The 57,671-nt window shown below is 35.9% G+C and carries 45 protein-coding genes, 2 tRNA genes and 3 pseudogenes (1 of these 50 running past the window's edge); 11 read left to right on the top strand and 39 right to left on the bottom strand.

Features of this window, described 5'->3' with window-relative positions:
• From ACFING_RS03140 to sodC, 3 genes are all read left to right on the top strand, one after another.
• On the top strand, positions 1-322 hold the 3' portion of the coding sequence (locus ACFING_RS03140; protein WP_375621250.1) for a hypothetical protein. Its footprint begins 23 nt before the window's first position; 322 of the gene's 345 nt are visible here — the last part of the coding sequence; its start codon lies beyond the left edge, outside the window; the stop codon is at positions 320-322.
• Complete coding sequence (locus ACFING_RS03135; RefSeq protein ID WP_375621249.1) at positions 315-623, top strand: hypothetical protein; 309 nt, start codon at positions 315-317, stop codon at positions 621-623. The genes ACFING_RS03140 and ACFING_RS03135 overlap by 8 nt, the downstream gene beginning before the upstream one ends.
• A gap of 452 nt (positions 624-1,075) precedes the next feature.
• Positions 1,076-1,603, top strand: coding sequence for a superoxide dismutase [Cu-Zn] SodC (gene sodC, locus ACFING_RS03130; protein ID WP_375621248.1), 528 nt, complete (start codon positions 1,076-1,078; stop codon positions 1,601-1,603).
• A 548-nt stretch (positions 1,604-2,151) separates the two neighbouring features.
• Here sodC and ACFING_RS03125 read toward each other — a convergent pair.
• The 9 genes from ACFING_RS03125 to ACFING_RS03085 form a co-directional block, all read right to left on the bottom strand.
• On the bottom strand, positions 2,152-3,090 hold the full coding sequence (locus ACFING_RS03125; RefSeq protein ID WP_375611904.1) for a COG2958 family protein: 939 nt from the start codon (positions 3,088-3,090) through the stop codon (positions 2,152-2,154).
• 372 nt (positions 3,091-3,462) lie between these two features.
• Positions 3,463-6,216, bottom strand: coding sequence for a DEAD/DEAH box helicase (locus tag ACFING_RS03120; RefSeq protein ID WP_375629826.1), 2,754 nt, complete (start codon positions 6,214-6,216; stop codon positions 3,463-3,465).
• 22 nt (positions 6,217-6,238) lie between these two features.
• Positions 6,239-7,882 (bottom strand): site-specific DNA-methyltransferase, encoded by a 1,644-nt coding sequence (locus tag ACFING_RS03115; RefSeq protein WP_375629823.1) that lies wholly within the window; start codon positions 7,880-7,882, stop codon positions 6,239-6,241.
• Positions 7,883-7,965: 83 nt separating this feature from the next.
• Positions 7,966-8,367: an SUF system Fe-S cluster assembly protein gene (locus tag ACFING_RS03110; RefSeq protein ID WP_273787976.1), complete on the bottom strand. Its 402-nt coding sequence runs from the start codon at positions 8,365-8,367 to the stop codon at positions 7,966-7,968.
• The gene (locus ACFING_RS03105) at positions 8,360-9,604 is read right to left on the bottom strand and encodes a cysteine desulfurase (RefSeq protein WP_375629820.1); all 1,245 of its coding nucleotides are present in this window, start codon (positions 9,602-9,604) and stop codon (positions 8,360-8,362) included. The genes ACFING_RS03110 and ACFING_RS03105 overlap by 8 nt, the downstream gene beginning before the upstream one ends.
• Before the next feature lie 10 nt (positions 9,605-9,614).
• Entirely contained in the window at positions 9,615-10,877 is a 1,263-nt protein-coding gene (gene sufD, locus ACFING_RS03100) for a Fe-S cluster assembly protein SufD (RefSeq protein WP_375629817.1), read from the bottom strand.
• Positions 10,878-10,888: 11 nt separating this feature from the next.
• The gene (sufC, locus tag ACFING_RS03095) at positions 10,889-11,644 is read right to left on the bottom strand and encodes a Fe-S cluster assembly ATPase SufC (protein WP_375621243.1); all 756 of its coding nucleotides are present in this window, start codon (positions 11,642-11,644) and stop codon (positions 10,889-10,891) included.
• Between the two features lie 159 nt (positions 11,645-11,803).
• Entirely contained in the window at positions 11,804-13,315 is a 1,512-nt protein-coding gene (sufB, locus tag ACFING_RS03090) for a Fe-S cluster assembly protein SufB (protein WP_375613439.1), read from the bottom strand.
• A gap of 139 nt (positions 13,316-13,454) precedes the next feature.
• Positions 13,455-14,630 (bottom strand): cysteine desulfurase family protein, encoded by a 1,176-nt coding sequence (locus tag ACFING_RS03085; RefSeq protein ID WP_375629814.1) that lies wholly within the window; start codon positions 14,628-14,630, stop codon positions 13,455-13,457.
• A 160-nt stretch (positions 14,631-14,790) separates the two neighbouring features.
• Here ACFING_RS03085 and ACFING_RS03080 point away from each other — a divergent pair, with 160 nt between their 5' ends.
• From ACFING_RS03080 to ACFING_RS03070, 3 genes are all read left to right on the top strand, one after another.
• Positions 14,791-15,471 carry an alpha/beta hydrolase gene (locus ACFING_RS03080; protein ID WP_375613441.1) on the top strand — a complete coding sequence of 227 codons (681 nt, stop codon included), beginning with the start codon at positions 14,791-14,793 and terminating at the stop codon, positions 15,469-15,471.
• Positions 15,472-15,793: 322 nt separating this feature from the next.
• The gene (gene tyrS / locus ACFING_RS03075; RefSeq protein ID WP_375629812.1) at positions 15,794-17,047 is read left to right on the top strand and encodes a tyrosine--tRNA ligase; all 1,254 of its coding nucleotides are present in this window, start codon (positions 15,794-15,796) and stop codon (positions 17,045-17,047) included.
• A 190-nt stretch (positions 17,048-17,237) separates the two neighbouring features.
• Complete coding sequence (locus tag ACFING_RS03070; RefSeq protein WP_375628092.1) at positions 17,238-17,723, top strand: peroxiredoxin; 486 nt, start codon at positions 17,238-17,240, stop codon at positions 17,721-17,723.
• A gap of 338 nt (positions 17,724-18,061) precedes the next feature.
• Here ACFING_RS03070 and prfB read toward each other — a convergent pair.
• The 3 genes from prfB to ACFING_RS03055 form a co-directional block, all read right to left on the bottom strand.
• Positions 18,062-19,190, bottom strand: a protein-coding gene (gene prfB / locus ACFING_RS03065; RefSeq protein ID WP_375613443.1) for a peptide chain release factor 2 whose coding sequence is annotated in 2 segments (ribosomal slippage) — positions 18,062-19,120 and positions 19,122-19,190 — 1,128 coding nt in all. Because the reading frame shifts where the segments join, the coding sequence is not laid out codon by codon here.
• Between the two features lie 171 nt (positions 19,191-19,361).
• Positions 19,362-21,827 carry a penicillin-binding protein 1A gene (locus ACFING_RS03060; RefSeq protein WP_375621237.1) on the bottom strand — a complete coding sequence of 822 codons (2,466 nt, stop codon included), beginning with the start codon at positions 21,825-21,827 and terminating at the stop codon, positions 19,362-19,364.
• Between the two features lie 168 nt (positions 21,828-21,995).
• Complete coding sequence (locus ACFING_RS03055; RefSeq protein WP_375629809.1) at positions 21,996-23,225, bottom strand: N-acetylmuramoyl-L-alanine amidase; 1,230 nt, start codon at positions 23,223-23,225, stop codon at positions 21,996-21,998.
• Between the two features lie 587 nt (positions 23,226-23,812).
• Here ACFING_RS03055 and ACFING_RS03050 point away from each other — a divergent pair.
• Positions 23,813-26,434, top strand: a complete 2,622-nt coding sequence (locus ACFING_RS03050) for a ribonuclease E/G (protein ID WP_375629806.1) — start codon at positions 23,813-23,815, stop codon at positions 26,432-26,434.
• Between the two features lie 88 nt (positions 26,435-26,522).
• On the opposite strand, the gene ACFING_RS03045 is transcribed toward ACFING_RS03050, so the two are convergent.
• The 25 genes and pseudogenes from ACFING_RS03045 to ACFING_RS02925 all read right to left on the bottom strand — a co-directional run bounded on the left by ACFING_RS03045 (position 26,523) and on the right by ACFING_RS02925 (position 54,818).
• Positions 26,523-27,134, bottom strand: coding sequence for an invasion associated locus B family protein (locus ACFING_RS03045; protein ID WP_273791265.1), 612 nt, complete (start codon positions 27,132-27,134; stop codon positions 26,523-26,525).
• A 1,668-nt stretch (positions 27,135-28,802) separates the two neighbouring features.
• Positions 28,803-29,207 carry a hypothetical protein gene (locus ACFING_RS03040; RefSeq protein ID WP_375629803.1) on the bottom strand — a complete coding sequence of 135 codons (405 nt, stop codon included), beginning with the start codon at positions 29,205-29,207 and terminating at the stop codon, positions 28,803-28,805.
• 10 nt (positions 29,208-29,217) lie between these two features.
• Positions 29,218-29,643, bottom strand: coding sequence for a hypothetical protein (locus tag ACFING_RS03035; RefSeq protein WP_375629800.1), 426 nt, complete (start codon positions 29,641-29,643; stop codon positions 29,218-29,220).
• Positions 29,644-29,902: 259 nt separating this feature from the next.
• Positions 29,903-33,403, bottom strand: a complete 3,501-nt coding sequence (mfd, locus tag ACFING_RS03030; protein WP_375629797.1) for a transcription-repair coupling factor — start codon at positions 33,401-33,403, stop codon at positions 29,903-29,905.
• Between the two features lie 5 nt (positions 33,404-33,408).
• Complete coding sequence (locus ACFING_RS03025; protein WP_375629793.1) at positions 33,409-33,696, bottom strand: succinate dehydrogenase assembly factor 2; 288 nt, start codon at positions 33,694-33,696, stop codon at positions 33,409-33,411.
• A 65-nt stretch (positions 33,697-33,761) separates the two neighbouring features.
• Entirely contained in the window at positions 33,762-34,442 is a 681-nt protein-coding gene (locus tag ACFING_RS03020) for an ABC transporter ATP-binding protein (protein WP_375611886.1), read from the bottom strand.
• On the bottom strand, positions 34,442-35,710 hold the full coding sequence (locus ACFING_RS03015) for a lipoprotein-releasing ABC transporter permease subunit (protein ID WP_375623263.1): 1,269 nt from the start codon (positions 35,708-35,710) through the stop codon (positions 34,442-34,444). Before ACFING_RS03015 ends, ACFING_RS03020 begins: the two co-directional genes overlap by 1 nt.
• A gap of 11 nt (positions 35,711-35,721) precedes the next feature.
• Entirely contained in the window at positions 35,722-37,047 is a 1,326-nt protein-coding gene (gene proS, locus ACFING_RS03010; protein WP_375629789.1) for a proline--tRNA ligase, read from the bottom strand.
• A 203-nt stretch (positions 37,048-37,250) separates the two neighbouring features.
• Positions 37,251-38,927 (bottom strand): ribonuclease J, encoded by a 1,677-nt coding sequence (locus ACFING_RS03005; protein ID WP_375629786.1) that lies wholly within the window; start codon positions 38,925-38,927, stop codon positions 37,251-37,253.
• Between the two features lie 45 nt (positions 38,928-38,972).
• Positions 38,973-39,783, bottom strand: a pseudogene (locus tag ACFING_RS03000) (biotin--[acetyl-CoA-carboxylase] ligase).
• The gene (gene nuoN, locus ACFING_RS02995) at positions 39,783-41,237 is read right to left on the bottom strand and encodes an NADH-quinone oxidoreductase subunit NuoN (protein ID WP_375621227.1); all 1,455 of its coding nucleotides are present in this window, start codon (positions 41,235-41,237) and stop codon (positions 39,783-39,785) included. The pseudogene ACFING_RS03000 and the gene nuoN overlap by 1 nt, the downstream one beginning before the upstream one ends.
• Before the next feature lie 17 nt (positions 41,238-41,254).
• Complete coding sequence (locus ACFING_RS02990) at positions 41,255-42,724, bottom strand: NADH-quinone oxidoreductase subunit M (protein WP_273791287.1); 1,470 nt, start codon at positions 42,722-42,724, stop codon at positions 41,255-41,257.
• Complete coding sequence (gene nuoL, locus ACFING_RS02985; protein WP_375629783.1) at positions 42,724-44,688, bottom strand: NADH-quinone oxidoreductase subunit L; 1,965 nt, start codon at positions 44,686-44,688, stop codon at positions 42,724-42,726. The genes ACFING_RS02990 and nuoL overlap by 1 nt, the downstream gene beginning before the upstream one ends.
• A gap of 6 nt (positions 44,689-44,694) precedes the next feature.
• Complete coding sequence (gene nuoK, locus ACFING_RS02980; RefSeq protein WP_273791275.1) at positions 44,695-45,003, bottom strand: NADH-quinone oxidoreductase subunit NuoK; 309 nt, start codon at positions 45,001-45,003, stop codon at positions 44,695-44,697.
• Positions 45,004-45,017: 14 nt separating this feature from the next.
• Positions 45,018-45,638, bottom strand: a complete 621-nt coding sequence (locus tag ACFING_RS02975; protein ID WP_375629780.1) for an NADH-quinone oxidoreductase subunit J — start codon at positions 45,636-45,638, stop codon at positions 45,018-45,020.
• A 94-nt stretch (positions 45,639-45,732) separates the two neighbouring features.
• On the bottom strand, positions 45,733-46,224 hold the full coding sequence (gene nuoI / locus ACFING_RS02970) for an NADH-quinone oxidoreductase subunit NuoI (RefSeq protein WP_273723184.1): 492 nt from the start codon (positions 46,222-46,224) through the stop codon (positions 45,733-45,735).
• Between the two features lie 14 nt (positions 46,225-46,238).
• Positions 46,239-47,285: an NADH-quinone oxidoreductase subunit NuoH gene (gene nuoH / locus ACFING_RS02965; RefSeq protein WP_375629900.1), complete on the bottom strand. Its 1,047-nt coding sequence runs from the start codon at positions 47,283-47,285 to the stop codon at positions 46,239-46,241.
• A 22-nt stretch (positions 47,286-47,307) separates the two neighbouring features.
• A complete protein-coding gene (nuoG, locus tag ACFING_RS02960; protein ID WP_375629777.1) occupies positions 47,308-49,377 on the bottom strand; it encodes an NADH-quinone oxidoreductase subunit NuoG in 2,070 nt (689 codons plus the stop codon).
• A 68-nt stretch (positions 49,378-49,445) separates the two neighbouring features.
• A complete protein-coding gene (gene nuoF, locus ACFING_RS02955; RefSeq protein WP_375629774.1) occupies positions 49,446-50,750 on the bottom strand; it encodes an NADH-quinone oxidoreductase subunit NuoF in 1,305 nt (434 codons plus the stop codon).
• A 129-nt stretch (positions 50,751-50,879) separates the two neighbouring features.
• Positions 50,880-51,570 (bottom strand): annotated as a pseudogene (gene nuoE, locus ACFING_RS02950) (NADH-quinone oxidoreductase subunit NuoE).
• Complete coding sequence (locus ACFING_RS02945) at positions 51,570-52,760, bottom strand: NADH-quinone oxidoreductase subunit D (protein WP_375613457.1); 1,191 nt, start codon at positions 52,758-52,760, stop codon at positions 51,570-51,572. Before ACFING_RS02945 ends, nuoE begins: the two are co-directional and overlap by 1 nt.
• Before the next feature lie 120 nt (positions 52,761-52,880).
• Positions 52,881-53,492: an NADH-quinone oxidoreductase subunit C gene (locus ACFING_RS02940; RefSeq protein WP_375629771.1), complete on the bottom strand. Its 612-nt coding sequence runs from the start codon at positions 53,490-53,492 to the stop codon at positions 52,881-52,883.
• A gap of 14 nt (positions 53,493-53,506) precedes the next feature.
• Positions 53,507-54,088 (bottom strand): NuoB/complex I 20 kDa subunit family protein, encoded by a 582-nt coding sequence (locus ACFING_RS02935; protein ID WP_375629768.1) that lies wholly within the window; start codon positions 54,086-54,088, stop codon positions 53,507-53,509.
• Complete coding sequence (locus ACFING_RS02930) at positions 54,079-54,444, bottom strand: NADH-quinone oxidoreductase subunit A (protein WP_375629765.1); 366 nt, start codon at positions 54,442-54,444, stop codon at positions 54,079-54,081. The genes ACFING_RS02935 and ACFING_RS02930 overlap by 10 nt, the downstream gene beginning before the upstream one ends.
• A gap of 297 nt (positions 54,445-54,741) precedes the next feature.
• A tRNA-Asp gene (locus tag ACFING_RS02925) sits at positions 54,742-54,818 on the bottom strand.
• A gap of 172 nt (positions 54,819-54,990) precedes the next feature.
• On the opposite strand from ACFING_RS02925, the gene ACFING_RS02920 reads away from it, so the two are divergent.
• Positions 54,991-55,066: transfer RNA gene (locus ACFING_RS02920), tRNA-Val, on the top strand.
• 101 nt (positions 55,067-55,167) lie between these two features.
• Here ACFING_RS02920 and ACFING_RS02915 read toward each other — a convergent pair.
• A pseudogene (locus ACFING_RS02915) lies at positions 55,168-55,488 on the bottom strand (XRE family transcriptional regulator).
• A gap of 118 nt (positions 55,489-55,606) precedes the next feature.
• On the opposite strand from ACFING_RS02915, the gene ACFING_RS02910 reads away from it, so the two are divergent.
• The 3 genes from ACFING_RS02910 (at position 55,607) to ACFING_RS02900 (ending at position 57,500) form a co-directional block, all read left to right on the top strand.
• On the top strand, positions 55,607-56,029 hold the full coding sequence (locus ACFING_RS02910; protein WP_375629762.1) for an ATP-binding protein: 423 nt from the start codon (positions 55,607-55,609) through the stop codon (positions 56,027-56,029).
• Positions 56,030-56,068: 39 nt separating this feature from the next.
• Positions 56,069-56,503, top strand: a complete 435-nt coding sequence (locus ACFING_RS02905) for a hypothetical protein (RefSeq protein ID WP_375629761.1) — start codon at positions 56,069-56,071, stop codon at positions 56,501-56,503.
• A gap of 583 nt (positions 56,504-57,086) precedes the next feature.
• Complete coding sequence (locus ACFING_RS02900) at positions 57,087-57,500, top strand: hypothetical protein (protein WP_375629759.1); 414 nt, start codon at positions 57,087-57,089, stop codon at positions 57,498-57,500.
• Here ACFING_RS02900 and ACFING_RS02895 read toward each other — a convergent pair.
• Positions 57,489-57,671 (bottom strand): hypothetical protein (locus ACFING_RS02895; protein ID WP_375629757.1); only part of this gene is annotated, 183 nt, incomplete at its 5' end. The genes ACFING_RS02900 and ACFING_RS02895 overlap by 12 nt on opposite strands.

The raw sequence follows: 57,671 nt of genomic DNA, 5'->3' as shown, positions 1-57,671 counted from the left end.
ATTAAGTACTTTTTTTATAATGATTGCATGTGTCTCGTTGATAGTCACGACTTCAATAAGTGAAGTTTTTCACCTTCCTTATTGTCAAACCTTTACCTATAGCTCTACTCAAAAGGTCACTAAAATAGGTCAGAACTCATTTACTGCTTCACAAGTTAAAAATTGTCTTATGCAAAATGGTTTTGGGAATATTAAACGATTGCGCTTAGATGACAATGGTATCTGGCGTGCTTTAGTAAAATTTAAAAAGTCCCTTTTTTTCGTATCCGTTGACTATTCAGGAACAGTTAGCATTCAAAATGAAAGAAAAGAATATGATTGATTTAAAAACTTACAGCAACGTTTCTTTTCACAGCTGTAAGAAAAAAAAATTAAAAAAGTGCTACCATTCTATTAAAGAATTTGCTTTCATTGGCGGTTTAAATGGTAGCATATCAGGAGCTATCGCGGCAACTCTTGCAGCTTATGGTTATATTGCTCTTCCAGGATTTGGTCCAGTTATCGCAATGGGTATAGGAGTAGCACTTTCTGCCGGAATAATAATAGGAGCACTGATAGGATCAGGAATGGGAGGGAGTGTCGGTATATGCTGTATTTTATTGGGAAATTTATATGAATCATAATAATTTTTTCTCTTATAAATTTCATAATGAATAGAAATTTCTCGTCATTTTTTCTATGAAAAACAATTAAATCATCAACAAATTATATGTTCTTTTTTTGATGAAACGATTATCATATTATAAATGAAATAACATCTAACTTACTAAAATTCCTTATTTAATTTCTTATTATACCTCAAAAAGTAGATTTTTTAAAAGCATCTCTTGAAGAAATGTAAGCGAGATATAATTATCCATCCATAAAAGCTGTATTTTTTATAGATCAAGAAATAAAAGTTATGTTCAGAAATATATATAAACACACTTTAATTTATTTGCTCTTTCTAATAACAGAATATTTCTATGTAAATTATTTTTCTTAAATTTAAATTTAAGACATTTATATAATATATCATTAATATAGATTGTTATTTATAGATATAATATATTAAAGTATAAGATAAAGGTATTTCATGAAAAAAATATTATTATCATTATTGTTTTTTATGGCATTTTTAATTCATAAAAATTCTGCATTAGCACTATCAAAACAAGTAAATATTTATAAATTAGAAGATAACAATTCCAAAAAGGCTATTGGTAGCATTAAAATTGAAGAAAACATACACGGTTTGATTTTCATCCCTAATTTATCTACTTTATCAGAAGGGATACATGGTTTTCATGTACATGTAAATCCTTCATGTGATACAAAAGATGGTATAATTGGTGGAAGCGCAGGTGGACATTATGATCCGGAACATACCGGAAAACATTTAGGACCTTATAATGTCAATGGTCATCTTGGTGATCTACCAGCACTTTATGTTGATAAGCAGGGATATGCCATAATGAGCGTTCTTGCTCCACGATTAAAAAAAATCTCTGAAATTAAAGGGCGCTCTTTAGTCATTCATTTAGGGGCTGATAATCAATCAGATAAACCATTACCGCTTGGCGGAGGTGGTGCACGTTTAGCGTGCGGTATTATTGAAAAATAAAGAGTGTATTGTGGCAGACTGCGACAGTACACACTCCCTTTACCATAAGGTGTGAGAGAAATTTATTTTTTAAATCTATTTCAAGAAATTGAGTAAACTGTGTGAATATTTTATAAAATTAATGTTTTTTTGAATGTTTAGTTCGGATAACAAAAAGCTTAATAATCATCAAAACGAACAGCAATGGAAATTAAAGAAATAGTAGTGTAAATTCTCCGTAAGAAGACTTCAATATGAGGAAGTAATATTTTCCATGCTTGATGTAAAAAAGCAAAAAAGTCGAATTTCACTCTCTATAATAAAAAATTTATAATAAAAATTATAATCATTAAGTCTAGTATCTAATGGAATCACGCTCAATGCACAAAATATAACAGGCCTAAAACAGAATTTTTACTCTTCCCCTACTCAACCCTACTCATGAGGTACGTGAGAAAAATTTTAATTGATACAATATCAATATAATAAGTCAAACAAAATAATTAGAGTAATTTTTCATCACTCTGAAAAAAGGCTTTTAAATAATAGAGTCTTTTTAAAAATACTCCTCATAGATACATACGATCCCAATCTAGTGGACGCATCTCACCAGTTTGATAAAATTGACGAATGAGCTTAATATAATCAAGAAAATCTTTGTTTTCCTCCACTAATCTATTAGCAGTATCCCAATCAATATCACTACGTTCTTTGGCAGGAATTAAGATTTCACTCTCGGAAGAGTTTTCCTTATTAAGTCTTATAAATCCAATTCCATGCAAACTTGAAAGCATCCGAAGCTCTTTTAATGTATCAACTCCTTCAATTTCACTAGCAACTAAATAACTCAAATTAGCCCATGAAGAATTACTAACTGTTTGAAAAAATGCTTTTCGTAAATTTGAACGATTGATGAGAATTTTTACTTCAAAAGACCAAAGCTTTGTCTTTTTATCAAAATATTGCAAAACACAGTCTTTGATTTCACGATTCCATTCCTTGCTTAAATCTTGCATCCCTACGAGATCTGGATAAAGCCATTTATTTCCGCCTGCACCATGTTTATTACGAGAACATTTCTCATTAATGCGCTTGCTATAAACTGCAAGCTCTGACCATAAAAATTTAGATAATAATGGATAAAGATCATGCTCTTTAACAGAGCCATCTTCTGTTCTACTCTTTGCATTGTCCTCTATTGTATCAATTTCAGCACTATCTGTTTGTTCAGTAAAATAATATTGTCGCGGTCGTCCTTCAGTGGTTTTAATTTCTGAATAACGCTTTTGTAACTGAGGGCGTTTTGCCCCTATTTCAGCAACAATTTGCTGAATAAGAGCTGCATCACTATTAAGGGGAGTGATTATTGCCGTTGAATTCTTTTGTTTTTGACGGCATTTTTCTGGGTAATTTTCAAATATCCATTGAGCAATTTCTCGAGCTGTAAACTTTTTTGTCGGGTTTTTCTTTAAAAAATTAAAAACAGTGTTTGTTAAATTTAAAGTCATATGAAAAACTCCCCCTTTTATCCTCTGGGTATTTCATTATATTCAGGCGTTTTAAATGAAAGAACAATAAACTGTTTAAGTTTTTTTAAAAAAAGAACATTTATCAAATTACTCAATAAAATTAAAATATTTTTTTTAATTTATAACTATAACTCAAAGATCTTTTCACATAACGAAAATAAGATTGTACTTTTATAAAAAATTGTAAATGTGCTACAAATCCCCATACAAAAGCATAATCTTGTATAACTTTTCTATACATTTTTCTTTTAACGTCGTTAGAAAAAAGTTAAAATAATTATTCAAATATTTGATTGAACCTCACACCCGTCAATTAAAAAAACTTATGTGTTTTATTTTTGAAGCAAAAAGTTATGAGCTCTCAAGTATAGATTCTGAAATGGTAAACTCTGCACACAAACCTTCAAAACTACTATTTGCTTTAATAGCATCATGGGGAATAAGAACATAATACCATTTTTTATCGCCATAAGTTGCCGCATAGCGCGTTGCATGACAACACCATTGAACTGCAGCTTCTCTCTTTTTTAAAACAATAGGATTTTGCATTTCAGAGGCTTTTTTAGGCTCACAAAGATATTTGGCATCCTTCGTTTCTACAACAAAGTCTGGTTCATAGATTGATCCTTTATCATATTCTATTCTGAAAAAACCTCGAGCGGGTTTCATCCATTTCAATACTTTTGCATCATCCTCTAATATTTGGGCAAATCGTAATTCCCCTTCTACTGAATCAAACTTTTGTAAAGGATAACAGCATTTTCTAAAGCCGCTGAATACAAGTTTTTTAATATCGCTTTTAATGGCAGGAATATTACGAAAATCAAGAGGAGACGTCCCTTGCGGCAACACATAATGGATAGGTTGTAAAATTGTAAAACCTCGTGTAACTTTAACCGCATAATCTTTTTGCGTTTCCCATTGATGTTCTCTTAATTGCGCAACAATAAAACTAGTAAGCTTGTGCTGATAGTGAATTAATACGTTCTCAACAGCTGTATCATTGGGTAAATAAGATCGGAAATGTTCTACTATCTGACTAGCTAATTTTCGTAATAAGAGCGTATGGTTATCATAATCGACAAAGTCATTATCAATCAAATCACGAATGATGTAGTTTTCAAGATAAGGCTCTTTGACATATTCATTCTTAGATGTGAGAAAAATGCTTTTATGGGTACGCAATTCTCGAATTAAAAGTTCTTTACTAACAGGTTGAAAATTTAAGTTTTCTAAATTTTCCAAATCAAAATCATAAAAACCATAAGTAACATCACGCGAAGGAATGAGTATAATATTTGGAATATCTATTATTAGTTCTGTTAATTGTTTTGTCAGAATTGTCACCACTTTTGATACAAGAGACTTTTGTGATGAAGGCTTAATATTCATAACTTTATTAGCAATTTTTTCTTGTATCTGTGCAGAACAAAGCATTTGAGAACTTGGCAATTTATCATTCTCTTTGATAAGATCCCACGCGATCGCTGCAATATCTTGCTCTTCAGGCGTTAATGTAGGGGAATCTGTATGACGTAATATGATACCTTGTAAATCAGAAGATGCTCCATTTATATCGGAATTACGTATTACCATCGTTTGCATCAATAAAGCTTCTACTTGACTTGGAACTGTCACTATATCGGTCTTTTCAAAGGGGATATTCCCTCCTGTTCCAATCTCAATATGCTTTTTTATAATTGAGTTTGGATCGTTTGCACGATCAATAATATCTTGAAAACGATCATGCGCAATAATTGTTAAACGATCAATAGCTTCCACGCCTGTTCTATACCCATAAGGCAAACGCAATCCACGCCCAATTGTTTGCTCTGTTAAAATTTCTGAAGCCGATGCACGCAACGGTACAATAGTATAGAGATTCGTAACATCCCACCCCTCCTTTAATTTATTAACGTGAATAACAATTTCTGTTGGGTCATGAGAATCTTCAATTGCAATCAGCTTTTGAATATTTTGATCTTCTTCTATATTCGACTGTTTTGTATGAATCTCTATAACTTTTCCCTTATAAGATCCTGTAAAAAAATCATCTGTTTCCAATAAATCACGCAATTTCTGTGCATGATTTGTATCTTGAGCGACAACTAAAATAAAAGGCTTAACAAACTTTTTGTTATAATCTTTGGCATAGGCAATTAAATCTGCTTTCACGTTTTCATGGGCATGAATTGCATCTTGTAATTTGATATGTTCTAATTGTTCAGATGTATAATTTTGAGGTTGAAAATCTTTACGTGTAGCAATAGCAGGCTCTTTTACAAAACCATCTCTCATAGCCTCTGCAAGTGAATAACTATAGACAACATTTTTAAAATCTACGGGTTTTGCACCTATTGTTTTTGGTGTCGCTGTAAGCTCTATTCCTAAAACAGGTTTTAACTCATTAATTGCTGCCGCACCAGCAGAAGCTCGATAACGATGTGCTTCATCCATTAACAAAACTAAATCAGGAAGATTTGCGAGATAATCAAAATAACTTTCACCAATCGTTTCTTGTAAGCGTTTAATTCGCGGAATACTAGATTTTAGTGCGCCTTTTTTATTATCCGTTGTATTAATTTTAGAAATATTAAAAATATTGATAAAGGCCGTATCTCTATTCTCAAACAAACGCTTTTGTCCTTGAATATGGTGTTCATCAACACGAATACCTTTACCACTTTCATAATCTTCACCTGTAATAATAACGGGTCTATTGGCAATAAATTCACTCATTCCACTGAAAACATACTTCGGACTTTGGGGACTAAAATCCTGTTTTAACTTTTCATAAATAGTCAAATTTGGCGCTAAAACAAAAAAATGGCGACTACGACCTGTTAAATAAAGATAGCTGATAAAAGCCCCCATAAGTCGCGTTTTCCCAACACCCGTTGCTAAGGCAAAACAAAAAGAGGGAAAATTTCGTTCAAAATCTTGTACAGAAGGATAAAGATTTTTTATCACTTCTAACTCTGCAACCAAATCAGCATTTTTAGAAAGCTCTATATTTTCTAAGATTTTTACCAAAATATTTAAAGATTCACGTTGAGGATCACGTAACGATAAGCGAGCAGAAATCCTTTTTTCAACAGTGTTCATGAAAAACTCCGCTTTTTATATACTATTCAAATAAATCTAATTCTGCTTGCGTAATAATATCTTTATTTTTGTTGTTTTCTTTTACCACAATCACTGGTTCAAGATTGGCTACATTTAAACTGTAATCGTCCCTTCCCCATTCGCATTTTTCTAATATTGCACGGGGGATTTTAGTGAGTGTTAGATTTTCAAAGAATGCTGATTTTGTATCAAAGGCTGTACCACAAACCAGCAACGTGCGATGAGAGCCAACCTCTTCACTCATTATACGGAGTTGTTCATGGGTCATAGCGCTTGTTGTGACATAAATATAATCTGTTTCGGTTGAATACCCTTGCATCCAATAATGATTTTCATCAGGTGCGTAGGTAAATCCCATATGTTTGCACATGGCTTCTGATAGCATGGCAGCATTATATTCGCGACTAATAATCCATTGTCCCCATGGATCTTTTTGCAACAGGGAAGGTGCAAGGCGATAATAACGGAATCCACCGCCACCTTGCCAATTGACACTTTTGGAAATTCCCCCTTGATCAGTTCCATCAATGACTTGTTTTAAACGAGGGATAATGTGGGTGTGACAATGCTCACCAAGTTCAATCATAATCCACTTCCTTCCCATTTTATGGGCAACAGCACCGGTTGTGCCAGAACCAGCAAAAGAATCCAGTACAAGATCACCGGGATTAGTGGCAAGTTGAATAATGCGTTCCATTAAACGTTCCGGTTTAGGAGTTGTAAAGACACTATCAAAATTGAAGACTTTGGCTTCTTTTTTTGCATCTTGATTATGGCCAACTTCCTGATAAGGCCAAATGGTCATTGAAACCATACCATTTTTTACCTCTGATAAAAAACGTTTCATAGAAGGAACATTACTTCCTGTTGGACCAAACCAAATACGATTATCATTCAATAATTCAAAGAATTTTTTTTTATTCATAGCCCAACTTCTACCATTAGGAGGCATTACCTTGCGTCCAGAAGGTGTGATGATTTCATAAATATCCTTAGGTGTTACTCTTTTTACAGATAAATCTCCAGATTTCCAAGGACCGCGAGGATCATTATCAGGATTTTTATAGCGCGCATCCATATCGCTTGAACGAGGAAGCAATTGAGGGCGCCAAATCGTTTTATCTTTAGCATAAACCATTATAAAATCATGATTATCAGAAAGCCATTTTGTATCATTTTGTGGAGCATATTTCTTTTGCCAAATAATATTGTTGATGAAATTTTGGCGACCAAAAATTTCATCCATCATCACTTTAAGATAGGCTTGTTCATCATCATCAATTGATATCCAGATACTTCCATCATCCGCCAGTAAATGATGTAACAATTCTAGCCTGTCTCTCATAAGGCTGAGCCATATGGAATGCTCTAAACCATCTTCATAATGTTCAAAGGCATTGCCTGTATTATAAGGCGGATCGATATAGATACATTTTACCTTCCCCATATATTCTTGTTCAAGCGCTTTGAGTGCGAGTAAATTATCACCAAAAATGAGTTTATTATCAAAAATATCTTGGGTAGATACTTGGTGCGGAGCGTGATAAGATTTTTCAAGATCTTCTAATAAGATACGAGGCTCTAGTTTTGGGCGTTTTTCTTTTCCAATCCAAGTGAGTTCTAGTTTTTGTTTATTATAACTCATGCGATCGTCCTTAAATTCAAATGCTTGTGAAAAGTAAACAGCTTATTCATGAATGGCTAAATTAGAGTCTCTTAACAATACTTTTAGTACCATCCGACAGCAATTTGAGCTTCTTCTGACATACAATCAGGTGTCCATGGTGGATCAAAAGTCATAGTGACTTCAACATACGAAACCCCTTCAACTGCACTGACTGCATTTTCTACCCACCCTGGCATTTCACCCGCAACAGGACATCCCGGTGCTGTAAGAGTCATTTCAATTTTTACTGAACGATCATCTTCAATATCAATACGATAAATCAGTCCTAGCTCATAAATATCAGCAGGAATCTCTGGGTCATAAACTGTTTTGAGAGCAGCAATAATATCATTTGTCATACGATCAATTTCGTCTGCTGGAATTGCTGATATGTAAGATTTTTTATTTTCGCTTACAGTTTCAACGGATTCTGTAGAATGACGCTCTTCAATTGATTCAGCCATTAAAAAATGTCCTTGTTTCTTGCAATGCTTCTACTAATTGATCTATATCCTCTTGAGTGTTATACATGGCTAACGATGCGCGGCAAATAGATGTTAGACCAAAGCGCTGTAATAAAGGCTGTGCACAATGAGTTCCCGCACGTATCGCAACCCCTTTTCTATCAATAAACATAGCGATATCATGGGCGTGAATCCCTTCAATTGTAAATGATATAATAGCTCCTTTATTGGGAGAATGACCATAAATACGCAATGACTCAACCATTTTAAGTTTTTCCTGCGCATAAGCTAAAAGGGACCTCTCATGGGCATGAATCTTACTCCGACCTTTCTCTTGTATATAATCAATAGCCGCAGTTAATCCAATAGCTTCAACGATAGGAGGAGTGCCTGCTTCAAAACGGTAAGGAGGAGCATTATAAAAAACCTTATCGGTTGTTACCTCCTCGATCATTTCCCCTCCCCCTTGAAAAGGACGCATTTCTTCTAATCTATCTTCTTTACCATACAAAACACCAATACCAGTGGGTCCATAAAGCTTATGACCTGTAAAGACATACCAATCACAATCGAGATCTTGTACATCAACGGTTAAATGTACTGCTCCTTGAGAACCATCAACAAGAACCGGAATAGAATTTTGATGTGCTAGCTTAATAATCTCTTTAACAGGAGGCACCGTTCCTAATATATTGGACATATGCGTTATAGCAACAAGCCGCGTTTTTTCGCTTAAAGATTTTTGGAAATCTTCAATGTGCAGAACACCATTTTCATCGACAGGAACAAAAATAAGTTTAACACCTTTTTGTTCACGGAGAAAATGCCAAGGAATAATATTTGAATGATGTTCCATGATCGTTAGAACAATCTCATCACCTTCCTTGAGTTTGGGCATAGCCCAACCATAAGCAACAGTATTAATAGCTTCTGTTGCATTTTTCGTAAAAACAATTTCTTCAGCTTTTTGAGCATTTAGAAAAACACGAACGGTTTCACGAGAATTTTCATATGATTGTGTTGCTATATTGGCTAAAAAATACATTCCCCTATGCACATTAGCATAACTATAGTGATAATAATTATTCATTGCATTGAGTACTGACATTGGTTTTTGGGCAGAAGCACTACTATCAAGATATGCTAATCGCTTTCCATAAACTTGATGGTGCAAAATAGGAAAATCACGCCGAATTTCTTCGACATTATAAGTAAATGTTTGTACGTTATTTTCCATTTTTTCTACCTTAAACATTTTTTTCAAGCCATTTACTAATGATATTCTCCAAAACGATTTGAATATTATCTTGCTTGATGTCATCAATGAGCTCAGAGATAAATCCTTTAATCAAAAGTGCTCGCGCCGTTTTAAATGGGATACCACGTGTCATAAGATAAAAAAGATAATCATGATTAATATTAGCAACTGTTGCACCATGACCACATGCAACATCATCAGCAAAAATCTCCAGTTCAGGCTTTGCATTAAATTCTGCATCATCTGAAAGAATAAGGCTATTACAAGCCATGCGTGCATCTGTTTTTTGCGCTTTTTGAGAAACACGTATTATTCCTTGGAAAACACCAACAGCCTTATCTGTAACCACATTGCGTATAATTTCGGTTGATGTTGATTTTTCTTCCACATGATGAACAGTCATTGTAAGATCACTATGTGTTTGTCCTGATAATAAATTTATGACGCGTAATTGAAAATCAGATTCTTCTCCCTGTAATTCAATATCGATTTCTTGGCGATTTAATTGACTCCCTATATTAATGACATAAAGTGATAACTTCGCTCTTTGATCAAGAACAGCACAAAATCGACCAAATTGTGTAGAATTAAAATCACGATTGCGAATGAGAATCCACGTAACATCACTATCAGCAGCAACATTTAATGAAAATATTGAACTGACAAAGGTATCTTTATCATTGCCAACCTGATGTTCAATAAACATAACTTGACTATTTTTATCAACTTTTATATCCGAAAAAATATGAGATTGTCCCCCCATTTGTATATTTTGTAATTCAATGGGGATATTTAACTTTGTATTTTCAGGGATGTGAAAAAGCCAACCATCTGTAACAAAAGCTGTATTTAACTGTCCAATAAAATCTTCATCAGAAATATTTTGATTTATCTGTACAGAATTATCTTCTAATGCGTCTGAAAGGCGTTTTACTGCAATGTTGTCTACCTTTGACTCTATCGATGTTTTTCCATTGTTTATGGAGAAAACAGCACTTTCTGAAAGCAATGCATCAACCAATTGATTGTCTTGAGCTTTTGAAAAATTGCTAATAGACTTCAGTAAGGTACGCAGATTGGTATAATGCCAACTTTCGATTTTACGGGAAGGAAGCCGTGTCATTTGAAACTGCTCAATAGTTTTCTTGCGGATTTCCTGTACAGCTTTATCACCAGGTAAGTGGTTTACATACTGATTGAAATTACTGAGTATATTTTCTTCAACCGCTAACAAGTTTTGCTGTGCATTCATATTTAATAACCTCAAACCGCTTCCCTAATAAGATCAGCATACCCATTTTGCTCTAAATAAAGCGCTAAGGATTTATCACCGCTTTTGATAATTTGTCCTTTATAAAGAACATGTACCGTATCAGGAATAATATAATTAAGCAGCCGTTGATAATGGGTAATCACCAAAAATGAACGTTTTGAATCCCGAAGTTTATTAACACCATCTGCAACAATTTTTAGTGCATCAATATCTAAACCAGAATCCGTTTCATCTAAAATGCAAAGTGTAGGTTCAAGAAGTGCCATTTGTAAAATTTCAGCGCGTTTTTTTTCTCCACCTGAAAAACCTACATTTAATGGACGCTTTAGCATATCCATATCTATTTCAAGTTTGGCTGAAACTTCTTTAACACATTTTATAAATTCAGGAATTTTAAGTTCTTCGTCACCTCGCGCTTTGCGTTGAGAATTCATCGCAACTTTTAAAAATTCCATTGTTGCTACCCCTGGTATTTCCATTGGATATTGAAATGCAAGAAAAACACCATATGCAGCACGTTCTGCTGGATCCATTTCTAAAAGTGATTGTCCATTATAGAGAATAGCTCCTTCTGTTATTTCATAATCATCACGACCAGCAAGCAAATAAGATAAAGTTGATTTTCCGGCTCCATTTTGTCCCATGATAGCGGCAACTTCTCCATCTTGAACTGTCAAGTTTAAACCACGAATAATTTCTGTATCGGTTTCAGCAATACGGGCGTGCAAATTTTTGATCTCTAACATAATTTAATCCTGTTTTGGCTGTTTTTCAGATATCAATGCGTATTATTTTACCTTAGCATCCATCTACTTTTGTAATTACCATAGAGGTCATTTTTAGCATTATGTGCTACCGTTACAGCCTTTTTACATAAAGTCTTCTATTTATCTAATTAAATAAAATTATCCAACACTACCTTCAAGGCTAATACTAATAAGCTTTTGTGCTTCGACAGCAAATTCCATGGGAAGTTTTTGAATGACCTCTTTTACAAAACCATTTACAATTAATGCGATAGCTTCTTCTTCGGGAATTCCTCTTTGCATAACATAAAAAAGTTGGTCATCAGAAATTTTTGATGTTGTGGCTTCATGTTCAAACTGAGCTGTTGCATTTTTTGCTTCAATATAAGGAACTGTATGCGCACCACAATCATTTCCGATTAACAAACTATCACATTGCGTAAAGTTACGCGCATTTTGTGCTTTTCGATGCGCTGTGACTTGTCCCCGATAAGTGTTATTTGAAAAACCTGCAGAAATACCTTTGGAAATAATGCGACTGGATGTATTCTTTCCCAAATGAATCATTTTTGTACCAGAATCAATTTGTTGATAACCGTTTGCAACAGCGATAGAATAAAATTCTCCACGCGCATTATTACCACGGAGTAAGCAGGATGGATATTTCCAAGTAATCGCAGAACCGGTTTCAACTTGTGTCCATGAAATTTTAGAGCTATCACCTCGACAATCTCCACGCTTCGTCACAAAATTATAAATACCGCCCTTGCCATCTTTATCGCCAGGATACCAGTTTTGTACTGTAGAATATTTAATCTCTGCATTTTCAAGGGCAATAAGCTCAACAACAGCAGCATGAAGTTGGTTTTCATCACGTTGGGGTGCTGTACACCCTTCAAGATAAGAAACATAGGAATCTTCAGCGGCGATAATCAATGTTCGTTCAAATTGGCCAGTGTTGCGTTCATTAATCCTAAAATAAGTTGAAAGCTCCATAGGACAACGAACCCCTTTAGGAATATAAACAAATGAACCATCTGTAAAGACAGCTGCATTTAAGGCCGCATAATAATTATCACTTATAGGTACAACTGTTCCTAAATATTCTTTAATAAGCTCAGAATGTTCAATAATCGCCTCTGAAATAGAACAAAAAATCACACCAGCACGTGCCAGCTCTTTTTTGAATGTTGTTACAACAGAAACAGAATCAAAGACTGCATCAACAGCCACCTGCCCCGATACAGACATACTGTCATCAAAAGTGGAGGGATCAGACTGTTTTCTTACTCCTGCCAAAATCTCTTGTTCTTTAAGGGGAATGCCAAGTTTTTCGTACGTTGCTAATAACTCAGGATCCACTTCATCCAAAGATTTTGGTCCTGTATGATTTTTTGGAGCAGCATAATAATAAAGCTCCTGAAAATCAATTTTAGGATATTCAAGACGCGCCCAATGAGGCTCTTGCATTGTCAGCCAACGGCGGTAAGCTTTTAAGCGCCATGTTAGCATCCATTCAGGCTCATTTTTTTTAGCGGAAATAAATTTGATAATATCCTCATTTAAGCCTTTTGGAGCTTTATCGGTTTCAATATTGGTTTCAAAACCATATTTATATTGGTCAACATCTATTTCACGTACTTGGCGTATCGTTTCTTGTACTGCCGGCATCAATTTTCTCCATTTTTTGGCGTCAAAAACCGGTAACTAAAGTCTTGTTTTTTACAAGATTAAAGTAAGCAAGTTATCTCCTAGGCTATAGGTAAAGTGCAAAAATTTCAATCAAACTTATTTTATTTTTAAAATAATTCTAATTTTTATAACTTTCTGATGATAAATCTTCCCCTTTTTTCCTGCTTATAATTTGAGAAAAAAACGACAGAAAATCATCGATATCTTCAGAAGTTGTGCCACGTCCTAGCGAAATGCGAATGGCACCATTTGGAACATGATACCCCATTGCCTCCAACACTTTGCTTTGTTTTACTTTTCCCGAAGAACAGGCAGAGCCGGATGATAAAGAAAACCCTTCTAAATCAAAAGCAATTTGCATCGTTTCAGCTTTTATATTTTTCACGGTAAAGTAAGTTGTATTTGGCAAACGTTGAACTCTTTTGCCAAAAATCTCAACATTTTTACTTATTTTTTGTAGTCCAGCTTCTAATTTATTGCGTAAATATATTAACTGTTTTATTTCCTCCTGTGTGAAGCAATCAGTCATTGCTGCCCCAAAAGCAGCAATAAGGGGCAATGCTTCTGTTCCTCCACGGAGACCTTTTTCTTGTCCTCCCCCAATAATAAGAGGGTGTGGCATGAGAAGATTACCACATGAAACAAAAGCACCGATTCCTTTAGGACCGCCAACTTTATGTGCAGACAGTATAAAAAAGTCTCCTCCTAGCTGATGAATATCCACAAAATTTTTATCTACATATTGTGTCAAATCAACTATAAGAGTGCCTCCTAAATCCCGAACAATAGCGGCGATTTCTGTTAACGGTTGAATAACACCCGTTTCACTATTTGCAGCTTGAATAGCAACAAGAGGTAAACCTTTTGTTTTATCGTGAACCGTTAAGAGTGATGTTAATTTATCTTGTTGTATGAGCCCATCTTGATCAACATCAATGACGCTTATCAATTCTTTAGAAAAACGTCCTCCCTCTGCAACAGAGGGATGTTCAGTCGCTCCAAGGTAAAGATGAGAAAATTTAACTTTTGCTTTCCCCATATTGTAAAAAGGTGTTAACAAAGTCATTGCGGCTTCACTCGCACCAGAGGTAAATACCACGTGATCTGGATCTGTTTTAAGATTTTCAGCGATTTGCCGACGGGCCTTTTGCAACAAAGTTTTAGCGGCACGCCCTTCCTTATGAACCGATGATGGATTACCAAATATCTCTAAAGATTCCAGTAACGCTATCCGTGCCACTTTTTTGAGTGGTGTTGTTGCGTTATGATCAAAATATCGGCGTTTTATAACCATTTTACATCGCAATCATTAATCTTATGAATTGATTAAAAAAATAGCGCAATTTTCTTGAAAAGTGCACTAAAAAAAGAATATCTAATAATTATTTAAGAGATTCTATGGTAAAAGTCGACCAGGGTCAAAGAGAGCCTTTTATTGCATTAAGGAGCATTTTATGCCAGAAATTATTTTTAACGGTCCTGCGGGTCGGCTCGAAGGGCGTTATCAACCTTCACAACAAAAAAATGCACCCATTGCGATCATCTTGCATCCTCATCCCCAATTTGGTGGAACTATGAATCATAAAATTGTCTATGACCTTTTTTATATGTTCCAACAACGTGGCTTTACAACTTTACGTTTTAACTTTCGTGGTATTGGTCGTAGTCAGGGTGAATTTGATTATGGAATAGGAGAACTTTCAGATGCTGCTGCTGCTCTCGATTGGGTTCAAACACAACATCCAGACTCTAAAAATTGTTGGGTAGCAGGATACTCATTTGGAGCATGGATTGGTATGCAGCTTTTAATGCGCCGACCGGAAATTGAGGGATTTATCTCAGTTGCCCCTCAGCCTAATGTTTATGACTTTTCATTTCTTGCACCTTGTCCCTCTTCTGGACTTATCATTCATGGCGGTATCGATAAAGTTGCCCCTCCAAAAGATGTTCAAATACTTGTCGATAAATTAAAAACACAAAAAGGTATCATCATTACACAAGAAATATTGGAAGAGGCTAATCACTTTTTCAGTGGATGTCATGAAAAACTTATTGAACGATGTGCCCACTATTTGGATAACCATATCTCCAATGAACTTCTCGCTCCTCCTCCTGAAATACTTTCACTAACTTAGGAAAATACGATAGATTTATAAAAAATTAGCAAAAATCGTCTCTGATCATAACAAAGTAATTTTTTTAGTCTGCATTTAAAATTTTTCTAAATTTTATTTCAGGATAGAAATGAGAATAACAGAACACCTTTTTTCTATTACTAAGAAGTTTCTTTTTTAGCGTAAAAAGGAAATAATACCTGTATTATTATCTTTATACTACCAATATGTCTCTTTCTCTTGTGAGGTGTGCGTCAGTTATGATAGATAACGCATTAATAATTCGTTATATAATCGCCTATTATATACAATAAATGCACTCTTAAATTAGGAAATTAAATCTGTGTTTGCCTTTAAATCTGATTTTTTACACATTATGAGCGAACGTGGTTTTATCCACCAAATTTCAGATGAAAAAGGCTTAGATGATCTTTTTTCAAAAGAAACTGTAAGCGCTTATACTGGATTTGACCCAACAGCATCGAGTTTACATGCTGGAAGTCTTCTTCAGATTATGATGCTTTATTGGTTACAAAAAACGGGTCATCGCCCCATTGCTTTAATGGGTGGAGGAACCGGATTGATTGGTGATCCTTCTTTCAAAGACGAAGCGCGACGCCTTCTGACACAAGATGATATTGCTGCAAATATTGATGGTATTAAAAAGGTATTTGCTAACTATTTGACATTCGGTGACCGAGAAACCGATGCTTGTATTGTGAATAATGCTGAATGGTTATGCAATTTAAACTACTTAGAATTTTTGCGTGATGTAGGAAAGCATTTTTCTGTCAACCGTATGTTGTCATTTGATTCTGTCAGACTCAGACTTGAGCGTGAGCACTCTTTGTCATTCTTAGAGTTTAATTATATGATTCTGCAAGCTTATGACTTTGTTGAACTTTATAAACGTTATGGGTTGCGTATGCAAATGGGGGGCTCTGATCAGTGGGGCAACATTATTAACGGAATCGAATTAGGACATCGTTTAGGAACACCGCAATTATATGCGTTAACATCACCATTGCTGACAACCTCTTCCGGTGCCAAAATGGGTAAATCATTGAATGGGGCTGTATGGCTAAATGCGGATAAACTTTCACCTTATCAATTTTGGCAATACTGGCGCAATACAGAAGATGCTGATGTAACACGATTTCTAAAGCTCTATACTCCATTGCCGATGGATGAGATTCTTAAACTTTCTCTATTACAAGGAACTGAAATTAACGAAGCAAAAAAAATTCTTGCAACAGAAATTACAGCAATGTTGCATGGACGTATTCTTGCTGATGCAGCAGCAGAAACGGCTCGCAAGACGTTTGAAGAAAAAACTCTGGGAGAAAATCTTCCAACTGTTGAAATTAATGCCTCAGAATTAAAAAAAGGTGTTGGATTGCTCACTCTTTTAGTACAAGCAGGACTCGCTAGATCGAATAGTGAGGCACGCCGACACGTTCAAGGTGGAGGTGTCCGTGTAAATGATCAAATTATTGAGGATGAAACACATCTTATTATTGAAAGGGATGTCAGTGCAGAAGGAACCATTAAACTTTCTTTTGGTAAGAAAAAACATGTTGTGATGAAACCAGTATAATCTTTTGCTGTTTTGTTTATGTTGTTCACGTCGAGCTTGTTCTTTCAATTCAATCGTTGTGATAGGGCAAATTTTGTTAGGGAAATAAAAGTCTCTTCAAAACGATAAAATTCTAGAGAGTTGAATAGTTCTTTTCTTCTGTGTACTCTGATATTTTATACCTGTTACACAAAAAAGAAAGATGAAAACAATGACAAGACCAATGAAAGGTGCTCTTGCTCCTGATTTTACTTTGCCGCGCGATGGAGGAGAGACAGTGTGTCTTTCTGACTTTAAAGGAAAGCCTGTTGTTTTATATTTTTATCCAAAAGATGACACCAGTGGTTGCACAAGTGAAGCACTTGATTTCACAAAATTAAAGATGAAATTTGATGAAATCGGTGTTTCTGTTATTGGAATCTCTCCAGATAATGTAAAAAAACATGATAAATTTAAAATAAAACATGAACTTGATGTCATCTTGGTTTCTGATGAAGAAAAAACGACCCTCGAAGCTTATGGTGTTTGGGTTGAGAAAAGCATGTATGGACGCAAATATATGGGAGTTGAACGGAGCACTTTTTTAATTGATGCAAATGGAATAATAGCAGAAGAATGGCGCAAAGTAAGCGTATCTGGGCATGCTGAAAATGTTTTAGCTACTGCAACACTTTTATATCATAATGGTAACTTGTAAATTGAGTGTTTGATTTACCTTCAAAAGCAAAAGTTATTCTCCCTAATTGATTTTAGTTTTTCAACGGATTCAATTTTTACAATATATTGATTTATAAGGATAATGAATTGTTTTACATTTATATTAGTCCCCCGAATATCGCAAAATTTTCTGATTTCAGATTCTTCCTATCACTTGCAATATCATAAGCAGAATTAGCGTGTGAGAAAAAGTTGAAGAAAGGAACAAGAAAATCCCCCTTTAAACCTTTAAAGTATCAAAGGCTATATAACATCACAGCATCCATAAAACGAACAGCTTAAGAAAAAATCTACATGGCTTAAAGGAAGGATATGTAATTAACGAATATCCTCAATTTTTTTGTCTTTTCCATAAATGCGCCGTGCGAGTGCTGCCTCTATAAATGCATCTAAATTACCATTAAGTACGGATTGTGGATCCGTATTTTCAATTCCTGTACGCAAATCTTTGACAAGCTGATAGGGTTGAAGAACATAAGATCTAATTTGATGTCCCCATCCGATTTCTGTTTTAGAAGATTCAGCAGCATTGGTTTCTTCTTCTCTTTTTTTAAGCTCTTCTTCATAAAGCCGTGCACGCAACATCGACCAAGCCGTAGCGCGATTTTTATGTTGAGAACGCTCTGTTTGACATTGAACAACAATACCCGTTTTTATATGTGTGATGCGAACAGCAGAATCTGTCGTGTTAACATGTTGTCCTCCTGCTCCAGATGCACGATATGTATCAATACGCACATCTGCCTCTGAAACATCAACTTCAATATTGTCATCAATAACTGGATAAACCCAAATGCTCGCAAAAGAGGTATGGCGCTTTGCATTCGAATCAAATGGAGAAATCCGCACTAAGCGATGAACACCTGATTCTGTTTTTAACATTCCATAAGCATTATGCCCTTTTACAAGAATAGTTGCTGACTTTATTCCTGCTTCTTCTCCATCATGAATTTCTAAAATTTCAACCTTCATTTCATGCTGTTCAGCCCATCGCATATACATACGTAAGAGCATAGAAGCCCAATCTTGGCTTTCTGTTCCCCCTGCTCCAGCATGAACTTCTAAATAGGTATCATTCGGATCTGCCTCTCCTGAAAGAAGTACGTCAATTTGCCTTTTATCTATCTCATTTTTAAGATTACGTATTGATCTTTCTGCATCAGCGATAATTTCCACATCACTTTCTTCTTCGCCCATCGCAATAAGCTCAATGCATTCTTCAAGTGTTTTTGTAAATGATAAAAGACCATTGATTGAATCATCAAGACGTTGACGCTCACGCATCATATCCTGTGCTCGTTGTGCATCATCCCATAATGATGGATCTTCCGCTTTTTGATTAAGATATTCAAGACGCTTTAGTGATTGATCCCAGTCAAAGATGCCCCCTTAGCAATTGTATTGCTTTCTGGATTTCATCAACTAATGTTTCTATTTCTGCTCGCATAATTTAACACCGTATTTTAAAAAACTCTTTTTGGTTGTGTCTCTTAGCATTTTATACAAATTTAATAGCTGCTATCAGAAAATGGTACAGTTCTATCACTCTATTTATAGAACCGACATTGTAAAAAAAAAGATAAAAACCATGACTCATGGCAAAAGGAGATTTTGTCGATTAATACAGCCCACCTGTCCCACTTTCAAGTGCTTTGTTGACTTGTGGAGAAGTCGTTACTGCAGGAACACCTTCTTGAAAAGAATTTGTACTCCCAATAACTTGATATATATCAGCAGGACCAGTCCCTGGTTTAAATGCTTCTATAATGACATCTTGATCTCCTCTTTCGGCAAGCATTCCTGTTTTCCGATTAATTGGCATTAAAATCATACCTTTTGGCATCTTAAAGGGAACATCTGGCTTCCCTTTAAGAGCATCTGCCATAAAATCACCAAAAATAGGTGCAGCTAATGAACTTCCTGTTCCATTATATCCTAACGAAGCTGGTTGATCATAACCGACAAAAATACCAACGACAATGTCAGGAGTAAATCCCATAAACCAGACATCCTTAGAGTCATTGGTTGTTCCTGTTTTAGCGGCAATATGTCGATTAAGATAACGTAAACGTGCCGCAGTACCACGCTGAACAACCCCTTCCATCATCGAGGTAATTTGATAAGCTGTCATAGGGTCAAGAACTTGATCTCGCTCATCAATCAATGTGGGCTCACTTTGATTATTCCATGAATTCGTATTACAATTTTCGCAAATACGATCATCATGACGATAAATTGTCTTCCCATAACGATCTTGAATTCTGTCTATCAGAGAAGGTTTAATAGAGCGTCCGCCATTGGCAATAACGGAATAAGCTGTAACCATCCGTAATACTGTTGTTTCACCAGCCCCTAAAGCCATGGGAAGATAAGGCTGCAATTTATCTACCACCCCAAAGCGTTCTGCATATTCAGCGACAAGAGGCATTCCCATATCATTGGCAAGCCGTATTGTCATAAGATTACGAGAATGCTCAATACCGTAACGCAACGTTGAAGGTCCTGCAAAGGTACCACCATAATTTTTGGGTTGCCAAACTTCACCATTATATTGACGAACTTCAATGGGGCCATCTAAAACAACGGATGCTGGTGTATATCCGTTATCAAGAGCTGCTGCATAAACAAAAGGCTTAAAAGCAGACCCCGGTTGGCGGTAAGCTTGGGTTGCACGATTGAATTCAGATGCGGCAAAAGAAAATCCTCCCACCATAGCAAGAACGCGCCCTGTATGAGGTTCCATAGCAACAATTGCACCTTCAACCTTTGGAATTTGTTGTAAACGATAAGTGTTGTTTGTATTGGATAGTTTTTCAACAAAAATGACATCCCCAACTTGCAGAACATGAGATAAATTCTGAACAGTTTTTCGATAACCATTTTCTTTTACAACATGGAGTGCCCATTTTGAATTAGCTTCAGATAAAACAGCAATTTCCCGTTTTTTTGATAATATACCTGAAGCTTCGCGCTGTGGCTGTAAACCAATCTCTACTTTGTTGGGATTAGTAGAAAGAACAACAGCTAAACGCCATTCAGGAACATCACTTAGCCCTATGATATCTGCAAGTTCTGCCCCCCAATCACCTTTCTCATCAATATGCGCATAAGCTCCACGCCATCCTTGCGCATGATCAAATCTAATTAATCCATCGTGCAAAGCACGTCGCGCAATAAGTTGTAAATGCGGATCAAGCGTTGTACGAATGGAAAGCCCACCTTCATAAAGTGTTTTAGCCCCATAGCGATGTATTAAACGACGCCGTACTTCTTCAGTAAAATAATCAGCTGCAAAAACATAGCTATCACTCCCACGGATTGTCGCTCCTAAAGGTTTAGCTTTCGCTTTTTCACCTTGTTCACGCGTTACATATCCATTTGCAATCATCCGGTCTATAACCCAATTACGCCGATCAATAGCACGTTGTGTATTCTTAAATGGATCATAATTTGCTGGTCCTTTTGGAAGAGCAGCCAAATAAGCACATTGTTCTAGCGTCAGGTCATTGACGGATTTATTGAAATAAGTCAAAGAAGCAGCAGCTATGCCATAAGTGCCACGACCCAGATAAATTTCATTGAGATAAAGCTCGAGAATATGATCTTTTGAATAAGTTTTCTCAATACGCATTGCTAAAATAGCTTCCTTAAATTTACGTTCTAACGTTGTTTCTGAACTTAAAAGGAAGTTTTTAGCGACTTGTTGCGTTATAGTTGATGCACCCTCTGGACGTCTTCCAGAACCAATATTACGAATATTATTGATCAAAGCTCGAGAAAGTCCTTCAGGATCTAAACCAAAATGATGATAAAAGTTCTTGTCTTCAGCCGAAATGAAAGCATTTATAACAAGCTTTGGTATTGATTGAATCGGTAAATAGAGGCGATGTTTTGTTGCAAACTCTGCCATAAGACGGCCATCAGAAGCATGGACACGGGTCATTACCGGCGGCTCATAAAGTGAAAGAACTTCATAATCAGGGAGTGCATTTGCTTGACCACTGGTCATAACACCCCACGTTATTGCACCATAAAGTCCAATAGCAATAAAAAAACGAAGAAGATATCTTAAAAAAATCATCATAAAAATGGCTATCGCTTTCTTAAGAATTAATTAAAGAAAAAATACGTTACTTCAAACACACCAAGTGGATATCACCACAAGATTGAGATCAAGAGAAATTGTTTTCTATCTTTTATTTATACCAGGGTACATTAGAAGCCCATATTGATACTCTATTTTCTCATAAATTTAAAGAGGCTGTATCATTTTCTGCCTATAATCAGCAAATTGACGAATAGAATGAGCAATAGAGGCTGCCATTTGTTTTCTCCAATGAGGATCATTTAATAACTTTTCATCCTCTTTATTGGATAAATAACCTATCTCTATCAAGACTGAGGGTATATCTGAAGCTCTTAAAACTTGAAAATTAGCATACCGATGTGGGTTATTAATCAAGTTAATATGATTCTTTGATAAACTTGAAATAACACTATTTGCAAAATTAACCGAAAATGTATGTGTTTCACGTCGTGTAAGATCCATCAAAATATCTGTAACTTCGAGCGTTTCATCTGCAGGCAAACCATCAAGCAAATCAACTTTATTTTCACTTTCAGCCAAAGATTTTGCAATGGCATCAGAGGCTTTATCTGATATGGTATACACTGTGGCACCGCGAAGAGAATGTAGATCAATCGTATCTGCGTGAATAGATATAAAAAGGTCAGCATCAAACTCTTGCGCTTTTTTAACTCTTTCACTTAGTCTTAAAAAAATATTGGAATCTCGTGTTAAAGCAACGGTAATATGAGAATCCTTTTGTAATTCGTCTCGCAATGCACGCGCAAAGTCTAAAGTCACATCTTTTTCTAAAATTCCAGTAACACCCCGTGCACCACCATCAATACCACCATGACCAGGATCAAGAACAACACGGAAATTATATGCTGGCATTAACTGTGTTTTTGTATCAAAATTGCTTCTTTGCTGTTTTTTTAATATCTCATCAAATTTTTCTTGTGTACTTTTACGAATATCAATCAGCAACTGCCATAAACCATTATTTAATTTTTTTACGACATTTTTTTCAACCACAAAAGCCGTTTTACTTGTCAAAATAATGCGTGAAGTCTGTATGTCAGAGAAAGCATAACGCACATCTGAAAGCATAACGGATAATGTATTCCGTTTCTTTAAAGGCGTATTTTGCATCGAAAAGTCAATTGTAGGTAAATTGATAACCAAACGTGCGGGCCTGTCCAAAATCTGTAAACGAACATTTGGTTTTGAATTAAAAACCGCAATAATACGCGTATGAATACTATCACCAATGGTTCGAAAATTAATAAGTCTCAGAGGATCTGCGGCTTGAACACTAGTTTGGAGTAGCAAAAAAGATAATAAAAAGTATGTGACGAGCACAATAACATCCCCATAAGCTGTTTTCAGCTTTTTGGTAAAAAAAACTCTTATCATAAGCAAAATACTCTACATTACCTTTGTAATAATTTATCTTGGTTACATAAAACGATACACCAATTTATTATCTATTTTTCAATAAAAGCTAAATAAACACCTCAAAACGAAATTAAGGTCATAAAGATATTATAATTATACATGATTTACATTGTTACTTGCCAAACGCATGATATCAACATAAAAGAATATTTATGCTTCCTAGCTGATAATAGTCATCTAAATTATCTGTAACTCATATTAAGTTGTCTTTAGAAGTTTTTTGTCTATTATGCGTTGAGACTTTTTTATGGATGAAAAATTTCTATGTTGTAACATTAGGATTGCATTACTTAAGATTCGTTGGTTCGGATATCCGAACTGTTTTAAAGATTATTTTACCGGAGACTTTTAAGAAAATATGAGTCATAAAAAACAGATGGAAATAATGATGAGAAATGGTGTAAATGCAGTCATGCCTTTGCACGTGGTGTTTCGTCCTGTTTTTCTGGTACCTCCCTTTTATGGCAGACAGCCTTTTATGTTTACGAATAGTTATGGCATTCGTTTGAATAAAATTGTGCATGTCGCCTTCAGGATATTAACTTATGTCAAACAAAATGCTTATAGATGCCTCCCATCCGGAGGAAACACGTGTTGTTGTTGTTCACGGCAACAAAATTGAAGAACTTGATTTTGAATCAGAACATAGAAAACAGCTCAAGGGGAATATTTATCTCGCACGTATTACGCGTGTAGAACCGTCTCTCCAAGCGGCTTTTGTTGAATATGGTGGAAACCGACATGGTTTTTTAACATTTTCTGAAATTCATCCTGATTATTATCAAATTCCTATTGCTGATCGCCTTGCTCTTCTTGAAGAAGAAGAAAAAGAAGCTGTAGGAGAAAATTCTGTAGATACCTTTACGGAAGAAGCAACTAAAAATAAAAAACGCTCCAGAAGAACAAAAAAAAGTGAAAAAAACAATGTTATAGCAGCCGATATTGAAAATGATATCACATCTGAAGCGATAATGATTGATAATACAGAAGAAGCATTAAATGCCAATATCTCTTATGATGAGATTGAAATGGTCGGTGCTGAGGACATCCGTGAAGAGCTCCCGATTTATCAAAGAAAACAAGGGCGTCAGTATAAAATTCAAGAAGTCATTAAACGACGTCAAATTTTGTTGGTACAAGTTATCAAAGAAGAGCGTGGTAATAAAGGTGCTGCCCTTACAACATATCTATCTCTAGCTGGTCGTTACTCTGTTCTAATGCCCAACACAGCACGTGGTGGTGGTATTTCACGAAAAATTACGAACGTACAAGACCGTAAGCGTCTTAAAGAAATCGTAAAAGAATTAGCCGTTCCAAAAGGTATGGGCGTTATCTTACGAACCGCTGGTGCCAATAGAACAAAAGCTGAAATTAAACGTGATTATGAATATCTTATGCGGTTATGGGACACTATTCGCACTTTGACACTCGAGTCAACGGCGCCATGCCTTGTCCATGAAGAAAGCAATCTCATCAAGCGTTCTATACGAGATCTTTATAATAAGAACATTAGTGAAATTCTTGTCTCTGGAGACCAAGGATATCGTGAAGCGAAAGACTTTATGCGTATGCTCATGCCAAGTCATGCAAAAGTTGTGCAACCTTACCGTGATCCTACGCCCATTTTTGCAAGAAATAATATTGAAATTCAACTTGATAAAATGTTGCAACCACAGGTTTCTTTAAAATCTGGTGGTTATCTTGTTATTAATCAAACAGAAGCACTTGTTGCTATTGACGTAAATTCTGGCCGCTCTACGAAAGAATTCTCTGTTGAAAAGACAGCCTTACAAACTAACCTTGAAGCTGCTGAAGAAGTAGCGCGTCAATTACGCTTGCGTGACCTTGCTGGTTTAATTGTGATTGATTTTATTGATATGCTTGAAGAACGCAATGTGAAGCTGGTCGAAAAAAAATTAAAAGATTGTTTAAAAAACGATCGTGCTCGTATTCAAGTAGGTCATATTTCACACTTCGGCCTTTTAGAAATGAGTCGTCAACGTATTCGCATATCGGTTTTAGAAAGTACGACACAGCCCTGCCCACATTGCGCAGGAACAGGAAATATACGTTCTGAATCATCAATTGCGTTACATGTCATGCGCTCAATTGAAGAATATCTTCTTCATAATTCGCAACATAATATTATCGTGCGCACCCCCGTAGCAACAGCGCTTTATGTATTAAATCATAAACGCAATATTCTTGTTAATTTAGAAGCTCGCTTTAAACTTAATATTAGTATTGAAGCAGATGATAGTATTGGAACACAACATCTTGTTATTTCTAAAGGCTCAATAGCAGAGAGAATTTCTCAATCTTCATTGGAAGATGACAATAAGCAAGAAATTGAAGATTCTGTTTTCATAAAGAGTGAATCTATTGAAAATCCTTCTCCCATTGAAACAAATCAAAAGCGTCGGCGCAAAAATCGTCACGGTGAAATTACTGATCATTCTCTCTCCAACGTTCATAAAAAAGAAGATACCTTGAATGATGATTCTTATCGTCGAGGACGTCGTCGAGGACGTCGTGGTGGTCGACGCAATCAAGATAATAGTTTTCATCAGATTCGCGTTCCTTATGCGGAACCAGTGGGAGATTTTGCTAAGCAAGCTTTAGCAGAAATTAAAGCAGCGCATCGCAAACGTCGTGTTTCACCTGCTAAATCTTTTGAACTTGAAGAAACAAAAAATAATACACAAGCTCTAGATATACAACAACAGAGTGAATCTGAAAAAAATGATACAAGTATTAAACCTAAAAAACGTTCTTCAAAAGTAGTACAAAATCAACTTTCTTTAGATAATGATCAAAATATTGCAGAACAAAAATCTCTTGAAGAAAAACCTACAACCAGTCCGGTGCGTAAAACTAAAACAAAAAAAGCAGACAAAGCTATTCATGAGGTAGAAGATAAAGCTCTTGAAAAGAGTAAAAAATCAACACGTGGAACACGTAAAAAATCATCTTCTAAAGAGACAACGCAAATACAAAAAATATTAGAGCAAGAAACTGTAATCGAGATGGAGAAAGTTATCGAAACCTCTCCTTCCCAAATTGAAGAAACAATTAATCAACCCGTTGTTATTTCATCAACGCCTAATGATTCTTCCAAAACTGAACGTATTGGTTGGTGGAAACGCAGAATTCTTTCGAAAAATTAAGGATTAAAAAAACCGCCACAGAAAACTGTGGCGGTTCAAATAAACAATTATAGAAAACGTTTTGACCAACTTTTATGGTGTGGTTTTATTACTTTTGTTTCGCTTTTTCTTGCTCAGCCCGCATACGCTCTTCAATTTCTTTTTGCTTTGATTGAATAGCTTGCTGCAGCTTTATTTGTTCTTGTTGGAAATCTTTTTCCTCCATACCAGGACCGGTATAGGCTGCTGTAAACCCATTAAGAGAAAATTCAATAGGATTAGCTGAACCACGGAAATTAACTGTGGTTACAACCATTTTTGTACCACTTTTCATAGCTGCTATAAGCTTATCATCTAAGACATCATTAGCAATACAACTTGGTCCATTACAAATAATATAAGGAATTTTTTTAGAGAACTCGTCACCAATTTTAATGTGAACACCTTCTGGCAAAAAACGACCTGTAGGCACTTGAATACCTATACGTTTCTCATTTTGCTTCCCTTTTATTTCAACAAGATTAAAAGCCGTTAAAGGTTGTCCCGTATTCGATAATACAGTATTCATTGTATTACAAATATCAACATCATGCTGCTTACTGCAAACTTTGTACCAACCTTGTGATAAAGTTTGCGCATTTGCAGAAATACCAGCTATAAGAAAAAGGGCAGCGGCTCCAACTAATACTGAAACAGCAGAATAAACATTTTTATGCGACATGATTAAGTTAATCCTTTCAACGCGCTCTTAAGTAACTTCAAAAAATATTAAATATAATTCCAACTTAATTTATTAAATTATAATGAAATAACAATTAATTTTACTATTTTTACTTCAATATAAAAAAAAAAGTCAAATTTAGAGAAAAAATACGACGAGCCATTCTAATTTTTATACACTCATATCATTTCCCCTCTTCATCACATTGGTATTTGATGCAATCTACCCATAAAACACCTCTGTGCATTTAAACTAAGATTACACAAACGAATCAATATTGCAATATTAATTAAAATAAACTCTGATACTACTCTAAAAAACTTACTAATTAAAATTTTTACATTTATTACTCTTCATGTTAAGCTTATAGAACCTTTGCAACAGGTGTTGCAATGCATGAAGCTCCAAAATATCAGATAAATTTTACTGTTTTCCTTATGTGCCTTGTGTGATACACAAAAACAAAATCATCTACGATATTATTGAAACATTTAATGAATTAAAACCACTGATTGTCTAAAATTTCTGCATAATTGTAAGAGAGCTTTTTGCTAATGAACAATTTTCTGCCCTTGTTTACAAAATAATAGTGATACGCTTTTGTAATAAAAATTTTATATTCCATAGCGTTTAACTAAACAGTTTAGTTTAAAAATACGTTACTAAAGAAGTGCTTTTTTCTTAATTAAACAACACATTTTCTTAGAGAGAAAATCTATAACTGCTGAAAATATTTTATTTATAATAAACTTTCTTAAAATATAATAACATATTAATTTGTAATAATAATTTATCTTTTTTCTATATTGTATGAAAGATCCTAATAGCGCAAACCTCTCTTATGTTGAATCAATAAAATTTATCCACTTGTACATCACAAGCGGAGTTAGTTTTATAGATAAAACTACTGAACAAAGGAAACCCTCCCTATGAATCATCTCACGTGCCTAAAGCCATAATAAATTTATGCTCATATATTAAACATCTATTATTGCTATTAAACATCTATTATTGCACTTCTGTACGAATATCATCTCTCAGTTTTATAACGTGAATAAAAAATATAGCTTTTATCAATTTCTTTTAAGTTATTTCTTAAATAAAAGAATCTACTAAAATGATAAATTCTTTTCATCTTTCACAATATCAAAGATATAAATCGTTAATGATTTAAGTTTTAAGAAAAAAATGAATTAAAAATATCATTTTGTTTCTCTATATAACACAACTTAGAGCTATAAAATATCTCTCTTATCATATTAATGAAACAAGATTTATGATATGAGATGTATCGTCATTAAAATAATTAAACAGATATAAATAAAAAACTACAAGCACAAAAAATTATGCATAAAAAGAAAACATAAAAAAGATATATGATTTTATTATTTAATATATATATTAAATCTTATATGATAAGAACAATATATAATATCTTATGTGCATAAAATTACTTTATTATAAATAATAATTAAAAACAAAAAATTAAAATATATTTTAACTATTATTTAGTATATAATCTTAATTTCTCTGTATTTATATGAGTAAATTTTTAATTGGCTATTCTTATAGCATTATTTTTTATGAATTTTCTAAACTATACCGTTACGAAAAATTAAGTATTTTTCTATTTTGAATATAATTCAACATAAATCAAATAAATAATTTTTAATTGAATAATTCTTCAACATGAAAACGCATACGATCTATAATATTCTTTTTCTTGTTTGGAAGCATTATATTATGTACTTCTTTAATGGTATTATAAAGCTTAGGTGCACTTTTTACAAACCAATTATCTTCTGTAAGACTATTTTTTATATCGTCAAATATTTGTTTTTCATAACTATAAGAGCCATCTGTTAGTAATTCTTTAATATCCCTGACTAAACTAGGACTTATTGAATTATTTGCGCCTTTAGCCCAACTAAAATCTTTATCTTTCCAATCAAAATCTTTGCGCAAAATAGCGCCTATATCACTTTGCAATATATCCGCTAACGTATTGCAAGCAATAATAAATATGAGATAATTTTTCATTATCTCATCATCACCTCCACTTTTCTCATTCATTCCCCATTCATTAAACGTTTGAGTTTTTTTTTAAATAATCTTTTGCTTTAATCAACTTTTCTTCATACTCCCCTACTTCATACTCTCTCGCTATATGTATTCTAGAGATAATTTTTTGTTTTTTTTCAGCTAGATCCTGTAATTTCGAACCAAGATTATAATATTCATCCTTCAGAGTTTTCAGTTTTTTATATAACTTATTCCGTTCCTGTAAACGCTCATAGTATTCTGCTTTAGAAATATTTTTTTCCCAAATATCCAAATGAGATATACTTTCTTCAATAAATTGTATGCTCTCTTTAATATTCTTTCTTTTGTTTTTTAAATGTTGGTATTGTTCATCAGAAGATAACTCAGCATAAGCGTTTTTTACGCCATGTATTAAAGTGAGTAACAAAAAAACGATAGTTAGACACTTTTGTAATGAAGAAAGCATGCTATCTTTACCTAAATTCTTTCTAAAAAATTTACAGGAGCTTATTAGCTTATTATATTGAAAGTGCTATTTATTGCAGTTAAACCGTCTAATCTATTTCCTTCATTGTATCAATACGTATATAATAAAAACCAAATAAATATATAATGGCTCTTTATTATAAACTTAAATTTTATTCTTATACAAAATCAATAACTGTTTGTTTTTATAGAATTATTTTGTAAAAATGAGTAACAATTCTAAAATAATAAAGATATTTTTAAACAGAATGTTGTTCTGCCATTTCGACAAGCTGTGTCATAATATTCGCTGCTCCAACAAGCCTTTCATCCGCTGTGGACCAATCACGAATAAGAGCAATACTTTGATCTGGTCGGATTTTTGCCATTGAACCTTGTTTCCCAACCCACTGAACAAGAGCAACACTATTTGCGAAATAGTTATTACGAAACTGTATAACAATCCCTTTTGGTCCTGTATCTAATTTTTCTACATGCGCTTTTCGACACAATGTTTTGATATAAAAGACTTTAAGAAGGTGTTGAACCTCAATGGGTAAAGGACCAAAGCGATCAATTAACTCCGCTGCAAATTCATCAATTTGTTCTAAATCATCAAGTTCTGTTAAACGACGATAAAGTCCCATACGTAATGATAAGTCAGGCACGAAACTCTCTGGTATCATCACTGTTGTACCAAGTGAAATTTGAGGAGACCATTGCTTATCTTCATTTAGCTCTCCATCTTTTAATTCAGCAACAGCTTCTTCAAGCATTTTTTGATAGAGTTCAAATCCAACTTCTTTGATATGCCCCGACTGCTCTTCACCTAAAAAATTGCCTGAACCGCGGATATCCATGTCATGGCTTGCCAATTGAAACCCAGCCCCTAAGGTATCAAGAGATTGTAAAACTTTAAGACGGCGATCGGCAGCAGCTGTTAAAACTTTACCAGAAGGAAATGTAAAGAGAGCATAAGCACGTTGTTTTGAACGCCCTACCCTACCACGTAACTGATAAAGGGCAGAAAGGCCAAACATCTCAGCGCGATGCACAATTAATGTATTGGCTGCTGGAATATCAAGACCAGATTCAATAATGGTTGTTGAGAGCAGCACATCATATTGTCCATCATAAAATGCATTCATGATATCATCAAGTTGTCCAGCCGGCATTTGTCCATGAGCCACAACGAATTTCAGTTCTGGCACATGTGTTTTGAGATATTCTTCTACAAAAGCTAAATCTGAAATACGAGGACAAACATAGAAACTTTGTCCACCACGATAATATTCTCGAAGCAGGGTCTCTCGTATAACAAGTGCATCAAAGGGTGAAATAAAAGTACGAACCGCCATTCTATCAATGGGGGGGGTTGTTATCAATGAAAGTTCACGTACACCCGATAAAGCTAGCCCTAAAGTGCGTGGTATGGGAGTTGCTGAAAGTGTGAGAACATGAATATCACTTTTAAGCTCTTTTAAACGCTCTTTGTGTTTGACACCAAAATGCTGTTCCTCATCAATGATAAGAAGGCCTAACCGTAAAAAATTAACTGCACCACTTAATAATGCATGGGTTCCAATGACAATATCGATTGTACCATCTGAAACACCTTTTTTTACTCGTGCAAGTTCTTTCGCTTTTACAAGCCTCGAAGCATGTCCAATTTTAACCGGTAATCCTTGAAAACGCGAAATAAATGTTTTGTAATGTTGACGTGAAAGCAAAGTTGTCGGTACAACAACAGCAACCTGATATCCATTTAATGCTGCAACAAAAGCACTTCGAATGGCTACTTCAGTTTTTCCAAAACCAACATCACCGCATATCAAGCGATCCATCGGCTTGCCTGAGGCTAGATCGTCCAAAACAGCATCAATTGCATTCATTTGATCTTCCGTTTCTTCATAGGGAAAGCAAGCAACAAACTCATCAAATGGTCCAATTGGTGGAAGTAAAGCAGGCGCAGCACGAGTCATACGCTCTGCAGCTATACGGATTAATTGCCCTGCCATTTCCAATAAATGTTTTTTAAGCCGAGCTTTACGTGCTTGCCAAGCAACACCTCCTAATTTATCTAACGTTACCTCTGTTCCTTCTGAGCCATAACGTGAGAGAAGCTCAATATTTTCAACAGGTAAAAAGAGGAGATCACCTCCAGCATATTTAATTTCAAGGCAATCTCGTAAAATTCCAGTGGTTGTGATGGTTTTAAGACCAACAAATTGGCCAATACCGTGGTCGATATGCACAACAATATCACCAGAATTTAAAGCAGAAATTTCAGAAATAAAATTTGTATTATTCTTACGCCGCTTTGGTGATCTGATGAAGCGATCACCTAGGATATCCTGCTCTGCTATAATAGCTAAATCTTCAGCCTCAAAACCATGTTCTATCATGATAACGGCTGCTAATATATGATCTCGTGGTGTTGCTTTGACAGTTTGCAAGGATTTTACAACATCTATTTTTTTTAATCCATGCTCGTCGAGAACTTGTACTAAACGATTCAGAGATCCTTCACTCCAACACGCTAAAAGTACTTTTTTGCCCGCAGCGCGTAAAGATGCGATGTGATCAATAACACTTGAAAAAACATTTTTTTCCTGCGCATTACGCTCTTTTACAAAATCATATCCCTGTTTAACATGTGCGTGAATAACAGTTTGTTCCAAACTTTGTGGAATATTAAAAGGCGAAAAATCAATACGCTGTGAAGATTGTTGCACACATTCTAAAACACGCTCTGGCGTTAAATAGAGAAGACTAGGGTCTATTGGATGATAAGAAGTAGAATTTTCTTTATCATTTTCGCGCTCTTTGCGCGCGTTATAATAGTCTTCAATAAGGCGATAGCGCTCAATGAAAACTTCTTCTATAAGATGCTCAAAAACAAGCGGTAGGTTGCCACAATGGTCAAAAAAAGTGTCAAGCTCTTCATAAAAAAATGGAAGCCAATGTTCCATACCGGCAAAACGCCGACCTTGAGCAATTGCTTCATAAAGCATGTTATTTTTTTGTAATACACCAAATGTACGGGTATAATTGCTTTTAAATCGGCTGATGCGTTCTGGTGTAAGAACAACCTCACTCATTGCCTGTAATAAAAGTTCAGTTTTTTGACGTGTTGTCCTTTGACTTTCTGGATCAAATACGCGGATGCTTTCTAGGGTATCTCCAAAAAAATCAAGGCGTAAAGGTTCAACATCCATAGGAGAAAAGATATCAAGTATTCCTCCTCTTACAGCAAACTCACCAACATCACGGACAACCGTAACGCGTTCAAAACCGTTGGTTTCTAAGAATTGAATTAGATTTCCCATGTTATTGCGTTGGCCAACATGTAAGTGAATAAGCTGAGCTTCTATCATTTCACGAGGAGGCAACTTTTGCATAATTGCATTTGCTGTAGTTAATATAATTGCAGGATGTGGGTTTTGACGTAAATTTGCTATGCGTGCCAAAGCTGATAGTCGACGGGACATGACAGCAATTCCTGGTGATACGCGATCATAAGGCAAACAATCCCATGCAGGAAATTGAAGTACGGGCAAATTGGGTTCAATAAAATTTAAAACTTGTTGTAAATGCGCAATTTTTGTTCCGTCATGAACAACATAGATGAGCGGTTTGCCTTGTCCAATTTCTGAACTTAACTTAGCAAGCGCAAAGGCTTCAAATCCATCAGTAACGCCATCAAAAATCATACGAACAGGACTATTTTTTGGAATAATAATTTTTTTAAATATAGGCATTTGAATCAATAACTTAAGCAAAAACGATAATTAGCAATATCACGAAAAAGTGGACTATCAACTTCAGAGGGGGGGGAAATTTCTCCAGTCATCCATGTGAGTAAATCACGGTCGTCAAAAGACATAATATACTCAAGCTCAGAGAGCGTTTTATCATTCATCTCAGTGATATGAGCATCAACATAATGCCCAAAAATGAGATCCATTTCACGAATACCGCGATGCCATGCACGAAAAATCAACCGGCGACGACGCGCATCCAATTGATTTTTGTCAACGACAAAAACTGTCATAAAAAATCTCCTTGAATAAAGTAATATAAACTATTCAATTAGTCGTATAAAATTTGTACCTTGCTTTAAGGAAGTTCTATAATCTTTTGTTCTTTAAGTGTAATTCGACGATGCATTTGCTTAGCCAAAGCGTAATTATGTGTTGCAATAAGAGCAGAAAGACCAGACTGACGAACAAGGATAGATAAAGCTTGAAAAACATAAGCTGAAGTTACGGGATCAAGATTTCCTGTAGGTTCATCAGCCAAAAGAACTGAAGGGCCATTTGCGACTGCACGTGCAATAGCAACACGTTGTTGTTCTCCTCCCGATAACTCTGAGGGACGATGGTTCGCACGATGAGAAATACGCAGATACGTTAATAATTTGCGCGCACGATCTTCTGCTATGGATTTTTTTAATCCTGCTATCATTTGCGGTATCATAACATTTTCTAACGCCGTAAACTCTGGAAGTAAATGATGAAATTGATAAACAAAACCAATATCATTTCGTCTTATAGCTGTTCGCTCACTATCAGAACGCTTTGCACAAGAAACACCTCGTAACATCACATCACCAGCGGTTGGTTTTTCTAATAATCCAGCAATATGAAGAAGTGTTGATTTTCCAGCACCAGATGGTGCAACAAGTGCAACAAGCTCTCCACGATTAAGAGTAAAATTCGCTTTATCTAAAACAATGAGCGGCTTATGACCCTCGAAAAAGCGTCTTTCAATCTCTACAAGCTCTAAAATAGCTGTCATTATTCATACCTCAAAGCTTGTACGGGATCTAGCTTAGCAGCACGCCATGCCGGAATGAGAGCAGCAAGAAATGACAAGAATAAAGCCATCACAGCAACCAAGACGGTCTGTTTCCACTCAATTTGTGCAGGCAATTTTGTTAAAAAATAAAGTTGAGGATTAAAAACGTCGACATTAAATAACCAAGAGATAAAGTCTTGGATATGATTAATATTCGCGGTCGCGATAACACCTAAAATTAAGCCCAATATCGTTCCAATAAAACCAATCATCATTCCTGTAATGATAAATATACGCAAAATCGCACTTTGTTGAGCACCCATCGTGCGTAAAATTGCAATATCATGACTTTTATCTTTTACAAGCATAATCAGTCCTGAAATAATATTTAAAGCAGCAACAAGAACGATCAGAGAAAGAATGAAAAACATAACATTTCGTTCAATCTGTAAAGCTGAAAAAAAAGCCTGATTACGTGTACGCCAATCAATTAAATAAACCTGTTGATCAACTGCTTTTTCTACAACGGGTTTTATTTGATCAACTGCATCAGGATCATTTAAAAATAACTCTAAAGACTGAACCTTATCGCCTAAATTAAAAAACATTTGTGCTTCATGAAGAGGCATAAAGACAAATATTGAATCGTATTCAGACATACCAACTTCAAAAATAGCAACGACTTTATAAGCTTTCACTCGTGGCGTAACGCCAAAAGGAGTCTCATCACCATCTGGAGTAATGATACGAATATCTCTTCCAACTGTTAATCCTAATTTTTCTGCTAAGCCACTTCCAATTGCAACACCTTCTTCTTGATCAAACCGAGAAATCGATCCTAATTTAATATTTTGAGAGACTGTTTTAAGCTTATCTAGATCTTGTTTGCGCATACCACGAACTAACGCGCCAGAGCCACCTTGAACTTCACCTTGAACAAGTGCTTGACCTTCAATAACAGGCAAAGCAAACTTCACGCCATTTGTAGTTTCTAAAGAAGAAATAAGAGTCTTATAATCAGCAAAACCAGAATCAACTGTTTGAATAATAAGATGCCCATTCATACCAAGAATACGATTGAGAAGTTCTGTACGAAAGCCATTCATCACCGCCATAACAACGACCAGAGCAAATACGCCCAACATAATCCCAATAAGAGAAATAATTGAAATAACAGAGGCAACGACATGTTTTTTATTGGGAATCATATAACGAAAAGCGATCATCCACTCATAAGATGAAAAACCTTTATTTTTCAGCCTCTTCATAACATTTCCTATTAAATTATAGAAAGTTGGCTGAGCACATCTTCAACCTTTAGAGATTTTTTTATTCCTGTTTTTCGATCTTTAATTTCAACTTCATTTTGTGCAATGCTGTTAGGACCAACAATAATTTGCGTTGGCAAACCAATCAAATCCATTGTTGCAAATTTTGATCCAGGGCGTTCATTTCTATCATCTAATAACGGATCAAAACCAACCTTCTTTAATCCCTGATAGAGAAACTCACATGCCTGTGTGCATTTTTCATCATCGGGCTTCATATTGATAATCCCAAAATCAAACGGTGCCATCGACTTGGGCCAAATAATACCATTTTCATCATGAGAAGCCTCAATAGCGGCCGCAACAAGACGCGAAGGTCCAATACCATAAGATCCCATAGAGACCACATGCTCTTTTCCATCTTGTCCCATAACTTTTGCTCCCATTGGAGCAGAATATTTAGTACCAAAGTGGAAAATATGCCCTACTTCAATACCACGCGCTGAAAGACGATTATGATCAGAAACTTTAGCCCACTCCTCTTCATTATGCATTTCTTCCGTTGCTGCATAAAAAGATGTCCATTGCTTAACAATATCATCTAAAACAGCTTTATCACTAAAATCGATTGAACTATCAGGAATGGTAAGTTCAAGAAATTGTTTATCACAGAAGATAACACTCTCTCCTGTTTCAGCCAAAATGATAAATTCATGACTGAGTTCCCCCCCTATTGGACCTGTATCTGCACGCATAGGAATTGCTTTTAAGCCAAGGCGAGAAAAAGTGCGTAAATAAGCAACAAACATACGATTATAAGATGTTTCAGAGCCTTCATAATCAAGATCAAAAGAATAAGCATCTTTCATTAAAAATTCTCGTGCTCGCATCACACCAAAACGTGGACGAATTTCATCACGAAATTTCCATTGAATATGATATAAATTAAGCGGAAGATCTTTATAAGAACGAACATAAGAGCGAAAAATATCTGTTACCATCTCTTCATTGGTTGGACCGTAAAGTAAATCACGCTTTTGACGATCTTTAATGCGGAGCATTTCCAAACCATAATCATCATAACGACCGCTTTCACGCCAAAGATCAGCAGACTGAATTGTAGGCATCAATATTTCTATTGCACCCGCACGTTCTTGCTCTTCACGAATAATTTTACAAACTTTATCAAGCACTTTTTTTCCCAAAGGAAGCCAAGAATAAATCCCTGATGTTTGTTGTCGAATCATTCCAGCGCGCAACATGAAGCGATGAGAAACAATTTCTGCTTCTTTAGGATTCTCTTTTAAAAGTGGAAGGAAATATTGAGAAAGACGCATTGAAATAATTAACTCCTAATCAGATATATCATATCGGAACAATTTATCACACCCTCTATTCATCTATAGCCGCATTCTGAATACTTGCAAATATAACGATCTTATCATTTAAAAATTTATTGTGCTTTATTCTCTATTTTTCTTATTTAGCAATAAAATAAAAATGCTCTTCTCTTTTTTAATAACGTAATAGAAAAGTTCTTTTATTTTGACCGATGTAAAAAAACTGTACAGATAGGTTTTTTTTGCCAAATTTCATGAACAGCCGCTCTTACTGCACGTCGTGTTGCCTCTCGAATAAGTTCATTATTTTTCTGTTTCATGCGTGGGATATTATAAACTGTGTTTTCTACGATATCTAAAAGAATATCTTTTAGACTTTCCCCCTTTCCATTACTTTCAGGTAACCCGAATGTTGTTAGACCTATATCCCCTAATAATTCATGCTTACTATTTATATGGAGAGAAATAGTAACATGACCAGCATAACTTAGTTTACGGCGTTCACGAATCCCTAATTCATCTTCATCTCCAATTAAGCAACCATCCTTATAGATGCGGCCAACAGGAACTTGATCAATAACTTCTACAGGCTCTGGTGCAAGACGTAACATATAGCCATTTCTGATATCCATAACAGTTTTAATACCCGCTTGACGTGCTAAAATTGCCTGAGCTTTAAGATGCATTGCTTCCCCATGTACAGGGACAAGTATTTGTGGCTTTATCCAATCATACATCTGTAAAAGTTCTGAACGACGGGGATGACCTGAAACATGAACAAGTGCATCTTCATTCGTAATAATTTTAATACCCAAATCAATGAAACGATTTTGTACCTCAATAATCGCTTTTTCGTTTCCTGGAATACTTCGTGATGAATAAATAACGGTATCACCAGCGGAAAGTGCAATATTTTTCATTCCATCACGTGACAGTTTAGCCAAAGCAGCACATGGCTCACCTTGGCTCCCTGTGACAATTAAAACAAGATCTTTTCGCGAGATGTAGCCATAATCATCTTCCGTTACAAATGGTGCTAAATCATTCATATAACCAAGCTCTTGTGCAACCATAATACTTCGCTTAAGGGAACGCCCAATGACAAGCACCTTACGTCCAGCAGCTTCAGCTGCAAGAGCAATAGAACGTATCCGACCAATATTAGAAGAAAAAGTTGCTATCGCAACGCGCCCTTCAGCTTTAGAAATAATCTCTGAAAGACTGGCTTGAACTTGCTGTTCTGAAGGAGAGATACCATCCCGACATGCATTTGTGGAATCACAAAGTAATGCTAAAATACCTTTTTTGCCTAAAGCACGAAATCTTTTTTCATCGGTTACAGCCCCGAGTGAAGGGGTATGATCAATTTTCCAATCACCAGTATGAATCACAGTCCCTAAAGACGTTGTAATTGCCAAAGAGACAGATTCTGGTATTGAATGGTTAACGGCTATAGCCTCTACAGCAAAGGAACCTACCTGAAAACAATCACCAGCTTGAAAAATATTGAGTAAAATTTTTTGAGATTCAAAATCTAATTGTTTTTTAGTTTCCAATAATCCTGCCGTAAAAGGCGTACAGTAAATCGGCACTTGTAACTTTGGACATAAATCAAGAACGGCCCCATAATGATCTTCATGTGCATGTGTTAAAACAAGACCCCGTATATTGTGTTTTTCACTTTCTAGAAAACGAATATCAGGCAAAACAAGATCGACACTTGGTAATTCAGAACCAGCAAAACTAATCCCCATATCAACCAGCAGCCATTCACGAAGATATTGGGGACCAAATCCGTAAGCAGCTAAATTCATCCCTATCTCACCTACACCTCCCAGAGGTAAAAAAACAAATTCACATCTATTGGCTGCAACCATAAACATCTCCCAAATCATTAAGGTATTTGATGATAAAATAATTTTTCAATAACGGCCTGCATTAGACAGAATCAGCCAAACCAAAATGAACATCCCCAGCTGTTATAATTGCTGTCTGACCGTCTTTTTGCTTTATGATGCAGTTAAAATCACTATCAAGACCATCAAAAATACCCTCAATGACTTTTTCATCATTCACCACTTTGACATATTTCCCAAGATGAGCGGAGTATAAAAGCCATTTTTTTCGGATTATTTCACATCCTTTTGGTTGTTTCCAAAGAAGGTAATTTTTAGAAAAACACTCCGTCAAAACCGTAAATAATTGTTCTGCATCAATATGCAAACCGATATTCTTTAAGCTTGAAGTGGAATAGGGCGCATCTTCATAATTATATTTCACATTTATTCCAATACCAATAACCAAGGCATATTGTTGTGATGACAATTTTAAAATCTCAAGCAAAACTCCAGAGCTTTTTTCTCCTCTGAGCAAAATATCGTTTGGCCATTTTAAGCTCACAATATTGTTTGTCTGCTTTTCCTCTTTTATCAATTGTTTTATTGCCTCTGCCACACTTACTCCAGCAACAAAACCAAGTTGAGCCGCAGTTTGATGAACAATATCATCAATTAATAAAAGACTAGAATAAAGGTTCCCTTTTGGACTAGACCAAGTCCTCCCTCTTCTTGCTCTTCCCTGTGATTGTTCTTGTGCAACAATCCAAAGATTACCTTGATGACCAGTTTGCGCTTTTCGTTGCGCAATGAGATTTGTTGAATCAACACTATCGTACGCTTCAACAGTGTATCCCTGTTTTTGTGCAAAATCTGATAAAGTATAAACCATATTCATTAAAACAATGCTGTTGCTGCTTTTTCTGCTAGCTCAGCGAACCAAACTCCAAAAAGCGCGTAAAATAAAATAAAGAATACAGAAAGACCAAGACAAAATTGAAGCTCTTTCGATAAAGCAACAAAATGCGCTTGTGCATCATCAAACCACATAATTTTAATGACTCGCAAATAGTAAAAAGCCCCAACGACAGACGCTATCATCCCAACGACAGCAAGTGGCGTAAGTCCAGCGTGGACAGCAGCAGAAAAGGTATACCACTTTCCAAAAAAACCAGCCATAGGTGGTATACTGGCTAAAGAGAAAAGCTGTATTGTCATCACAACAGCCATAAACGGATTCGTCTTTGCTAACCCTGAAAGATCATAAATATTTTCAACATTTCCATTCTGAGAGCGCATTCCAAGAATAAAGGCAAATGAACCAAGCGTCATTCCAAGATAAATAGTCATATAAAGGATAACACTTTTTATCCCAAGCATATCTCCAGCAGATAAACCAACAAGTGCATAACCCATATGACTGATCGACGAATAAGCCATTAAGCGCTTAATATTATTCTGACCGATTGCAGCAAAAGCACCCAGTATCATTGATGCAATCGCCATGAACACCAAAATTTGTTGCCATGCAGGCATCACGTTATCAACACGCCCTAGGGGAATAAAGGTCACCACAATAATACGGATGATTAAAGCCATTGCAGCAACTTTAGGGGCACCAGCAAAAAATGCTGTAATCGGTGTGGGCGCTCCTTCATAAACATCAGGTGTCCACATATGAAACGGAACAGCAGAAATTTTGAAAGCCAAACCAGCTAAAATAAAGACAATTCCAAAAATGACCCCCAATTGTACATTTTTGCCTTTTAAAGCAAGAGCAATTTCGTGAAAACCAATTTGACCGGTAAAACCATAAAGCAAAGAAATACCATAAAGAAGCAAACCTGAAGATAATGCTCCTAAAACAAAGTATTTTATACCGGCTTCAGAAGATTTTACATTATTACGATTAATCGCTGCTAAAACATATAAAGCTAAAGATTGCAGCTCTAACCCCATATAAAGCGACAGCATATTACCCGCTGAAATCATAAACATCATTCCAAGGGTTGCTAAAAGAACAAGTACTGGAAACTCAAATATATTAAACTTTTGTGCATTGGCAAAACCAACAGACATGATAAGAGAAAAGAGTGCACCAATAAGCATTAAAATTTTCATATAACGACTAAAGGAATCGATAACGAGCGCATTGGTTTGAAATGAACCATTTTTCGGAAAAATTATAAGAATAATAATGGTTGCCACAAGAATTGCTATGGCTAAACCTGTCACTGTTAAAGAAGCACGTGTATTGGAATAAACACCAATCATAAGCAGCACGACAGCTCCTAATGCAATTAAAAGCTCTGGAAGAATTAAGACTAATTGCGCTATTATTTCAGTTTGCATGTGCATTCTTCCCTTATCTAGTGCAGTTTATTGATGAGGGTTTCTACGGAAAACGCCGTTGCCTTAAGAATAGGCGTTGGATAGATACCAAAGAATATTGTAAGAATAACCATTGGATAAAGGAGGAATTTTTCTCTTAAAGAAAGATCTATTAATACTTTTAAATTCTCTTTATCCAAGGAACCAAAAACCACACGCCGATAAAGATAAAGGGCATAGGCTGCCGATAAGATAACACCTGTTGTTGCTAAAACAACAACCAATTTATTTACTTGAAAAACACCTATTAAGGTTAAAAATTCACCCAAAAATCCTGAGCTTCCAGGCAAACCAACATTTGCCATGGTGAAAATTAAGAAAACAACAGCATATTTAGGCATATTATTCACTAAACCACCAAACGCTGAAATTTCACGTGTATGCAAGCGATCATAGATAACCCCAACACAAAGAAACAATGCTGCTGAAACAATTCCATGGGATAGCATCTGATAAATAGCCCCTTGTATCCCCTGTTCATTCGCAGCAAAAATACCCATCGTTACATATCCCATATGCGCTATTGAGGAATATGCAATAAGTTTTTTGATGTCACTTTGAACAAGTGCAACCAGTGATGTATAAATAATAGCGATAAGCGATAATGTGAAAACAAAAGGCGCAAAATCTGCTGAAGCGATAGGAAACATAGGCAAAGAAAAACGAAGAAAACCATACCCACCTAATTTAAGTAAGACACCAGCTAAAATAACAGAACCCGCTGTCGGTGCTTCTACGTGAGCATCAGGGAGCCATGTATGAACTGGCCACATTGGCATTTTAACTGCGAAAGAAGCAAAAAATGCAAGCCATAGCCATATTTGCATATGAGCAGGAAACTGATAATTGAGTAAAGTTGGTATATCAAGTGTCCCAGCCTCCCAATACATAACCATAAGAGCAACCAGCATAAGCACTGAACCAAGTAAAGTATATAAGAAAAACTTTATACTTGCATAAACACGACGTGCTCCTCCCCATACACCTATAATGATAAACATTGGAATGAGGCTGCCTTCAAAAAAAACATAGAATAGCATTGCATCAAGAGCACAAAAAACACCAATAATCGCAACTTCTAGAAGAAGAAACGCAATCATATAGGCTTTTAATCTCTCTTTAACATTCTCCCAACTTGCTAAAATACAGAAAGGCAAAAGAAAAGCCGAGAGAACAACAAAAAGAATAGAAATACCATCGACCCCCATATGATAGCTAATACCCCCCCCTAACCAACTGGATTTTTCAACCATTTGAAAATTTTGGTTGCTAGAATCAAATCCTATCCAAATAATTAAAGAAATAATAAAAACAAATAGAGTCGTAAAAAATGCGACATTACGTATATTATGGCGTGCTACTTCACTATCATCTTTGATAAACAAAATCAGAAGAACACCAACAAGCGGCAAAAATGTAACCGTAGAAAGAATAGGCCAATCGGTCATTAGTTTACGCCCCCGATCATCATCCATGTAATGAGCAATGCAACGCCGATAAGCATTGCAAATGCATAGTGGTAAAGATAGCCTGTTTGCATTCGAACAACTCTATTTGTAATATCAACAACACGCGCTGCAATACCATTGGGACCTAGACCATCAATAATCTTACCGTCTCCCACTTTCCAAAGAAAAGAACCAATTCTAAAGGTAGGACGAACAAATAAAAAGTTATATAATTGATCGAAATACCACTTTTGGTAAAGAAAGTGATACACTCCTGGCATAATACGCGCCATTTTCTTGGGAAGAGAGGGAGCCACAATATAAAATAAATAAGCCAACATAAACCCAAGAATCATTGCTATAAAAGGCGACCATTTTACCCAATTAAAAACATGGTGAGCATCATGAAGAATATGATTATGGCTGCTTGTAAATAATGCTCCCTTCCAAAAAGCATTATACAAGTCACCAAAAAAGTAAGGTTGGAAAACGACACCAGAAAATATTGCTCCAATAGATAAAAGAAAGAGTGGAATCAACATAACTGGAGGCGATTCATGAACATGATGCATCACATCAACTGTTGCCCGTGGTTTACCATGAAATGTCATAAAGATAAGTCGCCATGAATAGAAACTTGTTAAAAAGGCAGCAAAAACAAGAAGATAAAAAGCATATCCTGAAGCAATATTATGAGATGCAAAAGCAGACTCTATAATCGCATCTTTTGAGAAAAAACCTGCAGTCCCGAAAAGTGTTCCTGGAATTCCAACACCGGTCAAGGCAATGGTCCCGACCATCATCATCCAATAGGTGACCTTTATATGTTTGCGTAACCCACCCATTTTTCGCATATCTTGTTCATCAGATACAGCATGAATCACAGAACCTGCACCAAGAAACAATAAGGCTTTAAAAAAAGCATGCGTAAAAAGATGAAAGACAGCAGCGCCATAAGCTCCAACACCTAATGCCACAAACATATAACCAAGTTGAGAGCATGTAGAATAAGCAATAACACGCTTAATATCGTTCTGCACCAACCCCACAGTTGCTGCAAAAAACGCTGTTGTTGCACCAACAATAATAATCACGGTCAAAGCAGTTGAAGAAAGTTCAAAAATTGGCGACATACGCGCAACCATAAAAACACCAGCCGTTACCATTGTAGCGGCATGAATAAGCGCTGATACAGGGGTTGGTCCTTCCATTGCATCAGGCAGCCAAGTATGTAAAAGAAATTGTGCGGATTTTCCCATCGCACCAATAAATAATAAAAGACATGTAATGGTAATTGCCGTCTGCCCATCAAATTGCCAATCTAAAAATGTCATATTTTGTATAAAGCTCTTGTCGGCAGCTTTTGCAAAAATAGAGGCAAAATCAACCGATTGGAACAAAACAAAAATACTAAAGATTCCTAAGAGAAAACCAAAGTCTCCAACACGGTTAACTACAAAAGCTTTCATTGCGGCCTTATTAGCAGAATCGCGCTGAAACCAAAAACCAATGAGTAAATAAGAAGCAAGTCCGACACCTTCCCATCCAAAAAACATCTGAATCAAATTATTGGATGTGACCAACATAAGCATCATAAATGTAAACAAAGAAAGATAAGAAAAAAAACGAGACCTTGAAGGGTCATGGTGCATATAACCAATTGAATAAATATGCACCAATGCCGAAACACTGTTTACAACAATAAGCATGACAGCTGTTAATGTATCAACATGTAAAGCCCAATTAAAGCTTAAGTCACCAACAGTCATCCAATGTAATACCAATACATCAATCGCTGGAATATGACCAAGTGCAATACTGAAAAATGCTATCCACGATAATATGGCAACAACAACCATAAAGCTACATGTTATCAATTCACTCGCACGATCTCCTATCGTTTTTCCACCTAGTGCAGCAATGAGAAAACCCAAAAGCGGAAGAAAGACAATCGTATAATACATCACTGGTTAGCCTTTCATTACATTAACATCTTCAACCGCAATGGAACCACGATTACGGAAAAAAACGACCAGAATTGCTAAACCAATGGCAGCTTCAGCAGCTGCTACGGTTAAGACAAATAAAGCGAATACCTGACCAACGAGATCATGAAGAAATGCTGAAAATGCAACAAAATTGAGATTAACTGAAAGCAATATAAGCTCAATGGACATCAAGATAATAATCACATTTTTTCTGTTGAGAAAAATTCCAGCAATACCAATTGTAAACATCAAAGCAGAAACAGTGAGATAATGTGTAATATCAATATACATCTACATAGCCCCCCTTACATACCTTTGCCTGATTCAACTTGTTTGATTTCAATGGCACTTTCTACCGTTCTAGAAACTTGCTCCGCAATAGATTGCCGCTTTACTTCTAATTTATGACGAAGTGTTAAAACAATAGCTCCAATCATTGCAACCAATAAAATCATTCCAGCAATTTGAAAATAGAAAACATAATCCGTATAGAGAATATCACCTAATGCTTGTGTATTTGTTCGCTGCGCTAAATCTGGCATTGGTTGCGTAACATGCGTTCTCAAGACTGGAGAAAAATAGCTACTCATAAAAACAACAATCAATTCTACAGCGATAATAATGCCAATAAGAGCCCCAATCGGAGCATACCGAAGAGTTCCACTCTTTAACTCAGCAAAATCAACATCAAGCATCATAACGACAAATAAAAATAAAACAGCGACAGCTCCAACATAAACAACAAGCAGAATAAGCCCCAAAAACTCTGCTCCTGCAAGTAAAAACAAAGCTGCTGCATTAAAAAATGCGAGGATTAAAAACAAAACAGAATGCACTGGATTGCGTGCTGTAATAACAATAACTGCACTTGTTAGCATAATAAAAGCAAACAAATAGAAAAATGCCGCCGCTAGATCTGTTAGCATAGGCTTCTCCTTAATTATTCAAACAATTGGTATAAACTTCATACCAGATTACAATTTATCGGAAAAATATCCGACACCTCATTTAACGATACACTTAACGATAAGGCGCATCCATCAATATATTTCGAGCAATTTCTCGCTCCCAGCGATCTCCATTCAATAAAAGCTTTTCTTTATCATAATAAAGTTCTTCACGTGTTTCCGTCGCAAACTCAAAATTTGGACCTTCGACAATAGCTTCAACCGGACAGGCTTCTTGACAAAAACCACAGTAAATACATTTAACCATGTCTATATCATAACGGACAGTTCTACGTGTACCATCATTGCGCCGTGGCCCAGCTTCAATTGTAATCGCTTGAGCAGGACAAATCGCTTCACATAATTTACAAGCAATACACCGTTCTTCACCATTTGGATAGCGACGCAATGCATGCTCACCGCGAAAACGCTGAGATACAAAACCTTTTTCATAAGGATAATTAATCGTGGGTTTTGGTGAAAAAAATTGACGCATAGCTAAGAAAAAAGCACTCACAAATTCCAATAGAAGAAGTGACTTTGCCGCCTGAATAAAACCTGACATCGTAAAATCTCCTCTTAAACGAAATCCGTAAACTTTAAAAAAGCAGCAGTTATCACAACCATTGTTAGTGAGAGAGGAAGAAAAACCTTCCAACCAAGCCGCATGAGCTGATCATAGCGATAACGTGGAACAAATGCTTTGACCATAGCAAACCAAAAAAATACAAAACAAACTTTTAAAACAAACCAAATGATACCAGGAACCCAATTAAGCCACCAAACATCTAAGGGAGGCAGCCAACCGCCTAAAAATAGAATGGTTGTTAATGCGCACATTAAAACAATCGCAACATATTCACCTAGAAAGAAGAGCATGTAAGGCGTTGAAGAATATTCTACCATATGACCAGCAACAAGTTCAGATTCTGCTTCCACCAAATCGAATGGAGGACGGTTTGTCTCTGCAAGCGCAGAAATAAAAAATATAATAAACATTGGAAAAAGGACCAACCAATTCCAATCGAGAAAACTGTTAAAAGGAAGACCAAGAGTTGTACCAAGCCCGTGCGTTTGTTTAAAAACAATTGTTGTGAGATCTAACGAACCACTTATTAAAATGACAGTCACAAGCACAAAACCAATGGAAACTTCATAAGAAACCATTTGTGCCGCCGAACGAAGAGCTCCTAAGAAAGGATATTTTGAATTTGATGCCCATCCCCCCATAATAACACCATAAACTTCAAGAGATGAAATGGCTAAAATATAAAGCAAGCCAACATTAATCTTTGCAACCTCCCAGCCCTCATTGACAGGAATAACAGCCCAAGTTGATAAAGCAAGTGTCGCTGAAACAAAAGGAGCCAAAAGAAAAACCCCCTTATTTGCACCTGCTGGGATAATAGGTTCTTTCACAACAAATTTAATTAAATCTGCAAAAGACTGTAACAAACCCCATGGTCCAACAACGTTTGGTCCACGACGCAATTGTACCGCTGCCCAAATTTTTCTATCGGCATAAAGAAGATAAGCAACTAAGACCAAAAGAACGACCAAAAGAAGAAGTGTTTTTCCGATTATAATGAGTAATGGCAACAGCCAAGTCATAAAGAAATCATACATCATTATTCCTTTTCCTTTGCCCTTACTTTACTGTTTGTGTAGCACGTTTTTTTGCAAGAGATGAACATTCAGCCATAACAGCAGAAGCACGTGCTATCGGATTTGTTAAATAAAAATCTTTAACCATAGAAGTAAATGCTTGACTCTCGAGAGAAACCATTTTTGAACCAAGCGCCTTAAGACCACTTATATCAGAAGGCACTATATCATCAACAGCACAAAGGTGTGGATAATCATTAAACAAGCATTGCCTTAATTGAGAAAGAGAATCAAAAGGGAGCTTTTGTCCTAAAATATCCGATAAAGCACGCAAAATAGCCCAATCTTCTTTTGCTTCACCTGGAGCAAAACCAGCCCGATTTGTCATTTGAACACGTCCTTCTGTATTCACATAAAGCCCTGATTTTTCAGTGTAAGCAGATGCAGGCAAAATAACGTCAGCAGCATGTGCACCATTATCACCATGGCTCCCAATATAAACTGTAAAAGCTTTTGTATTGGCTAATTCTACTTCATCAGCACCAAGCAAAAATAGAACTTCACAGGTTTTAAGTATATTTGCAACCCCAAGCTTAGAAGTAAAGCCTATGTCCAACCCTCCAACAATCGATGCTGCATTATGAAGAACCCCAAACCCATTCCATGTCTCACTAAGAGCACCTATATTATCAGCTAATTTAGCAAGACTTTTTAAAACCGATAAACCTTCACTTCCTGAAACCGCTCCCTCTCCGATAAGAATAAGGGGCCTCTTCGCTTCTTTTAAGACATTAAAAAAAACATCCTCTCCACGAATAAGTGTCGTTAATGTATCACTCCCAGATCCAAGGTAAGAATAAGGATAACGTAAATCGACTTTCTCTCCAATTAATGCAATAGGAAAATTGCCCATCCGTTGGCGCTTTAAAATACGCGCATTTAAAACAGCTGCTTCATGACGTGGATTAGATCCCACAATAAGCAGTGCATCAGCCTGTTCAATACCTACAATTGTAGGATTAAAAATATAACTCGAGCGCCCAAACTCTGGCGATAAAGCCCCCCCTCTTTGACGACAATCAAAAAGCGTTGAGCCCAAAGAACTCAATAATGCTTTAAGGGCATACATTTCTTCAACAGAAGCAAGATCCCCCGCAATGGCTCCAATTTTTTCTGGAAAAATTTTAGAGATTACCATTTTAATTTTTGCAAAAGCTTCTGTCCAACTGACAGGTTGAAGCTTTCCATCTTTGCGTACATATGGCTTATCAAGCCGCTGAGTCCGTAATCCATCCCAAATAAAACGCGTTTTATCAGAGATCCATTCCTCATTTACATCTTCATTCGTACGCGGCATAATCCGCATAACTTCACGGCCGCGGCTATCAATACGGATAGCACTACCAAGCGCATCCATCACATCAATCGATTCCGTTTTTACCAATTCCCACGGACGGGCATGAAACGCATAAGGTTTTGAAGTTAGAGCTCCCACTGGACAAAGATCAATAACATTTCCCTGTAATTCAGATGTCATAGCTTTTTCAAGATACGTCGTAATTTCAGCATCTTCACCACGACCGATCAAACCAAGTTCAGAAATACCTGCAACTTCCGTTGTAAAACGAACACACCGTGTACAATGAATACACCGTGTCATAACAGTTTTGACGAGAGGTCCAATATATTTATCTTCTACAGCACGTTTATTTTCTGTATAACGAGAACAATCTCGTCCATAAAGCATTGCTTGATCTTGAAGATCACACTCTCCCCCTTGATCACACACTGGACAATCCAAAGGATGATTAATGAGAAGAAATTCCATAACACCTTCACGTGCTTTTTTTACCATCGGTGTATTGGTAAAAATCTCAGGTGCCTCACCGTTAGGCCCCAATCGTAAATCACGAACCCCCATAGCACAAGAAGCCTGAGGTTTTGATGGACCACCCTTAACCTCAACTAAACACATACGACAATTTCCAGCAATTGACAAAGATTCATGAAAACAAAAACGTGGAATTTCTACCCCAGCCGCCTCAGCAGCCTGAAGCAAAGTGTAGTAATCAGGAACTTCAATCTCTTTGCCATCAACTTTGATATTTATCATCACCCATCCAACCTGCGGATAACCCACTTAAAATTTGCATTCGGTTGCTCTTAAAACAAAATCCTTTATTAAACCGCTTCTAAAGCAATATTTTTGCTTTGGACTACATTTCGCGTGTATTCATCAATTCTACGCTCGATTTCCGGACGAAAATTACGTATCAACCCCTGTACAGGCCATGCGGCAGCATCACCAAGCGCACAAATAGTGTGTCCTTCAACCTGTTTAGACACTTCAAACAAAAGATCAATCTCGCGTTTTTGCGCTCTTCCCTCAACCATACGCCCTAAAAGACGCATCATCCATCCCGTCCCCTCACGACACGGTGTACACTGACCACAACTCTCGTGCTTGAAAAAAGCAGCTATACGCCAAATTGCCTTGATAATATCGGTTGATTTATCCATAACAATCATTCCCCCTGTGCCAAAAGAAGACCCGACATCTCGCATCCCATCAAAATCCATGATCGCATCGATCATATCCTCACCACGAACGACTGGACAAGAAGCCCCCCCTGGAATAACTGCTAAAAGATTATTCCATCCACCACGAACACCACCCGTATGTTTTTCAATTAATTCACGGAATGAAACACCAAGAGCGTCTTCAAATGTACAAGGTGCATTAACATGCCCTGAAACCATAAATAATTTCGTTCCAACATTATTTGCTCGTCCGATTGATGAAAACCACGAAGCACCCCGCCGCAAAATCGTTGGAACAACGGCAATAGACTCTACATTATTTACTGTTGTTGGACAGCCATAAATCCCCATATTGGCAGGAAATGGTGGTTTAAGCCGAGGTTGTCCCTTTTTTCCCTCAAGACTTTCAAGAAGAGCCGTTTCTTCACCACAAATATAAGCACCAGCTCCATGATGAATAACAATATCACAAGCATGCCCATATTTCGTTTTTTTACCAAGTAAACCCGCATCATAGCATTCATCAACGGCAGCTTGAAGCGCTTCACGTTCACGAATATATTCACCACGAATATAAATAAAAGCAACATTAGCTCCCATAGCAAAAGTAGCGATTGCACATCCTTCAATCAAAGTGTGGGGGTCATGACGTAAAATATCACGGTCTTTACAAGTTCCAGGTTCAGATTCATCGGCATTGACAACCAAATAATGAGGACGCCCATCATTCTGCTTTGGCATAAAGGACCACTTCATTCCAGTAGGAAAACCAGCACCACCACGACCGCGTAAACCCGATGCCTTCACTTCATCAATGACCCAATCACGACCTTTGTCAATCATTTCTTTCAGACCATTCCAATGCCCACGCAACATCGCAGCCTTTAATGATTTGTCTTTTAAACCATAAATATTGGTGAAGATACGATCTTTATCAGCTAGCATGCCCCACCTTTTTTTCTATTACCCATAGCATTTTCCGCTTTTCCTCAAATGCAGTTTTTAAATATCTTTTCAAGACTTCTTACTTTTCGTTAAATGTTGCCGTCATGGGTAGAATAATAAAATATTTTCTCAAGAAAAATACTTAATTATGTTCCCCATTCTTTCCTTATCCTTTTTTGGTGAAGACTTGAGAGATCTTTTTTTCTTTCTCATCATCAATAAGAGAAGTTAAACCACTAATCGGTTCCGACGATTTACGACTATTTTGCGGACCAACCGCTATCTCAGAACCCTTACCTGCTTCAAATGCATCAATAATTTCTTCAAGGCGTTCAGCTGTAAGATCTTCATAAGTATCTTTAAAAATCATAACCATCGGAGCATTCACACAAGCACCAAGACACTCTACCTCTTCCCATGATAAGGTTCCATTCTGATTGGTCGCAAAAGGTTCATGATGAATTTTTTTCTGACAAACTTTAATCAATTCGTCAGAACCACGTAACATACAAGGCGTTGTACCACAAACTTGAATATGCGCTTTTGTTCCAACAGGCTTAAGCTGAAACTGAGTATAAAAAGTAGCAACTTCTAAGACACGGATATAAGCCATGGAAAGAATCTGAGCAATATGCTCAATCGCTGCACGTGTCACCCAACCATCTTGCTCTTGAGCACGCATTAATAATGGAATTACAGCAGACTGCTCACGCCCTGCAGGATATTTTTTTATGGTATTTTTTACCCATATCTGATTTTCTTTTGTAAAAGAAAACTCAGCGGGCTGATAAACATCATCTGCAAGACGGCGTACGGACATTAGCGATCAACCTCCCCAAAAACAATATCAATCGAACCCAAAATAGCTGTAGCATCTGCTAACATATGACCTCTGGTTAAAAAATCCATAGCTTGGAGATGAGCAAACCCAGGAGCACGCAACTTGACACGATAAGGCTTATTGGTTCCATCAGAAACAAGATAAACACCAAACTCACCCTTCGGAGCTTCCACAGCAACATATACTTCTCCAGGAGGTGTATGAAAACCTTCCGTATAGAGTTTAAAGTGATGAATCAGTGCTTCCATCGAGCTTTTCATTTCACTCCGCGTCGGTGGTACAATTTTGCGATCCAAGCTCGAAACCGGTCCATTTTTTTCAGTACTCAGTAAACGTTCCACACATTGGCGCATAATTTTCGCTGATTGACGCATTTCTTCCATACGAATAAGATAGCGATCATAACAATCGCTATTTTTACCTATAGGAATATCGAATTCCATTTCATCGTAACATTCATAAGGCTGACTTTTACGCAAATCCCATGGAACACCAGCTCCACGAATCATAACCCCAGAAAAACCGCGTGCCCAAGCTTCATCAATACTTACAACGCCAATATCCACATTACGCTGCTTAAAAATCCGATTTGGGGTCACAAGCGCATCAAGTTTTCCGAGAGAAACAAGAAATGGATCAATAAAATCACCAATATCCTCAACTAAAGATTCTGGTAAATCTTGATGCACGCCACCAGGACGAAAATAATTTGCATGAAGACGAGCACCACAGGCACGCTCATAAAAAATCATCAATCTTTCACGTTGCTCAAATCCCCAAAGCGGTGGTGTTAAAGCACCAACATCCATTGCCTGTGTCGTTACATTAAGCAAATGATTAAGAATACGCCCAATTTCAGAAAACAAAACACGTATTAATTGCCCTCTTTTAGGAACTTTTATATCTAATAACTTTTCAATAGCAAGAACAAAAGCATGTTCCTGATTCATAGGAGCAACATAATCCAAACGATCTAGATAAGGACCAGCTTGGAGATAAGTCTTTGTTTCCATTAATTTTTCAGTACCGCGATGCAACAACCCAATATGTGGATCTACACGCTCAACAACTTCACCGTCCAGCTCCAGAACCATGCGCAAAACCCCATGCGCGGCAGGATGCTGCGGACCAAAATTGATATTAAAGTTTCGAACATTGACCTCAGCCACAATCAACCCCTTGCTTTTTAAAAAACTTCATATCAAATATCAAAAAATCTATCACGCTAAAAAATATTTAATTATTTAAGAAATACAGTACTCTAATATAATGCCTTATCAAAACCAATATTATTTTTTTTCATCTGCTTTCCCATCACATGGCAAAGTATACTGTCCTCCTTCCCAAGGAGAAAGAAAATCAAAATTACGCATCTCTTGGCGCAAAACAACAGGCTCATAAATCACCCTCTTTGCTTCATTATCATAACGGCATTCAACAAATCCTGTCACAGGAAAGTCTTTGCGTAAAGGATATCCTTCAAACCCATAATCTGTTAAAATCCGTCTCAAATCCGGGTGTCCTGAAAATAAAACCCCATACATATCATACGTTTCACGTTCATACCACTCTGCGCCAGGATAAACCGTACAAGCTGAAGCAACAGGAGTATTTTCATCCGTACGAACTTTTACACGTAAGCGTAAATTCTCACGAGGAGATAACAATTGGTAAGAAACATCAAAGCGCTTATCGCGAAAAGGATAATCCACACCACTAATGTCTGTAAGATTAATAAATTGACAGCGAGAATCATCACGAACAAACATTAAGACATCGATAATTGCATCAAGACGTGCCACAATGGTCAATTCACCAAAAGCAAGAACAGTCTCTTCAAGCTTATTTTTTAATTTGTTTTCCAAATAAGCAGCAAGCTCAACCAATGTTTCATCCACCATGACAAGAAAACTCTCTATCGCTCTATGGATCCGGTACGACGGATTTTTTTCTGTAGCAACAATATGCCGTATAATAATGCCTCTGCTGTAGGTGGACACCCTGGGACATATATATCGACAGGCACGATACGATCACATCCCCGCACTACTGAATAGGAATAATGATAATATCCCCCACCGTTTGCACATGATCCCATAGAAATCACATAACGTGGCTCTGGCATCTGATCGTACACTTTTCTTAAAGCAGGAGCCATCTTATTTGTTAGAGTACCTGCCACCACCATCACATCTGACTGGCGGGGTGAAGCTCGTGGTGCATATCCAAAACGCTCATTATCATAATGAGGCATTGAGCATTGCATCATTTCGATAGCACAACAAGCCAAACCAAAACTCATCCACATTAAAGAACCGGTACGTGCCCAAGTAATCAAAGCATCTGCCGAGGTAACTAAAAACCCCTTATCTGATAATTCAGCATTGATATCACGAAAAAACTTATCGTCAGATCCTATCAGCCCACCAGTATTTGGATCAATGATTCCTTTTGGTTTTGGAGCCTCAATCGTTGAATTATTAGATATTAATTCCATTCAAGGGCTCCTTTTTTCCATTCATATATAAATCCAATAGTCAAAATCGCTAAAAACACAATCATCGACCAAAAGCCAAACATACCTATTGATTCGAATGAAACAGCCCAAGGAAAAAGAAATACAACTTCAAGATCAAAAATAATAAATAAAATTGACACCAAATAGAAACGAATATCAAACTTCATGCGTGCATCACTAAATGAATTAAACCCACATTCATAAGCCGATAATTTTTCAGGATCGGGGGAACGATATGCTACAATGTAAGGTGTAATCAACAAAACTCCAGCAATAACCGCTGACACAATAATGAAAATCAAGACTGGCAAATAAGAGCTCAATAAATAAGCCATAACCCTCTTCCATCGTAACGAAATGCCTGAGTTTAACACAATGATTCAATATTGCGAGACCAAACAGACAAATTTAACAATCGCTCTATTAACTCTATTCATACTGCTTCAAAGGCATACAGAGCGATACTTTTCTTATCGGCATAGGTAACGCAGAGCAAAGAAAGACGCAAGCCCTATTCTTATAAACCATATAAAAAGAAAGAAAAAACATATTTATTCCCAATCAAACACTCCACCACATCACTCATAGCATATGGATATTTTAAAAAGGAAATTTCATAAGGAATCACGAAATGGCGCGAGTGACGGGGCTCGAACCCGCGACCTCCGGCGTGACAGGCCAGCACTCTAACCAACTGAGCTACACCCGCGCATTTTTTCGAACCAATTTAATTTGGTACAAGCGGTCGTGTAAGGGGTTCATGCGTTTATGTCAAGAAGGATTATGCATTTTTAAAAAAAATTATCAAATACCATCTTTATTCTTGCGTTTAGAAAAATTTTTCCTTAAAGATTCTCCATTCAATTGCTGATCATTGCATTGGGCGATTAGCTCAGCTGGTAGAGCGCCTCGTTTACACCGAGGATGTCGGGAGTTCGAGTCTCTCATCGCCCACCATATAGCTTTATATTCCTATTAAGTTTTTGATTCTTCATATATTTTTAAAAGATAAGGGATGCCTAAATAAAGTTAGGGGAATAGGATTTTTCAACCTATCTCTATAGGACGCCTCTTTTTTTGCAAACTTTCTCAAGAACGTCTTTTAATTCTGCTAAGTTTTGTTGTGAAAAATTCTCTAAATTTCTAACAAACTCACCAACAGCTTCACGCCTCAACGGATCAGAAGTCTTGATTTTAAAACTTTTGCGTCAAACATAAGCTTCTTTTCTTAAGAGTAAAGCCTTCTGTTGATCTAAATCATAGAGTTCAATTATCTTTTCCTCCAGTCCTACAGGAACAGATTTTTTGCCAATTTCTACAGAAGATAAAAATGATACAGATATGTCCAATACCTCTATACAAAAACCATTATCAAGCATATACAATATCTCTTATGGTGAGAAATTATTAACTTTTCATCAGGAATAGTGTGTTTAATATCATTATAAAATTTAAATATTACAACGAGATATATAAATAAAATATATTGGTGTACTTATGCTTGTCAATCTTAATGCTATAATCCGCGATCTTTCTTCAGAAACGAATATCGTTACAGTTCTTAAGGAATCTATCGTTAACTCTATACAAGCTCATGCAACAAAAATTGATATTTTATTCCAACTTTATGGCAATGCAGATTTGTGGGAGAATCAACCAATTTTTTCTATAAATGTTTTTGATAATGGAGATGGATTTACAAAAGAGAATATCAAATCTTTCTCTACTTATAAAAGTGATTATAAAATTCAAGAAGGATGTAAAGGGGTTGGACGTATTACTTACTTGAAAATATTCGAAGAAGTTAAAATCATTAGTTTTAGCAAAGATGAACATCATGCTCAAATTTCACTGAATTTCACTCCACAGTTTACACAAGATTCTTTTAAAAAAGAAAATGGCGAAAAAGATAAATGGTGAAATACACATTTATCTTTTGAAGGGCCTTATAAACAAAATGTGTTGGATATAAACCTAGTTCATAATGAAATTTACTATCATCTTCTTCCTTTACTTTTTTTAAAGAAAGATGAAAATATCCAAATTAACTTTTATGTACATAATGTAGAAAATTTAGAAGATGTAAATAACTTAAGGGATGTAAAAAATTTAGAAGATGTAGAAAGCTTAGAGAAAAGAACAATCAATACGCAAGATTTACCTTACTTAGAAAATAAAACTCTCAAAATCGGTCTTTCAAATATTCCCTTCAGCCTTTCTTATTATTTTGAAGAGAGCACAAATTCTAAGACTAAAGTAGAGGCTTACTATTGTGCTAATAATCGTACTGTTATGGCTTTTTCAAAGTTTATAAATATCAATCCAATAAACAATGTTATGATGATATTTTTATTAGAATCGCCTATTTTGGATAAGTATGTTAACGACGAATGAAATGAGTTTGAAATTAATAAAACAGATCCTGACTTAGAAACCCAACTAACTTGGGATGATATTAATCAAACGTTAAAAAACACTTTAAATAAAATAATTAACAGCCAATTTCCGGAAATTAAAGAAAAAAAGAGCACTCTTCTCAAAAAAATTGCTGAAGAATATCCTTATTTAGTAGACTTCCTAGACACCAAAGATGTAATTGGGGGCGTCTTCAAAGAAGATTCATTTATTGAAAACGCGGAAAAAAAATATTCAAAAAGAAAACTAGTATTCAGAAAAACTCTTCATGAAGGCAAAGGAAAGCCAAAAGAAAATTTACAAAAAGCACAAAAATTTGCTAGTTTAGAATTAACACAATACATTCAGTTCCGAGATGATATTTTGAATCAATTCTCTAAATTATTAACACCAAAAACTTTAGAAAAAGACATTCATAATTTATTTATTCACCAAGGAAAAACAGCTGATAAATTTTCTCCTTTGCCATTAAAAGAAAATAATTTATGGATAATTGATGATAAATTTATGAGTTATAACTATTTACAAAGTGAGAAAACAATACAAGAATTTCTTTCAAACGTTGATTCGTTATCTATTAATTCTGGAAGAAAAAAAACGTGTTGTCTTAATAGAATTAAAAAAAACCACGGCCGATTACAAAAATTCAGGCGTTGCACAATTAAGTAATTATGCCAGAGTCCTTAAAACATATGGTGTTAATGAGATATATTTATATTTAATAGCTGAAATAGATGATGATTTTGCATATACATTGCTTGATACAAATCATTTTATAGAAGTTTTTTCTCAAGAAGGAAAATGTTATCAGGGAAGTCTTTCTATGGGTAATGCATTTGTACAAGTTATATCTCCAAGTGCTGTTATTGGGAATGCAAAAGCAAGAAATAGAACTTTTATGGATATTATTAAAAAGGATTTGTTACATCATCGATCAAAGCAAGCCAATCAAGTATTCTGTTCTTCAATTCTTTGAAAAACACTGTTTTAAATGTGATAAGATATTATCGAGCGCATCTATAAGGCGGGAAATATCGAGAATAAACACAAATATAATGAGTAATAACCACTTCATGATGCGTGACATCATCTTTAAGCCTTGATAGGTCTCTATCATCTCGTGAAGGAGCTGTTGTTCTGTTTCTGT

This window comes from Bartonella sp. AP150HLJHH, assembly GCF_042196385.1.
Classification (GTDB): Bacteria; Pseudomonadota; Alphaproteobacteria; order Rhizobiales; family Rhizobiaceae; genus Bartonella.
This window is presented reverse-complemented; position numbering and strand designations above follow the sequence as displayed.

Bases quoted from the DNA above. Each gene is read 5' to 3' on its own strand.
- ACFING_RS03135 (WP_375621249.1), top strand. From the start codon at position 315: ATGATTGATTTAAAAACTTACAGCAACGTTTCTTTTCACAGCTGTAAG.
- sodC (WP_375621248.1), top strand. From the start codon at position 1,076: ATGAAAAAAATATTATTATCATTATTGTTTTTTATGGCATTTTTAATT.
- ACFING_RS03125 (WP_375611904.1), bottom strand. From the start codon at position 3,090: ATGACTTTAAATTTAACAAACACTGTTTTTAATTTTTTAAAGAAAAAC.
- ACFING_RS03120 (WP_375629826.1), bottom strand. From the start codon at position 6,216: ATGAACACTGTTGAAAAAAGGATTTCTGCTCGCTTATCGTTACGTGAT.
- ACFING_RS03115 (WP_375629823.1), bottom strand. From the start codon at position 7,882: ATGAGTTATAATAAACAAAAACTAGAACTCACTTGGATTGGAAAAGAA.
- ACFING_RS03110 (WP_273787976.1), bottom strand. From the start codon at position 8,367: ATGGCTGAATCAATTGAAGAGCGTCATTCTACAGAATCCGTTGAAACT.
- ACFING_RS03105 (WP_375629820.1), bottom strand. From the start codon at position 9,604: ATGGAAAATAACGTACAAACATTTACTTATAATGTCGAAGAAATTCGG.
- sufD (WP_375629817.1), bottom strand. From the start codon at position 10,877: ATGAATGCACAGCAAAACTTGTTAGCGGTTGAAGAAAATATACTCAGT.
- sufC (WP_375621243.1), bottom strand. From the start codon at position 11,644: ATGTTAGAGATCAAAAATTTGCACGCCCGTATTGCTGAAACCGATACA.
- sufB (WP_375613439.1), bottom strand. From the start codon at position 13,315: ATGCCGGCAGTACAAGAAACGATACGCCAAGTACGTGAAATAGATGTT.
- ACFING_RS03085 (WP_375629814.1), bottom strand. From the start codon at position 14,630: ATGGTTATAAAACGCCGATATTTTGATCATAACGCAACAACACCACTC.
- ACFING_RS03080 (WP_375613441.1), top strand. From the start codon at position 14,791: ATGCCAGAAATTATTTTTAACGGTCCTGCGGGTCGGCTCGAAGGGCGT.
- ACFING_RS03070 (WP_375628092.1), top strand. From the start codon at position 17,238: ATGACAAGACCAATGAAAGGTGCTCTTGCTCCTGATTTTACTTTGCCG.
- ACFING_RS03060 (WP_375621237.1), bottom strand. From the start codon at position 21,827: ATGATGATTTTTTTAAGATATCTTCTTCGTTTTTTTATTGCTATTGGA.
- ACFING_RS03055 (WP_375629809.1), bottom strand. From the start codon at position 23,225: ATGATAAGAGTTTTTTTTACCAAAAAGCTGAAAACAGCTTATGGGGAT.
- ACFING_RS03050 (WP_375629806.1), top strand. From the start codon at position 23,813: ATGTCAAACAAAATGCTTATAGATGCCTCCCATCCGGAGGAAACACGT.
- ACFING_RS03045 (WP_273791265.1), bottom strand. From the start codon at position 27,134: ATGTCGCATAAAAATGTTTATTCTGCTGTTTCAGTATTAGTTGGAGCC.
- ACFING_RS03040 (WP_375629803.1), bottom strand. From the start codon at position 29,207: ATGAATGAGAAAAGTGGAGGTGATGATGAGATAATGAAAAATTATCTC.
- ACFING_RS03035 (WP_375629800.1), bottom strand. From the start codon at position 29,643: ATGCTTTCTTCATTACAAAAGTGTCTAACTATCGTTTTTTTGTTACTC.
- mfd (WP_375629797.1), bottom strand. From the start codon at position 33,403: ATGCCTATATTTAAAAAAATTATTATTCCAAAAAATAGTCCTGTTCGT.
- ACFING_RS03025 (WP_375629793.1), bottom strand. From the start codon at position 33,696: ATGACAGTTTTTGTCGTTGACAAAAATCAATTGGATGCGCGTCGTCGC.
- ACFING_RS03020 (WP_375611886.1), bottom strand. From the start codon at position 34,442: ATGACAGCTATTTTAGAGCTTGTAGAGATTGAAAGACGCTTTTTCGAG.
- ACFING_RS03015 (WP_375623263.1), bottom strand. From the start codon at position 35,710: ATGAAGAGGCTGAAAAATAAAGGTTTTTCATCTTATGAGTGGATGATC.
- proS (WP_375629789.1), bottom strand. From the start codon at position 37,047: ATGCGTCTTTCTCAATATTTCCTTCCACTTTTAAAAGAGAATCCTAAA.
- ACFING_RS03005 (WP_375629786.1), bottom strand. From the start codon at position 38,927: ATGGTTGCAGCCAATAGATGTGAATTTGTTTTTTTACCTCTGGGAGGT.
- nuoN (WP_375621227.1), bottom strand. From the start codon at position 41,237: ATGCAAACTGAAATAATAGCGCAATTAGTCTTAATTCTTCCAGAGCTT.
- ACFING_RS02990 (WP_273791287.1), bottom strand. From the start codon at position 42,724: ATGACCGATTGGCCTATTCTTTCTACGGTTACATTTTTGCCGCTTGTT.
- nuoL (WP_375629783.1), bottom strand. From the start codon at position 44,688: ATGTATTATACGATTGTCTTTCTTCCGCTTTTGGGTTTTCTCATTGCT.
- nuoK (WP_273791275.1), bottom strand. From the start codon at position 45,003: ATGTATATTGATATTACACATTATCTCACTGTTTCTGCTTTGATGTTT.
- ACFING_RS02975 (WP_375629780.1), bottom strand. From the start codon at position 45,638: ATGCTAACAGATCTAGCGGCGGCATTTTTCTATTTGTTTGCTTTTATT.
- nuoI (WP_273723184.1), bottom strand. From the start codon at position 46,224: ATGTCAGGTTTTATTCAGGCGGCAAAGTCACTTCTTCTATTGGAATTT.
- nuoH (WP_375629900.1), bottom strand. From the start codon at position 47,285: ATGTATGATTTCTTTATGACTTGGCTGTTGCCATTACTCATTATAATC.
- nuoG (WP_375629777.1), bottom strand. From the start codon at position 49,377: ATGATAAATATCAAAGTTGATGGCAAAGAGATTGAAGTTCCTGATTAC.
- nuoF (WP_375629774.1), bottom strand. From the start codon at position 50,750: ATGCTAGCTGATAAAGATCGTATCTTCACCAATATTTATGGTTTAAAA.
- ACFING_RS02940 (WP_375629771.1), bottom strand. From the start codon at position 53,492: ATGGTGGATGAAACATTGGTTGAGCTTGCTGCTTATTTGGAAAACAAA.
- ACFING_RS02935 (WP_375629768.1), bottom strand. From the start codon at position 54,088: ATGGAATTAATATCTAATAATTCAACGATTGAGGCTCCAAAACCAAAA.
- ACFING_RS02930 (WP_375629765.1), bottom strand. From the start codon at position 54,444: ATGGCTTATTTATTGAGCTCTTATTTGCCAGTCTTGATTTTCATTATT.
- ACFING_RS02910 (WP_375629762.1), top strand. From the start codon at position 55,607: ATGCTTGTCAATCTTAATGCTATAATCCGCGATCTTTCTTCAGAAACG.